Source organism: Flavobacterium sp. FG68 (assembly GCF_057808895.1).
Genome location: NZ_JBMDIY010000034.1, coordinates 1 through 57671 on the forward strand (window position 1 = coordinate 1; position 57671 = coordinate 57671).

The window sequence follows — 57671 nt, forward strand, 5'->3', positions numbered from 1 at the left end:
CTTGTAATACTTGTAATACTTGTAATACTTGTAATACTTGTAATACTTGTAATACTTGTAATACCTTTAAAACCTTTAAAACCTTTAACCACACTAGCATCATTTTAAATGTATAGCAAACAAGACATAGAAAAATTAGGGAATACAGTCATATTTCTTGCAGAAAGAATAAATGATTTGTCTAAAACTAAGCTTTTAAAAATTCTTTATTTATTAGACGAGATTTCTATTTCAAAACATGGACTTCCATTTTTAAATTTAAAGTATAAAGTTTGGCAATTAGGCCCCGTTGCTCAAGATGTATATGTTGATCTATCTGGTGAACAACCTAAAATGCTAGAAGAATATATAAATCTTGTTTTTCATAGTGGAAATAGAACCTATATAACTGCAAAGAAGGAGTTCAATGACGATGAGTTTAATGATAATGAAATTGAATTACTTGAAAAGATAACTCAAGTTTTGAAAAATGAGCCAGCATTTGTTTTAATCGACTATACACATAAAAAAGATTCTTTATGGCATAGTACTGCCAACAGACACAATTTGCTAGAGTCATTTAATAAAGGCTGGCAAAATACTTCCAATATTGAATTGGATTTTAGGGAAATAATACAAGATCAACCTATGAAACTTTCTATTTATCAACATCATCTTGAACTTGAAGCAAGTTTAGGTAAATTTAAAGTGAGTTAGGATGAACGAAGGAACTCTCTTATATATTTATGATTATGAATTTGAAAAAGGAACTCCAAAAAATAAATATTTCTTATTCTTAAAAGAAATAAATGGGGTTCAATTAATTGTTTCCTTACCATCATCTATTGAATATTTCCCCACGAATACAATAATAAATCATGGGTGTATAGATTTGCCTCAAGCACAGCAAACTACTTATTGTTTTAAAGCTAAAACAATAATAGCTACAAATACTAATTTTTCTTTCCCTCTTGATACTTATTTACATGGGTGTTGGCTAAAGGACGACATAGATAAAACATTATTTTTTCAATCATATTCAATTCAAGGGATACATTATGAAATTGAAGGAGTTTTAGACGAACATGAATTAAACGCTATAATTGATTGCTTTAAACAATCTAGTTCAGTGAAAAGAAGAATTAAAAAACTACTATAATTTTTAAATAAAAACAGAACACTAAAACGAACACGATTTATGTTTTTTTTTTACCGACTAATAGAATTGCGAACACTAGTAAACACAAGGGTTCTAATTTTATTTTCAAGTTCATAACCCTGAGGTCACGGGTTCAACTCCCGTCCTCGCTACAAAAAGGCAAAACCCTTAAACAGAAATGTTTAAGGGTTTTTTATTTTAATTACATTCTTATTCCTCTCCTATTACTGACACTGCTTTATTTGTATTTGTAAATCTGTAGATCTTTCCTTCTTTCAGATAGAAATTTTTTAAATAAAATACTTAAGCTTTAATAAAATCAAGAATATCTGCATTCACTCTGTCAGCATCTGTTGTTGGTATTCCGTGGCAAAGTCCCGGATAAGTAATTATTTTTCCGTTTTTCACCAGTTTAATAGCCCTTAGTGCAGTGACTTTATAAGGAACAATCTGGTCGTCTTCGCCGTGTAATATAAGCACAGGAAAATCAACACTTTTTAGATCTTCGGTAAAATCTGTTTCAGAAAATGCTTTTATACAGTCATAATGTGCTTTAATTCCGCCGTTCATTCCCTGACGCCACCAATTGTCCTGAATTCCTTTTTTAATATCTGCTCCTTCTCTATTATATCCATAAAACGGAAAAGTAATATCGTGATAAAACTGCTGTCTGTTATTGGCTGTGTTAAAACGAATATCATCAAAAACTTCTATTGGCACTCCGTCTGGATTACCTTCGTTTTTGATCATATACGGCGTCACCGCACTAATAAGTATTACTTTTGATACACGGTTTTTACCATATTTTGCGGCATAATGAATCGCTTCACCTCCACCTGTAGAGTGTCCGATATGTATAGCATCTTTTAAATCTAAAAACTCAGTAAGTTCCGCGACGTCTGCAGCATAAGTATCCATTTCATTACCAGAATACGTTTGTGTAGATCTTCCGTGTCCTCTTCGGTCATGTGCAATTACCCTAAATCCTTTATCTAAGAAAAATAGCATTTGTGGATCCCAGTCATCTGCTGATAAAGGCCAGCCATGATGAAAAAAAATAGGCGTTCCTGTTCCCCAGTCTTTATAATAAATCTCTGTTCCGTCTTTTACTGTAATCTTGCTCATTGTATTATGTTTTAATTGTTAGTATGCATTATCAAAGTTTATAATTGTTCGTACCAGTCTAAAATATAATCTGCTACAGCTTCCCAGCCTGGTTCACCACATATAAAATGGCTTTTTCCCTGAAAAATTTTCAGGTCAACCTTGCTGTTACTGTCTTTATATTTTCTGGCCAGAGTGGTTGTAAGTGATGAAGGGAAAATTGCATCACTGCCTCCGCCAATAAATAAAATAGGATTGTGAGGCTTGCTGAAATCAATATTAGAAAAAGAATTCAACACCAGTTCACGGCTTACTTTATAACTTTCAGGAACGGCAATACTATCAAAAGCATTTGCTCTGTCTCTTTCCGGAAGTGTGTTGAAAAAGCATTTGTCATACCATTCGCGGCTGCCCATGAAATATTTTTGGGAAGAAAAGAAACCAAATGCGGGTATAACTGACTTTAATGTTGCAAAAGGAGGAAATACATTTTTTGGAGGAGCACCATCAATACTAACTGCCGCAGCTGCTTTACCTAATTCTAATAATTTCATCGCCGCCATTCCTGCCATTGAATGCCCAATGATTAATGGCTTTTCTGGCAGAGTATCAATTAATTTAACAATATTGCCAACCACATCTATAAAACCCGTTTTGGTAAGATCTGGATGAACTTGTTTTCTTAAGTCAGAAGGAATTCCATCGTGTCCGGGATTAGCCGGCGTGTAAACGGTATAGCCTTTTTGTTCGTATCGGTCCTTCCACTTTTCCCAGCTGATTTGGTTTACAAAGTTTCCATGTATCAGAATAATAGATTTTGATTTTGTCATAAGATTAATATTTAATGAGTAATTGAGGTTTATAAAATATGACGTACCTTACTTCTAAATTAGCTGTATAATCCGGGCAAAGCACTTATTAAAGATCAGATTTTAATCATTTTATTAAGATTTCAAATACTTTACAAGTATTCTGATTTCTTTCCTGTGCCTAATCATGGAAACAGATAAAGCAAGCACTATGCTAATTTACTAATTTATTGATAATCAAATAAATGTACTTTGAAAAAATTATTCTAATAACTATATTTCGCTAAAAGAATTCACCGATAGTGAAATATAAATAGTACACAAATAGAATCTATTTTAAATCTGAGAAGTGAAATTTTTCTTAATCTAGGTTAATCAGCAGATTTGTGTGTATTGCCTAAGTTTGTAAAAGAAATTAACAACATCAAATTATAACTAGAACAATATGGAAACGATAAAACTAGAATTAGACGAGAAAAAACATGGCGCTTTTAATCTTTATGTTGATGGCAAAAAACAAGGTGAAATGACGGTAAGTATTAAACCGGATTTATTGACTGTTTATCATACAGGAGTTGAACCGGAAGCTGAAGGAAAAGGCTATGCGAAAAAACTTTTGGATGAAATGGTATCGTATGTTCGTGCCAATAATTTAATGGTTTTACCGCTTTGTCCTTATGTTCATGCACAATTCAAAAGACATCCGGATGAATATCAGGATATCTGGAAAAAATAATTATTTTTTTTTACAGGCCACAGATTAAAAGGATTCACACAGATTTAAAAAAAATCCTTTTAATCCTTTTAATCTGTGGCCAAAAAATCCACTTTAATCAGTCTCATAATTTTAAAAATATAACATTATGAATACAGAAATTTTAACCGACGGTATTCCTTTAAACGAAGCTAAAAAAGCTTTAGTCATGATTCATGGCCGTGGTGCGGGCGCTCATGATATTCTTTCAATTGCAAAACATCTTAAAGTTGATGATTTTGCATTAGTAGCGCCACAGGCCGAAAACAGAACATGGTATCCGTATTCTTTTTTGGCTCCACTTAATGAAAATGAACCTTCTTTTTCAAAATCATTAGAAGCTATTCATCAGGTTGTGGTGGCAATTCAGCAAAACGGAATCGAAAAAGAGAACATTTATTTTCTTGGGTTTTCGCAGGGCGCTTGTCTGGCTTTAGAATTTACAGCCCGAAATGCTGCTAAATACGGAGGCGTTGTCGCTTTTACAGGCGGACTTATTGGCGATAAAGTATATGAAAATCATTATGCCGGAAATTTCGAAAACACACCAGTTTTCATCGGAACAAGTGATCCTGATTTTCATGTTCCGGTTGAAAGAGTAAATGAAACTGAAGCACTTCTTCAAAAATTAGGCGCAGATGTTACTAAAAAAATCTACCCGAATATGGGACATACTATAAGTCAGGACGAAGTAGATTGTGCAAATGCATTAATTTTCAACAAAAAATAATGATTACGATAACGCGAGTTTACAGCGATGCCAACGGCGAAAGTCATTTTGAAGATTTCGAAGTTCCGTTGAAAAACAATGGCGAGATCGGATTTTTATCTGATGATGAACCTGTAAAATCTATCGTATTTAGAGAAGTCAAACCTTCTTATGATTATGATTTTCACAATGCGCCAGACCGCCAATACATTGTTTTATTAGAAGGCGGTGTAGAAATTGAAACTTCTTTAGGAGAAAAAAGAAAATTTGAAACCGGATCTATTCTCTTGGTTGAAGACACTTCAGGAAAAGGACACAAAACAAAAAATATGGAGCCCAAACTTCGAAAATCAATATTTATAAAATTATAAACTGCCGACGTTCTGTCGGCTTTTTTATTTATAAAATCTAAGAAATAACCTCACTATATTTTTTATCGATTTTCTAAATAAAACAGCTTCATTTATAAAATTGCGATATATCGTAAAAACAAAAAACCACAGCACAAGTAAAATGCTAATAAACAAACAGATAACACGCTTGGAATACTATTTGGTTATTAGTTTTCGAATAATAAAAAGAGGCTTTTATTTCTTAATCTAGGTTAATCGATCCAGAACGATAATGGAGGTAAATTTGTATAAGAAATCAATAACAATTTAATAGTATAATACCATGGAAAATAAAATTTTAGGCTTACACCATATAACTGCAATTGCAGGTGACGCAAAAAGAAACTTCAACTTTTACTCTAATATTTTAGGATTACGTTTCATTAAAAAAACAGTAAATTTTGATGATCCGGGAACGTATCACTTTTACTTTGGCGACGAAGTGGGAAGTGCCGGAACAATCCTAACTTTTTTCCCTTGGGGAGAAGGAATTCAGCAAGGAAGAAAAGGTTCTGGAATGGCTACAGAAATTGGATATTCTGTTCCAAAAGGAAGCTTGGATTTTTGGCAGAAACGTTTCGAACAATACAATGTAATATACAATAAACCATCTGAAAAATTTGGAGAAAAATATCTTACTTTCTTAGATCCGGATGGTTTAAAGTTAGAATTAATCGAATCTAAAACAGACGATAACAGAAAAGCGTGGGAAACTGATGAGGTAAAAGCAGATGTAGCTACAAAAGGTTTTCATAACATTACTTTGACTTTAAACGACATTAAACCAACTGCTGCAATTTTAACTGAAATATTTGGTTACAAATTAATCGATCAAGACGTAAACCGTTACCGTTATACAACAGATGCTGTAGAAAATGCTGCAATTGTTGATTTGGTAGAATTGGCTGATGAAAAACGCGGTTTAAACGCAAATGGAACTGTTCATCATGTTGCTTTCCGAGTAAAAAATGATGAAATTTTAATGCACTTCCGTGAAAAAATCGAAGCTTACGGATTGTCAATTACACCGCAGATCGACAGACAATATTTCCATTCTTTATATTTTAGAGAACCGGGAGGTGTTTTATTTGAAATTGCTACAGATAATCCCGGATTTACTGTAGATGAAAGCTTAGAAGAATTAGGTAAAAACTTAAAACTTCCTGCTCAATATGAGTCTCAAAGAGCTGCTATCGAAAATCATTTGGTTAAAATTAATTAATGAAACTTTTAGAATAAGTTAAAAGGCAAAACCCTTAAACATTTCTGTTTAAGGGTTTTTTATTGGTCTAAATCAAAAGATTAAATTCTCAATTAAGTTTTATCAAAATAACTTAAAAATTCTCAATTCCTTTTTGTAAAAACGCTGCATATTTTTTCACATCAGGTTCGTATGCTGCTGGTTTAGAAAGCATATTTCCGTTTGTATCCATCAAAGCATAATACGGCTGCGAATTGGTTTGGAACTTTTCAGTTTGAAAATTACTCCATTTATTCCCAATTGTTTTGATCTTTTTCCCGGTAGTTTTCGAAATAAACTGTTCCTTTTCCGGAAGTACTGTTGTATCATCTACATAAAGTGAAATCAATACATAATTGTTGTTTAGCTTTTCCCACACTTCTTTATCACTCCAAACATTGTCTTCCATCTTGCGACAATTCACACAACTCCAACCCGTAAAATCAAGTATGATAGGTTTATTTACTTTTTTCGCATAAGCCAGTCCTTCTTCATAATCATGAAAACAGTTGAGATTTTGCGGACATGGCTGCGAATGTTTTTCTGTCACATTTTCTGTATTGGATGAAACAGAAGCGGTATTATTTTGATTCCATTCTTTGTAAAAATCCGCTGGCTAGTTTCAAAGGGGCGCCCCACAGCCCCGGAATCAAATAAACCACAAAACTGAATATCAAAATAGAAGACACAAAACCGCTGATTGAAACTTTTGAATTGTTTTCGTATTCATCAAACTTTAGCTTGCCCAGCATGTAAAATCCAAATAAGGTAAAAATAACAATCCAAATGGCTATAAAAAGTTCACGCTTCAATATTCCCAATCCATAAACAAGATCAAACGTTGAGAGGAATTTTAGCGCCAAAGCCAGTTCAAGAAAACCTAATATCACTTTTACTTTTCCAAGCCAGCTGCCTGATTTAGGTAGTTTTTTTAGCATACTCGGAAAAGCCGCAAAAAGCAGAAACGGAATGGACAGCGCAAATGAAAACCCAAACATTCCTATTGCTGGTCCAATAATACTTCCGCTAATTGCAGCTTCAACCAAAAGATTTCCTATAATTGGCCCTGTGCAGGAAAACGAAACCAGTGCCAGTGTAAAAGCCATAAAAAATATTCCAATCAATCCGCCTTTATCAGCCATTTCATCAGATTTGTTAAGCCAGCTGCTTGGAAGTGTTATTTCAAAAGCGCCTAAAAATGAGATGGCAAAAACAACAAATATCAAAAAGAAAATAAAATTTACAATACCATTACTTGCCAAAGCATTCAGCGCATCTGGTCCTAAAGTCAGCGTAACCGTTAAACCAAGTGTGACATATATTGCAACAATGGATGCAGCATAAATGATGGCTCGCTTTATTCCTCCGTTTTTGGTAAAATAACTAACCGTAAGCGGAATCATAGAAAATACACAAGGCGTTAATATTGCCAAAAATCCGCCTAGAAATCCTCCCAGAAATATCCACCATAAATTAGCTTCTTTTACGGGTGGTACATAATGCGCATTTGCTGCACTTTGTTTAGGCATGTATTTTAAATTAATTTTCTCGGTTTCCGGCGGAAGGCACATTGTACTTCCACACGACATATAATTGACAGTTGCTTTAATCTTTATGCTGTCTTTTGCTTTAGGAATTATCTTTTGTATAAAAGTGACTTCATTTTCAAAATAGTACAAAGTCTGATTCTCAAACTCCTTCTCTATTCGGTTGAGAGGTTTGGGTTCCATTACTCGGCCTGCAAGAACATATTGGTCTGATTCTTCAAAATGAAAAGAGGTAGGAAGCGGACCATCCTGTATTTTATTAAACTGACTGTTAATATGCCAGCCTTTTTTAATTACAGCCGAAAATGTTAATTGTAACGTATCGCCAGAACCTTGTTCAATTCTTGATTTCCATTTTACAGGATTTTCCTGAATCTGCGCGTTTACATTTATAAAAAACAAAATGAAAAGTATCCCAAGAATACCCTTAAATTTTTGATACATATTATTTATTTTTTGATTCTTCTGGTTCAAAATCCAGCGAAATAGAATTCATACAGAATCTTTTGTAAGTAGGCGCCGGACCATCATCAAAAATGTGTCCCAAGTGCGCATCGCATCGTCCGCAGAGAACTTCTGTACGGTTCATTCCAAGTGAATTATCTTCGTGATAACGCACACTGTTTTTTCTAAGAGGTTCGTAAAAACTCGGCCATCCGCAGCTGCTTGCAAATTTGGCATCAGATTTAAAAAGTACGTTACCGCACGCTGCACAATAATAAGTTCCTTTAGTACTGCTTTTCCAGTATTTCCCTGTAAAAGGTCTTTCGGTATTTTTTTCTCTTGCCACCAGATATAAATCAATCGGTAATACTTTTTTCCATTCAGCATCAGATACATTCAGTTTTGACGTATCGGTTGTTGAATAGTAAGGATTATTTTCATGTCCTTTTTCTGATTTCATATTTTGAGCATAACCGCTGGCAGTCAATAAAACTGCTATACAGCTTAATACTATATTTTTCATAGTGATCACTATTTGAGTTTCTTTTTAAATATTTCCCTGAATTTTTCCAGCTCGGGCTGAATTACATATCGGCAATAAGCCTGATTAGGGTGCTTTTTATAATATTCCTGATGGTAACTTTCGGCATTGTAAAATTTAGTGAAAGATGTTACTTCTGTCACGATATTACGTTCGTAGATTTTTTTCTCCTTGAGCTGCGCAATGCAATATTTGGCTCTTTGTTTCTGATTTTCATTATGATAGAAAATCGCCGAACGGTATTGTGTCCCAACATCATTGCCTTGACGATTCAACTGCGTTGGGTCATGTGAAAGAAAAAAAGCTTCCAGTAATTCATCATATGAAATTAAAGACGGATCATAAACAATAGAAAAAGCCTCAGCGTGTCCGGTTGTTCCGGTACAAACTTCTTCATAACTGGGATTTTCAGTAAGACCGCCTGTATAACCAGGCGTAACTTTTAATACGCCTTTAAGCTGTGAAAATTTAGCTTCTCCGCACCAAAAACAGCCTGTAGCAAATGTTGCCGTTTCGGTTTGAACTGCCGTTGTTTGAGTTGAACCGGCTGAACTTTTAAAAGTGTGAAATGCAAATCCTGAAAGCGAGGAAAATATCAGGATATAAATTGCCAGAACGTGTTTTTTCATAAATTTTATTATTAATTCAGATAGAGATCAAATCTTCTGACTCAATCAAAAGGGTAGATTATTGAGCCGAGGCTTCTTTAGCAAATTCAAGCAATCCTGCTCCATCAACATATCCAATATGACTGGCAATTATTTTTCCGTTTTGATCCAAAATTAAAAGTGTCGGCAGACCTTCAATTCCCCATGTTTTGGCTAGTGTAGTTCCTTCTCCTTTTTCTACATCAATACTGAAATTGATATAATTTTTATTAAAATAAGCAGCTGCCTTTTGATCTTTGAATGTAGTTTTCTGAAGCTGTTTACAAGGAGCACACCATACGGCGTATGCATCTACAAAAATATTTTTATGACTTGCTTTAGCCATAGTAAGTGCCTGCTGATAATTCTTCGGAACAAAATTTATTTCATTTCCTGTTTTCTTCTGAGCTTCTGCATTCAAAGAACAAAACATTGAAAACAGGAGAAAACAAAATGATAACAGACCAGAACCGTTTTTTAAATTTTTCATTTGAATAAAATTTTACGATTAGCCGCTCCTCGCACCGATGCCATCAGTAACCTTGAAACACCGATGCTTAATAGCGGACACTTTAAAAAATAAGAAATGTTATTATTTTTTCAGATAAGAAAGTACTTCTTTAGAATGATCTTCACCTTTCATAAAATCTCTGAAACTGTAAGCAATAACACCATCTTTTCCAATCACAAACGTTTCACGTCCGCTCAGGATCATAGTGCCTAAATTTTCTTCTTTCACACCAAACAATTTCAATACTTTATTATCCGGATCGCTTAACAAATCAAAAGGAAGTTTTTCTTTTGATTGAAATGCTTTATGGCTTTCAACAGTACCTTGGTTAATTCCTATAACAAGAGCGTTGGCATCTTTGTATTTTGCGTAAGCATCTCTAAACGCGCATACTTCGGCAGTACAAACAGGACTCTGATCCATTGGGTAGAAAAAAACCACTATTTTTTGTTTCCCTAAATGATCTGCCAGTTTAAAGTCTTTACCATCTTGATTTTTTAGAGTAAATCCCGGAGCTTTATCTCCTTTTTTTAATGTTTCCTGTGCGTAAATATTCGAAACTGTTAGAGACAGGACTGCAATTATCATCATTACAATTCCCTTCATTTTTTTTGATGTTATCATGATTTTAAATTTTAAATTGTGCCATTATTGACCTTGTAAAATTGCAATACAAAAAAGAGTTTGTTTTTGCGATTAAGGTCAATTATTTGGTAATTTGGTTCAGCTTAAAAATTATTTTATTTAAGCAAAAAGCTGCGCATCAGAAGTAATCTGAACACTTAAAGCTTTTGATATTAAGCAATTCTGTTCTGCTGCTTTTGTAACAGCTGTAAATTCTTCTTCACTAATTCCCGGTACACTTCCTGTAATTGAAAGATGAATTCCTGAAATAGCAAAACCTTCCATCGTTAAAGTTGCTTCAGTATTCAATAATGTTGGTGTTAAGCCTTTTTCTGCCAAGGCAAAACTTACTGCCATTGTAAAACAGCCTGCATGTGCCGCCGCTAATAATTCTTCGGGATTTGTACCTTTTTCTTCTCCTGTAAAACGAGTTTTAAAACTGTAGTTGGTTTGATTTAAAATCCCGCTTTGAGTTGTTAATTCTCCTTTTCCTTCTTTTGCACTTCCTGTCCATTGTGCTTTTGCTGTACGTTTCATTTCTTTATTATTGTTTAATTTGATTGTCATTATTGACACTACAAAATTGCGTTATACTTAAGAGAAGGATTTTGCCAATAAGCCCAATTATTTGGCAATTTAGTCCAAAAAAAAAGCCCTAAATCTTTTCAGTTTAGGGCTTTTGTTATCAGCTATTTTGTTTGCTAGAAAGACAATAGAGAAATACCGGCATTTACATAACCTGTACTTGTATTATCACTTGTAAAAGAAGCATTGCTGTAATGTTCACCATCTTTAAATAATCTGGAAGAGAAATAATTATTGATACCGCCTCCTACGCTTAACATGATATTTTTGGCAAAAAGATATTCAAATGCTGCACCGCTTTTTAGCTCAATTGTATTGTAACTTACTTTACCATCGAGCAGATTATTTCGTCGGTTGTAAAAAGTACTGAACGAACTTTGGTTGGAACCGAGAATAACCCATGCATTTCTCGTCACTTCTTTTTTAAGATTAATTCCTGTTGGAATATCTACAATAAGTTCCAATCCTGACGAAAGGAATTTATGATAATAATTTATGATTGGTTCTACGGGAATTGGCGAAGAAGGATCGATCAGCACCAAAAGTCCGACAGAAAATGAAGAGTTCTCTGTTTTCTTTATTGGTAAAGTGAAACTTCCATTAAAATTAAAACGTTTCACAGAATTTAGATTATCTGAAATACCTCTGGCAACCAATGAATATATAATGGGATGATTAAAAATACGGTCAGATCTGGAATAATTTACCGCAACATCTATCGTATTTCTATCCGATGTTAAAGGCATTAATTGAGAATCAGTAAGATTGGTTATATCTTTAAGTTCGATGGCGGTATACGTATAAAATACCGTTGCCGAAAGAGAATTACCACTCCATTGAATTGCCGGAGAATTGAAAAAAGTAGTGATACGTTCGGTCTTTATTTTTCCATTTGCAAAATCTTTATCATCGAGTTTTGAATCAAAATCGCTGTAACCAAAACTACTGGCCGAAAAACCAAACTGTCTTAAAGCCGGATAGCGAATTGCGAGCTCTCTTTTTCCTGCACTTGTGGTGTCTGCCGCAGGATGTACAGATGACATACTGACCATGTTTTGTGCTTGTAATGCGCACGAGAAAAGTAATATATAAATGAAAAAGGCTTTTATTTTCATGGCTTTGTTATTTAAAATAGTATGTTTCCTGATTTAAAGTCCTGTTGTTTTATTGATAAACTTCTGTTTTCTAAACTGAAATATTGAACCGGCAATAAAGAGCAGTAATAAAACAAGAAGTGTGTTCCCAATTACAGGATCTTTAATATCCTTAGCCAGCGGATGTCCTAGCGGAACTCTGGTAAAAGTTTCATTAACGGTTGGAACAAGTGACAGAAAAAAACTAAAAGACAACCAGAAATTTTCAAAATAACGAGCTCTTCCGCTGTTTTTTCTTTTTGAATTCAGAAAATAGGCTGCTAATACCAGAATGATTATAAAAATAGCAAAGACATGTCCCGGATTAAATCCGCCATGTTTGGAGATTCCTAACGAAGTTAGTGAGGTTACGACTGTTCCGTAAAAATATATTTTACCGGATAATGTGTTCAAATTGATTTTACCGTATTTGATAAAATCTACTACTGCCGCTACCATTGCGGCAACACCTATAATTGTGTGAAAAATTCCTAAGCTTGATAATCCCATTTTTTATGATTTAAATTTGTTTGAAATACTTAGCAAACTTCCGATAGATCAAGGAGAATGGTTTTGTCAATTAGTCCAACTATTTGGCAATTTGGTTCACAAAAAAAGCATCCTTCAAATAAATGAAAGATGCTTAAATAGTATAAAAATGAGTTTTACAATTACTCTTTGTTATTCAGTTTTTGGCGGTAATTTGTTGGGCTCACATTGTATTTACTGGTAAAACTTTTGGTGAAATTTGCCAAGTCATTAAAACCGCAGTCAAATGCTATTTCTGTAATACGCTGATCTGAAACCTGCAGTAATTCGGCAGCTTTCTCCAGTTTTTTAACTTTGATATAATTAGCAGGTGTATCATGGAATATTTTTGCAAATTCTCGTTTGAATGATGACACACTTAAATTGTTTTGCTGCGCCAGTTCTTCAATTGTCAATTGTGAAAATAAATTTGCTTCTATAATTTGTTTAAAAGTATAAGTTGTAGGAGAAAAAAGCTGTGATAATATGAGTTGTATTGATTCTGAATTTTGTGTTTGAGAAAGCAAAAGTATAATTTCCTTTACTTTCAATACCAAAATATCTTCGTTGATCAAAGATGGATTTTCAAAATAAAACAATAATCCTTCAATGTACTTCTGAATTAGAAAATCGTTGTTTATTTTTTCACTTGATTTATTTGATATTACGTTCTTAGGTTTTTGAAGCAATAACGGAAGTTCTCTGTCGTATATTTTTTTTAATATCTCCGGATAAAACGTAACAATTACAATTTCACAATTACTGTTTGACTTTGAATTGTGTATTTGTTTCCCGGAATTTATACAATTCAATAATAACGAATAATTTGTGGCAACACTTATTTGTTCATCATCGATTTGATATTCAACGTCTCCTCCTTTCACGTATAAAAAACAAGCCTGCTCCGTAACCGGAAAATCAAAATTAAACGGTGGCGTTAATTCAATTTTTTGAATTAGTGTTTTGCCGTATAGATCGTGTTTTTTATAGTCGTTTATCATAACTTTTTATTTTCTTCTTTAAACTAATATTTAAATATCAGTTACAAACTCTTTTTGATTTGTATTATTATGATTGAATTAATTTTTCTAATTCTTCACGATGGTCTTCGCCCCACTGCGCTGTGTATTCAATTGCCGGTATGAGTGATTTCCCTAAAGAAGTCAGCTCATATTCGACCTTTAAAGGACGTTCTTCATATGTAATTTTGGTTAAAATACCATGATTAACAAGTTCGCTTAACTGGTTATCAAGAAGTCTTCTGGATGCTTTTGATATTTTGCGCTGGAGTTCTCCGGGACGTTTTATACCCGAATGAATACACCAGATTAAAGCGATTTTCCACTTGCCCTGAATTACTTCCATAAACAAATGCAGTCCACAGTCTAAATTTACCGGAATCTTCTTTTTGTACATAATGAATCGAATTGGGTATCAAAGGTAAAATATAAAAATGATAAATCTTATACGGCTGAATTTAGCCGTACTTGACTGATTTAAAAGCAGTCTGTAATTTTACAAAAAATAAAAAAATCATGAAATATAAATTATTCGGCACAGGAACGGGATTATATTCCAGCGAAATTATATTGGGCGCAGCGAGTTTTGGAACACGCAAAGGACACGGAACAAATCCAGAAGAAGTTCATAAAATATTAACGGCTTATGCAGATGCGGGTGGGAATTTTATAGATACTTCTGACCGATACCAACTTGGAGAATCGGAAGAACTGATTGGGAAATTTATAGAACACCAGCGCAGCAATTTTATCATTTGTACAAAATACACACAAAGTAATGAAGCTGCGCCTAAAATCAGCAATTTTGGAAATCATCGCAAAGCAATGAAACAAGCTGTAGAATCTAGTCTGAAACGCTTAAAAACAGATTATATCGATATTTATATGCCGCATTTTGATGATGGCGTTACTCCGCTTGACGAAATTATTAGAGGTTTAGAAGATTTGGTAAAAAGCGGAAAAGTGCTTTATACTGGTTTAACTAATTTTCCTGCATGGAAGGTTTCTGCAATAGCTGCTTCAACCAAACTGACTGCTGTACAAATCGAATATAATCTATTACAGCATACTGCAGATCGTGAATTTATACCAATGGCAGAACAATTTGGCTTAGGAACTATGATGTATTCACCTTTAGCAGGCGGAACATTAACGGGAAAATACAGAAAAGGAGAAACAGGGCGAATAACTCTTGGCACTTCTGATTACCACGAAGATGAAAAATCAAAAGCAATACTGGATCAACTTTTTATTATTGCAGAAGAAATTGATTCGACACCCGGACAAGTGGCTTTTGCCTGGGTAAAATCTAAAAGCGCTTTTCCAATATTAGGCGCGCGTACCATTGAGCATTTTAATGATGGACTTAAAGCTTCTTCTATAGAATTAACAACCGAACATATTCAACAATTAGACAAACTGAGTGCTATTACTTTGGGATATCCGCATGATCTACTGGCAAGCGTGAGAAGTAAGAATTACTAATCTAAAAATTTGGCATAGAACTTATTCATTATAATTGAATTGTATAAATTTGTAAATGATTAAGATATATCTAAATAAAATATGAGTCAGTTTCTGGTAGCAGCGATTGGAGAAAATAAATGTACACTGGAATCTTATAATCGCAGGGATTTCTATAAAATTAGTCTGGTAACAACAGGCTGGCCGCCATACCAATTGTATTACGGGAACCTTTCTCCTATAGAAGTAGACAAACCTGCGTTAGTACTGCTTAATCCGCTTGTACCTCATTCATGGGTGGTGCCAGAACGTGAAATCGAAACAGAAGGATATTTTTGTGTATTTGATGACAAGTTTATTAATTCCAGTGCACAGCTCAACGGATTAGCCAGCCAATTATTTAATGAACAGTCATCGCCTGTTTATTTTCCGGATAACGAGGAACTAGAATTTTTATCTGTTTTATTTAAGCGTATTCGAGCAGACTCTGATATTCAGTATGATGACAAAGAGAATCTTTTTCGCAGTCATCTCAATTTAATATTTCATGAGGCTTTAAAAATGCGAAATACGAAGGACAGAGCTGATAAAGGCACTTCGAGAATTGTAGCTTCATTTTTTGGTTTACTCCGAAAACAATTTCCTGTTGATTTACCTCTACAGACTATTAAATTGAAAACTGCATCAGATTTTGCCAGTTGTCTTTCAGTACATGTTAACCATCTCAATACTGCGGTAAGAAAGGCTACCGGTAAATCGACAACGGCACATATCAACGAACTTTTATTTGCTGAAGCTAAGTCACTGCTAAGCTATACGAATTATAGTGTAGCCGAAATCACTTTTGGTCTTGGTTTTGAATATCAAAGTTACTTTACGAGGTTTTTTAAAAAATATGCAGGAACTACTCCTTCTGATTTTAGAAAAAAGATTTGAAAAGTATAAATAATGCTTTGAAAAGTCTTTACTAAAACTCAAGATACCTCAATAGCTTTGTATCTATAAAAAATCAAATTATGGACACATCTATTAAATCTACATTTTTGCTGGGCGGCGACCTGAACATTAATCGAATGGGATACGGAGCAATGCGTATTACCTCACCTGATTTATTTGGTATGCCGCAGGATCCACAAAATTCTATCAAAGTACTCCAACGTGCTGTAGAATTAGGAGTGAATTTTATCGATACTGCAGATCAATATGGCCCTTTCATTTCGGAAGAATTGATAACCGAGGCGCTGCACCCGTATCAACAAGACCTGATTATTGGAACTAAAGGCGGATTGGTTCGTTTTGGCCCGTGGGCAGATATACATAACGACGCCAGCCCGCAGCATCTTCAGGATGCACTTGACGGAAGTCTGCGCAGGTTGAAACTGGAACGTATTGATCTATACCAACTGCATAGAATCGATCCTAAAGTTCCTGCTCCAATAAGTTTTGAATTTCTGGCTAAAGCACAGGAACAGGGAGAAATCAGGCATATTGGTTTATCAGAAGTATCGGTTGATGAAATTAAAGAAGCACAAAAATATTTCAAAGTTGTTTCGGTACAAAATCGATACAGTGTATTAGAACGTCAGTGGGAACCTGTATTAGAATATTGTAAATCTCAGGGCATTGCTTTTATACCTTGGTTTCCTATTGGAGGCGGAATGACGCCTTTGACTGAGCAATTGCAAAAAATCGCCGATCGTAAAAATGTCACCATGCGACAGCTTGCACTAAGCTGGCTGCTTCATCACGCTGATAATATTCTGCTTATTCCTGGAACAGCCAATCTACATCATTTGGAAGAAAACATCAGGGCGAAAGAAATTTCACTTGATCAGAATGATATACTGGAATTGAACGCTTTAACGGATCAACAAAGCATTTAATTTTCTTTGATAAATAAAGTTTATACAATAAGGATGAGTTTTTATTCATCCTTATTATTTACTGTTTTATTCAGAATAAATACGAAAAAAACTCAACTCTACTGACAAACAGCTGTCATAACATGAAATTACTTTTGTCTTATAACTTTAAAAAAATAAGATATGAATTTAGTATCGATTCGCATTATTACTGCCCGTTTAGAGGAACTAGTGAAATTTTATGAGCAGGTTACGGGGATAACTGCCGTGCAATATACTCCAGATTTTGCCGAGGTTAAAACACCAACTACAACATTAGCTATTGGAAGTACCAAAACATTACTTTTCTTTGGTGGTGATGAGGTCGCAAAACCAGCTCAAAACAGCAGTGTGATTATAGAATTTAAATCAGAAGATGTAGAACAAGATTATATTAGATTAGAAAATTATCTTCAAAATAATATCGTTCAAAAGCCTACCACAATGCCGTGGGGAAATAAATCATTCTTATTTCGTGATCCAGATGGTAATCTTGTCAATTTATTTACGCCGGTCACAGCAGAAGCTATTGCAAAATTTAACGCTCAAAATTAACTCTAACTATCGAAGAAATTCAGTTTGGTTTTAAATAGTATTTCCTGATTCAGATTTCAATTGAAATCTGAATCAGGATATAATTGAATTTCCGCATATGAATTATTTTGTAGTTTTATAAAAATTTTGGGTGAATTATGCCGACTAAAAAAGAAACTATAGAAATACATAAAGATGAGCTAAGCGCTCCGGGTATTGATATTGCTTCCTTTGATAATCTTCAGGAATATTTGCACACTGCCCACAGAGACGATCATTATATGTTTGTTATCCTGCAAGATGGAAATTTTCATTGGGAACTTGATTTTAAAGAAATAAGCCAAAGCGGCCCTGCAATTGGTTTCGTCGCTCCCGGACAAGTACATCGCTATCTTGAAGCAAAACGATGTAAAGGCTGGCTTGTATTTGTAGATAATGATTTAGTTCCGCTTCAATATCGTGACATTTTTATTACCTATTTAAATGCAAAACAATCTGCATCGGTAACGAGTGATGAAATGGTTTTTAAAATACTTCCGTTATTGGCATCAAAGCTTGAGCAAACACAACAACCTTTGTTTGATTCTATTATAAGATCAATGATAGAAACTCTCGCTGGTATGGTCGCCTCAAAAATTTTAGATTCACAAAAATCCGTGATCCGTCCGGAAGGGCAAAAATATAATAGTGTCGTTAGATTTAAACAGCTGATAGCCGAGAACAAAACAAAAGTAAAACAGGTTCAGGAATATGCTTCTCTTTTAAATATTTCACCGCTTTACCTTAACGAAATTGCCAAACAAATCACGGGCTTTCCGGCAAGTTACTGGATCAATCAGGAAATTTTATTGGAAGCTAAACGCATGCTCTATTACACCACACTTGATGTAAAACAAATAGCGTATGAATTAGGCTATGAAGATTATCAATACTTTTCACGCTTCTTTAAAAAGAATACTGCGATGACTGCTCTTGAATTTAGAAATTCAAAACCATTAATTGTCCAATAACAGCCATTAATCGGCTATGCCCTGCACTGTCCTTCCCGTCTACCTTTGCGGTTGTATAATTATAAAAAATCTACAATGGTACAAACCAACAATTTTACTAAAATGATCACACCAATAATTCTATCGGTGTTTGCTATTTACTTAACTATTGGCATGACTCTGGGAATTCTGCCCGGTTTTATAAAAACAAATTTAAACCTCAGCAATTTTATTGTGGGCGCAGTTATCGGACTACAGTCATTGGCTACTTTGTTTACAAGGGCATATTCCGGAAAAATAACTGACACAAAAGGAGCCAAAAACAGTAATCATCTGGGAATACTACTTATGATTATTTCAGGAGTTATTTATATAACAGCTTCTCTATTTGCAAATAATGTTCTCGCTGCTATAATTTTATTGGTAATTGCCAGAATCGTACACGGAACTTCTGAAAGTCTTGCTATAACTGGCGCTCTATCTTGGGGAATAGGTTTGGCAGGTATACAGCAATCGGGAAAAGTGATGACATGGAACGGAATTGCCATGTATGCAGGAATAGCAATTGGTGCTCCGGCAGCTTTATGGCTTAAAAGTACTTATGGTATAACAACAGTATTTATTTTAATATGTGTGCTTTCTGCTGCAAGCTGGCTTTTTACACTTAAACTGCCTTCTTTATCTGTAGATCTTTCTCTCGTGAGATCTCCGTTTTACAAAGTTGTGGGTCTTATTTCGCAACAAGGTTTGGCATTGGCATTTTCAGCGATTGGATTTGCCTGTATATCATCATTTATTGCTTTGTTATTTTTAGATAAAAACTGGGGAAATCCGTCATTGGCTTTCATGGCATTTGGATTCTTCTATATATTGACAAGAGTGCTTTTTTCTTCATTTCCCGATAAATTTGGCGGTTATAAAGTGGCACTTGTATCTTTAGTTATCGAAATTATAGGTCAGCTTTTAATTGGGTTTGCACCGACTAAAATAATTGCTTTGGCAGGCTGTGGTCTCACCGGAATAGGATTCTCCTTAATTTTTCCATCGCTGGGTGTTTTAGCAATTAAAAAAGTAGTGCCGCAAATGCGCGGAACAGCTTTAGGCGCTTACGCCGCTTTTTTTGATCTTTCGCTTGCCTTGGCCGGACCGGCAGCGGGACTTATTGCAGGTTTCTATAATTATCAGTCTGTTTATTTCTTTGGAGGGATCAGTTCGCTTCTTGCAATAGCAACTTTATTTTATAAAAAACAGTAATGCTTTTTCTGCTTTTAAAAATTAAAACCTCATTATAAAATGAGGTTTTTTCTTTTATAGATTTTAAACTATCAATTCTGAATTTTCCACTAAATATTTTTAATATTATTTTAAGAAAATTTTAATCCTGCTATATGAATTTATACTTCTATTTATATATTTGTAATCAGTCTAAATAAGAATAAATTACAAAATTTCACATGAAAACAACATTTAAAACACTTAAAAACAATGTTTTAACTAAAGTGTTTCTAGCGTTTCTGATCGTCTTTTTTTGTTCAGAAGCTGCTTTTTCCCAGTCAGCTTTGGGAACTATTTCAGGTAAAGCAATTCTGAAAGACGGAAATCCTTTACAAGGTGCTGCGGTAAAAATTTCAGAATTAAATAAAACTACCACAACAGATTCTGATGGTACTTATCTACTAAAAAATATTCCTTTTGGAACGTATTTAGTTGAAATAAAACTAAACGGTTATGAGTCTGCTCCGGCTTCTGTTTTAGTCGATCAAAATAATGCAAATCCAACTCTTGATTTTGAACTTGCTTATACATCACAAAAATTAGAAGAAGTTATTGTAAGCTCCGGAGGAAACCGATTTGCAAGAAAAGAAAGTGAAGAGGTTTCTAAAATGAAACTTAAAAACATGGAAAATCCGCAGGTTTACAGCATTGTAAGTAAAGAACTTATGAAAGAACAAGTAATCACGGATTATAATAGTGCTTTTAAAAACATTCCGGGTGCAGGTATTTCTGAGGTTAGAAACCAGGGAAGATCAACTAATATTTCGAGAGGATTTGTAACACCTCAGTTAGTAAGAAACGGGGTTGGAAGTTTTACTTATAATTCAATTGATCCTTCTAACTTAGAGCGTATTGAAGTTATCAAAGGGCCATCGGCAACATTGTTTGGAAGTACAATTTCATCTTTTGGAGGTTTGTTTAACAGGGTAACAAAAAAACCTTTTGATTTCTTTAAAGGTGAAGTATCGTATTCTGCAGGTGATTGGGATTTAAATCGTTTTACAGCCGATATCAATACCCCAATTAATGATGATAAAACTGCTCTTTTCAGAATTAATACAGCTTTACATAGTGAAAGAAGTTTTCAGGATGCGGGGTTTAATAAAAGCTTTTTTATAGCTCCGAGTTTTTCTTATCAGGTAAACGAAAGACTGACTTTACTTATTGATGCTGAGTTTAGTGCATCAAAAGGAGTTTCTCCAATGAGATTAGCTCCTTTTACCGGAGCTGGTGCTACTGCACACAGCATTGAAGAAATGGAAATTCCTTATAAACTTTCATTTGCTAACAATACTGTAAATTACACCGCTCAGCAGTATAATATATTTGCACAGTTAAAATATCAAATATCAGATGAATGGACGTCACAAACAATTGTTTCGCGTACAAGATCATCATCAGAAGGATATACTGTAGCATTGACAGCTATGAGTAATGAAACATTAAGACAACAAGTTACAAATCAGGATTTTCCTTATTACGGTACAGATATTCAGCAAAACTTTAATGGTGATTTCAAAATTGGAAGCCTACGTAACAGAGTTGTAGCAGGTTTAGATTACTACAGCGTACGTGCAACGCGAAATGATGCAACGGTAAATATGCCGGCTATAAATTATAGAACACCGGGAGATGCTTATAATAACTTTACTATCGATAAAATAGAGCCTTTATTTGCAACAGCTACTTACACGAATTATACATCTAATAACGAAAGAACATACAGTGCATACGTATCTGATGTATTAAATATTACAGATCGATTAATTATAATGGCTGGTCTTAGAGCTGATCGTTATATTAATAAAGGATTGTATTATCCGGCTACTAACACTACTACAGGGAATTACAACCAAACCGCATTTTCTCCAAGATTTGGAGCAGTTTATCAAATTGTTAAAGAGAAAATCTCTGTATTCTCTAATTACATGAACGGATTTAATAATGTTGGAGGTTCAGATTTTAATGGAGATGTTTTTAAACCAAACCATGCGAATCAGTTAGAAGGAGGAGTTAAATTCGACTTTACTAAAATTAGTGCTACTTTGAGTTATTATAATATTGAAGTAACTAACGTAACGCGTAATGACCCAGATCATGCAAATTTTCAAATTCAGGATGGTACGCAATTGAGTAAAGGTTTTGAAGCTGAACTTATTGCAAACCCTATTAAAGGTTTAAATATTGTGGCCGGTTACACTTATAACGACAGTAGATTATCGAAATCAAATCCGAATACTAACGGATTAAGACCAACAACTGCAGGTTCGCCAACAACTGCCAATCTTTGGGCAAGTTACAGATTAACACAAGGTGCTGCATCTGGTCTTGGATTTGGTGTTGGAGGAATTTACGGAAGCAAATATTTCCAGACTAATACAGCTGCTTTTAAATTCCAAATCCCTGAATACACTGTTTTAGATGCTTCTGTTTTCTATGACAGACCAAAATACAGATTAGGTTTAAAAGTGGATAACTTAACAAACGAGAAATACTGGTCATACCGTTTAGCTGCTCAAAATCCAACGAGAGTTACCGGAAATATTACCTTTAAATTCTAAGATTTTCAGTTCTTTATTTCGACTGATATTATTTACATTTGGCTTTTATAATAAGTTATGACCAAAGGTTTTAAAAAGACAATAAGACAAATACATTTGTGGCTCGGTTTAGCATCGGGCCTCATTGTTTTTATAGTGAGCATTACTGGATTTCTTTATGTTTTTGAAGAAGAAATCCGTGATTTTTCAAACAAAGAATATCTGCATGTTCCGGTTCAGCAAAAATCATTTATAGGATTAAAAACTATAATTGAAAATTATGAAAAACTGGAGCCTAAACAGAAAATTACTGCTTTAAAAATAAATACGGAAGAACCCAATGCAGCGGTTCAAATTTCGACCAAAAAGAAAAAGACCTATTATTTTAATCCGTATGACGGAAGCTTAATCAACAAGCAAAGTTCTGACTGGTTAAATGTTGTTCTTGAAATACACCGTACTTTATTACTGGGAGACGTTGGCGAATTTATTCAAGGCTGGTCGGTCGTGATTTTTATCATCATGCTGATTACCGGACTTGTATTATGGTTTCCAAATCAAAAACGATTACTAAAGCAGTCTCTAAAAATAAAGTGGAGCGGTTCTTTTAAAAGAGTCAATTATGACCTGCATCAGGTTTTAGGGTTTTATGCTTCTATTGTTTTGCTTTTAATAGCTTTTTCCGGAACGTATTTTAAATACGATACCGTTAAAAAATCGGTTAGTATAGTAACCGGAAGCAAACTTAGAAAAGGAGATGAAGTTTTATCTAAAGAAAAAATTGACTCAACCACAATTCCGGTTCGATACAATAACATATACGAAAGTGCCAATTCCAAATATCCGGGAGCAACTTCTGTTTCATTTTCGATTAGAAAAACGGGAGAATTGAGAGTTAGAATGACGTATCCGAATAATTGGGCAAGAAACCAAAATACGCTTTTCTTTGACGGAAAAACGGGGCAAATGCTTCGCACAAAGCTTTACAAAGACAACAATGCTGCCGATGTATATGAAGCCAGTAATCATGATTTGCACACAGGAGTTTTCTTTGGTCTTACAGGGAAAATAATCTGGTGTTTGGTAAGTTTGATTGGAGCTTCGCTTCCTATAACCGGATTTATTATTTGGTGGAAAAAAGGAAAGAAAAAAACTAAAAAGATTAAAGCTTAAAAACCTTCAGCCAATAGAAATAAAAAAAGCCTTTAAACACAAACGTTTAAAGGCTTTTTTACTTTTAATATCTTCAACTTATTTTATAAACTGAATAATAAATCCTCCTTTTGGAGCTAAATTATACTGCCATTTTGAAGTTATAGGATAATTTGAAACCTTAAATTCCATCAACGGATCTGTGCCTTCAGAAATAACTCTGAATTTCGAAAATCCTTTGCCATATTTCGTCAAATCAATTGAAATTGGTGATATTGAATTAGTACCATTTATTCCAATAATATAAGACAGATTATCTTTTTTACGTGACAGAACAATTTCTTTTCCCGGTTCTGCAATTATGGCTTCGGTTTTATCCCAAGTCGCTGGCATCTCTTTAAATAAATCTTTAAGTTCATTCGGAAGCGAATTAAAAACTTCTTCTGAATCGGCAAAATGAATAATTCCCGATGTATAAATCATAGCCATAGCCAATTCATGAACTGCCGTATTTAAACGCGTATATTTTCTAAATGTCAACGCAAACGGTGTATAATCTGCAGGTCCCGCAACGTTTCTCGTAAAAGGCAAAACTGTATTTTGCTGTGAAGCCATTTCAGGAAATCTTGGTTCATAGAAATAACTTTCCGTTCCTAAAATAGCTTCTGCCGTTACAAAGTTTGGCCATGTTCTGTGCCAGCCTCTTGGAACTGTTGTTCCGTGCAGGTTTACAAGCAAATGTTCTTTAGCTGCATCTTCAAAAACAGATTGAAGCGTACTCATAACTTCTTGTCTGTCTGAACACCAAAAATCTATTTTAACACCTTTTACGCCCATATCGGCTAATTCCTTAAATCTTTTTTTCCTCTTTTCAGGATTAAAATATTCTGCCGAATATCCCCAAACTAATGGCTGAACTCCTTTTGACAAAGCATGATCAATAATTTTTCCTTCTTTATTGGCTTTTTCCCAACCTGCATCAAAAAGCGTATATCTAAAACCAAATGAAGCCGAAACATCAGTGAATTTTTTATACATTTCTGGTGTAAAATCATCAGGATGTGACCACCATGACCAAGCCGCTTTTCCCGGTACAATCCATGAAGTATCTTCAATTTTAGACGCCGGAGCCAAATCCGTAATCAAAGTTGACAATAATATATCTCCCGCTTTATCGCCAATCAAAATAACTCTCCAAGGCATTGTCCAAGGTAAACTTGATTCAGGATAAGCGTTTGTGTCCGGTAAAGGCAAAGTGAATTTTTCGTCTTTTTCTGCAAATGCTATTTTGTACATTCCTCCGTTAGAATCCGGCTGCAAGTGACAACCCGGAAATACACCTTCTGCTCCCGATTCTGCAATTAAAACCCAATTTTTAGTATCGTTTACATTAAAAAGTGCCGGCATACACCATCCAACTGAAACATTTCGTGCGCCGCTTATTGGATCTCCCGATTTTACATTCACATAAAAATCTTCATAACCCGGCGTATAATCTCCCGCTTTGTTATACGGCTGAAGCCAGCCTTTTGCATTTTGATCGATATGAAATCCTGTAATTTCATTTTTAACCACTCTGGTTTTCTCTTCTTTCTCAGCAAACTTATACCTAAAAGCAACTCCTTCTTCTCCCGCAATTAAATCGATCGTGATTAAAGCGCCTTGTTTGTTCTTAAATGTTATGCTTTTAGTTTTAAAAATATGATCGGCGACTTTATTATTGGCGACTTTAAGTTCATATTTTTCACGCTTTTCTTCGATAGGCGAAACGTTTACAACTGACAAACCTGAAGTAAAATCATTATTTTCAAGATTTAAACCCAGCGGAGAATCTAAAATTATTGTTTTATCTCTGCGGGTAACTTTATACGACAACTTTCCATCTTCGGTTAAAGACAAAGTAATTTTATTTAAATTATCCTTAGACTTCAGATAAAGGTCTTTGTTTTGAGCTTTACCGCTTGTCAGTACAAAAAATACTGCGGGTATCAGTAAGCTCAAATTTCGATGAATAAACATTTTTCTCATTATATAATTTTTAAAGGTGATAGTTCAATTTTGTTGTTTTAAAACATAGAGTTCGCAAAGATTGTAAAGTTTTTTTGCCACGAATTCCACGAATTAGCACGAATTATAATTAGTGGAAATTTGTGTAATTCGTGGCAAAAAAAAAATCCATTTTAATCTCTATAATCTGTGGCATATATATTTTAATTCTCAAGAATTACAACATCAAAAGCATAAGTAATCGTTTCATTATAAACCTGCTCTGCTTTGAATATTGTATTAGAAAAATGTGCATGATTAGGGCTATCCGGATAATATTGACATTCTAAACAAAGTCCGTCAAAAGGTTCATAAAACTTAGAATGTTCCCCAATTTCGACGCTGTTTAAATAATCTCCTGTATACAATTGTAAGCCAGGATAAGAAGTAAATACACGCATTATTCTTCCTGATATTTCTTCGAATAATTCACAAACCGAATTTTCATCAACATTATTTCCATTAAAAATATAATACGTATTCAGACCGCCGTCTTTCATAACATCTCCTAATTTATAATGATAAAAAGAACAATTTTCTGCAGGTATAATTCTTCCTGTCGGAATATAATCTTCTGTACTTTCAACTATTTTGTCAGCCTGAATATTGAGATAATGATTTTGTATTTTTTCAGCACAAGCCGATAAATTAAAATAAGAATGATTCGTAAGGTTTATTGGAGTTGGTTCATCGGCTACAGCCAAAAATTCAATTTTCAGTTCATTTTTATCCGTCCATTTATAAATCACTTTCGTTTTTAAATTTCCGGGAAAACCGCCGTCGCCGTTTTCATTTTCCAAAGTAAAAATTACAGCATCTTCTTTTATACTAAAATCAAAAACCTTACTGTTAAATCCGGCTGAACCACTGTGATTATTGTTCTTTCCATCATTTTTATCTAAATAATAGGTTTTATTTTCAATAGAAAATTCCGCATTATTGATTCGGTTGGCAAAACGTCCAACCGTTGCTCCTATATAAGATTTATCTTTTATGTAACCCTCTAAAGTTGGAAATCCTAAAACTACATTTTCTTTTTTCCCGCTTCTATCCGGAACTACTATGGATTTTACTATGGCTCCATAATTAAGCAGTTCAACATAATTTCCGTGAACATTTGTAAGTGTAAATTTAAAAATTTCTTTTTCTGCATACCAGCCAAAAGGCTCATATGCAATTGTAATTAAAGGATTCATATTGTTTTAAAAAAAGATTGAAAACACTAAGGTTATAATAGTGTTTCAAATGTACTTTTGATTATTCTTCTCAAAATGGACATTTTTTTTAAAAGCATGGATTAAATTACGATATTTGGAAAAGACAATCCTGAAAATGAAAAATTCATCTCAAAAAGAAAAAACAAAAGTTAAAGAAGGTTTCTTGGGACAGCGCATGATTGTGATTCCTAAAAACATTCTTTCCAACATCAAAAAGAATCCTCTTATTGCGAGTTTGTATTTTACAGATATTGGAGTTTTCCCCAATGCAAGTCATCATTCCATGAAACGAAAACACGGAAGTAAGCAATACATCCTGATATATTGTTATAAAGGTGAAGGCATTATTAGTAAAGAAAACAAAACCATAACGCTCAAAGCGAATACCTTTTATATTATACCTCCAGAAGTTGCGCATGATTATTATGCTTTAAAACAAAACCCGTGGAGTATTTTCTGGATTCATTTTACTGGACCGCAGGCACCTCATTTTTACGATAAATTCATAACGGAATTTCCGGATTCCGCACCGCAGCTTTCGCTTGAAGAAAGACGTATTGAACTTTTTGAAAACATACTCGATGTTATGGAAGACGGTTACAGCGCGAGTAATCTTGAATTTGCCAATCTTTCATTATGGCAATTGTTGAATGCTTTTTTATATGAGAAATTTTTCATTCAGAAGAACCGAAAATTTTCAGAGGATAATACTATTGAATCCGCAATTGACTACATGAAAAAACATCTCAATCTTTCGTTAAAAATCAATGATGTTGCTGCTTATTTTAATTATTCATCGTCTCATTTTTTTACCTTATTTAAAAAACAGACGGGCTATTCTCCCATACATTATTTTAATTATTTAAAAATGCAGAAAGCCTGTCAGTATCTCAGTTTCACTACGATGAGCATAAAAGAAATCAGTTTTAATCTGGGCTTTAATGATCCGTTGTATTTCTCCCGTTTGTTTAAAAAAATAATGAGCACTTCGCCTATACAATATCGTACAGAATACAAACAGTAACGCAATGGTTTTCGTATTTTAATACAGCGCATCAAAAAATCAGATTATAATCCATCTATTCAAAAAAAATATCCATAAATCAAAGGTTTCTATTCCGCTAATTTTACAAAAGCTATTAAACCCTTTTTATGAAAAATTATAATTATACCTTTTTACTATCGATTAGCCTTGTTGCAGCATTGGGTGGTTTACTCTTTGGCTACGACTGGGTTGTAATAGGTGGTGCAAAACCATTTTACGAAATTTATTTTGGCATTTCAGATTCTCCGGCTCTTCAGGGCTGGGCAATGAGCAGTGCCCTTGTTGGCTGTGTAGCAGGCGCTGCAGTTGCAGGAAAACTGGCAGATACTTACGGAAGACGTCCTATGTTAATTGTTGCCGCCGTATTATTCTCCTTATGTGCAATTGGCACGGGAGCTTCAGAAACTTTTACCATATTTATTATCTGGCGAATTATTGGAGGAATCGGAATTGGGATTGCCTCTACAATATCACCTTTATATATCGCAGAAATTGCGCCTCAGGAAACCCGCGGGCTTTTTGTATCAATAAACCAGCTTACTGTAGTTATAGGAATTCTTGCCGCACAAATTACCAATATGCTGATTACAGAAGTTATTCCTGCTGGTTATACTCACGCTCAAATTTTGGCTTCATGGAACGGACAAACGGGCTGGAGATGGATGTTTTGGGCAGGATTTTTCCCGGCAGTTTTATTCTTTCTTTTAATGTTTTTAATTCCCGAAAGCCCTAGATATCTGGCTAAAAAAGGGAAAAACGATACAGCAGAAGCAACACTTACCAAAATTGGCGGATTAGCTTACGGAAAAGAAGCTATCACAAAAATCAAAGAAACTTTTACAGACGAAACAGAGAAAACCGATTTCAAAATGCTGCTTGACAAAAAGGCTTTACCTATATTGACAATTGGTATTGTTCTGGCGGCTTTTCAGCAATGGTGCGGTATTAATATTATTTTTAATTACGCTCAGGAAATCTTTGTTTCGGCTGGTTACAGCATCAACGATTTGTTTATGAATATTGTGATTACCGGAAGCATCAACTTAGTTTTTACTTTGGTTGCTATGGGAACTGTAGATAAAATTGGACGTAAAAAATTAATGCTTTTTGGCTCTGCTGCATTGGCGATAATTTATGCTTTATTAGGCTATTTTTATTATACCAATGTTACCGGTTTTCCTTTATTATTACTGGTTTTATTAGCTATTTCAATTTACGCAATGTCACTTGCACCAATTACCTGGGTTATTTTATCTGAAATTTTCCCTAACCGAATCAGAGGTGTTGCGATGTCTATTGCCACATTTGCGCTCTGGATTGCTTCTGCCTTATTGGTGCAGACATTTCCAATTTTTAACGAATACCTGGGCACCTCAGGAACTTTCTGGGTGTATGGTATTATCTGCGCCTTAGGATTTGTATTTGTTTTCAGAAAACTTCCTGAAACTAAAAACAAAAGTCTTGAAGAGATTGAGGAACTAATGGTTTCTGATCGTCAATCGAAGAATATTCAATAATCTAAATTTCATTACATCATGCAAAAAGTAAATGTTTGGAAGGAAAAAATAATCCTGCCAACTTATGAGGTGGGCAAACCTGAAAAAAATCCTGTATTTATTGAGAAAAGAGTGTATCAGGGAAGTAACGGATCTGTATACCCATATCCGGTTATTGAAAAAATAGCAGACGAAAAAACGAACAAAGAATATCAGGCTGTTTATCTTGAAAATGAATTTATTAAAATAATGATTTTGCCTGAACTTGGCGGACGAGTTCATATGGCATACGATAAAACTAAAAATCGCCATTTTGTGTATTATAATCAGGTTGTAAAACCGGCATTGGTTGGACTTACTGGCCCATGGATTTCTGGCGGAATCGAGTTCAACTGGCCACAGCACCACAGACCAACGACTTTTGATCCTGTTGATTTTACGATTGAAGAACACGAAGACGGAAGCGCAACAGTTTGGTGCAGCGAAGTCGAACGTATGTTTAGAACCAAAGGTATGGCGGGTTTCCGATTATATCCTGATAAAGCTTATTTGGAAATCAAAGCGCAGTTATATAACAGAACATCTTTTCCGCAGACATTTTTATGGTGGGCAAATCCGGCTGTTAAAGTAAACGACGATTATCAATCGGTTTTTCCACCAGACGTAAATGCTGTTTTTGATCATGGCAAACGCGATGTTTCTTCTTTCCCAATTGCAAAAGGAACCTATTATAAAGTCGATTATTCGCCGGGAACTGATATTTCCCGCTATAAAAATATTCCGGTTCCTACATCTTATATGGCTATTGCTTCGAAATATAATTTTGTGGGCGGATACGAAAATGATTCAAAAGGCGGATTATTGCACGTAGCGAATCATCATGTTTCTCCCGGAAAAAAACAATGGACTTGGGGACACGGTGATTTCGGTCGTGCGTGGGATCGTAACCTTACGGATGAAGATGGCCCGTATATCGAATTAATGTGTGGTGTTTATACCGATAATCAGCCGGATTTTACGTGGATTATGCCAGGCGAACAAAAGGATTTTACACAATATTTTATGCCATATCGTGATTTGGGTATTGTGAAAAATGCGACCAAAAATGCGATGGTTAATTTAGAAAGTATTGATGATAAATTAGTCATTAAAGCGTATACAACGGGCGTTTATCCTAAAGCTACTATTACTTTAAAGAATAATAATGTTGTTATATTACAAAAACACTATGATGCATCGCCATACAATTCATTTGAAGAAACAATTGATTTTGATTTTGGTTTAGAAGGATTATCAATTGCCGTAACCGATGCTGATAATAAAGTTTTGGTAGATTGGAATTATGAAGGTCAAAACGAAGACGAAATTCCAGAAGCTTCAAAACCTGCGCTTGCGCCGGAAGATATCGAAAATAACGAACAATTGTTTCTAACGGCTCAGCATTTAGAACAATACAGACACGCTACTTACAGCCCGATTCCGTATTATGAAGAAGCTATAAAACGTGATTCTGGCGATATTCGTTCGAACAATGCAATGGGATTATGGCTGATGCGCCGAGCAAAATTTGCAGAAGCGGAATCTTATTTTAGAGCAGCGATAAAAACATTGACACAGCGAAATCCAAATCCGTATGAAGGCGAAGCTTATTTCAATTTAGGATTATGTCTTAAATATCAAAATAAAAATGAAGATGCTTACAGCGCTTTTTACAAATCGACATGGAATGCAGCCTGGCAAAATCAGGGCTATTTTTATGTAGCACAGCTTGACGCAATAAAAGGTGATTATGATTTGGCATTAACGCATATTAAAAAAGCAATTTCTAAAAATACCGAAGATCATAAAGCATTGCATTTAAAAGTGGCTCTTCTTAGAAAATTAAATCAAAAAGAAAAAGCGCTTCAGCTTGCCAATACTTATTTAGAAAACGATTCATTTAATTTTGGATTGCTTTATGAGAAATATCTTTTAACCAATGACAAAAAAGACCTTAGCTATTTTAATTCGCTTATCCGAAACAACATTCATACTTACATTGAATATGCTTTAGATTATAACGCAGCAGGTTTTTATAAGGAAGCTGCCGGATTATTAAATGAAGGTTTGAAAGATGAAAATACATACCCAATGGCGTGGTATTTTGCAGGTTCTTTTTATGAAAAATTAAATGATTTCGGTCAAGCCGAAAAATGTTTCAAAATGGCTTCAGAGGCAAAACCAGATTATTGTTTCCCAAATCAGGTTGAAGCTGCGTTGGTGCTTCAAAATGTAATTGACAAACAAACCAAAGATGCAAAAGCGTTGTATTATTTAGGCAACTTTTGGTACGCTGCGAAGTTTTATGATGATGCTATTTCCTGCTGGGAACAATCTGTTGCGATAGACAATAGTTTCCCTACGGTACATCGTAATTTATCATTGGCATATTACAACAAATTGGGCGATGAACAAAAAGCGCTTTCGAGTTTAGAAAAAGCTTTTTCATTGGATTTACAAGATTCAAGAATCCTGATGGAATTAGACCAATTGTACAAACGTTTGAATAGGGATTTGGTTTTCAGACTTGCTTTCTTAGAAAAACATTTAGAATTGGTAATTCAGCGTGATGATGTTTATTTAGAAAGAGCCGCTATTTATAATCTTTTAGGAAAACATGATAAAGCCTTAACCTTATTGCAAAACCGAATTTTCCATCCGTGGGAAGGCGGCGAAGGAAAAGTGAGCGGACAATATCTTATTTCTTTAACAGAAATTGCAAAACAGCAAATCTCTCAAGGAAATTATAACGAAGCTATAGAGCTTTTGGAACAGGCGCAAATTTATCCTGATAATTTAGGTGAAGGAAAACTTCCGGGCGCACAGGAAAATGATATTCATTACTGGCTTGGTGTTGCTTACGAAAAGAAAAATGATTTGAAAGAAGCTCAAAACTGGTGGCAAAAAGCAACCCAAGGATTAGATGAACCAACGGCCGCTATTTTCTATAACGATCAACAGCCGGACAAAATTTTCTATCAAGGTTTAGCTTTCCTAAAATTAAATAATACTGCCGAAGCTGGTAAACGTTTTGAAAAGTTAGTTGCTTATGCTCAAAAGCATGTAAACGATTCGATTACGATCGATTATTTTGCAGTTTCACTTCCAGATCTTATGATTTGGGAAGATGATTTAGATAAACGAAATAAAATTCACTGTTTGTATATGCAGGGATTAGGACTTCTGGGTCTTGATAAAAAAACAGAAGCAGAACAAACTTTTGAAACAGTTCTGGATGAAGAAAAAAGCCATTCAGGCGTTACGATACATTTGTCCTTATTGAAAAATGAGGAATCAGTTTTTGTTTAAGTTAGTATTGGTAATTTAAGTTTAAGTAGTAGCCCCGACAAGTTTTAAAAACCTGTCGGGGCTTGTGGTTTTAATCCTGCAAGGTTTCCAAAACCTTGTAGGTATAAATTTTAGAGACGTAAAAAAATGAATATTATAAACCTACAAGGTTTTGGAAACCTTGCAGGAACTCCGTGAAGGCGATAAGAATGCATGCAATAATAAAATTAAAATCTGCGATAATCCATTCAACCCGCAAAACCCGTGGGCAATAATATCTAATTAACTGGTCTATCCTCTAATTTAATTCCCCATTTTTTATTCGGTTTTGATCCCATACTAAATTCTAAAACCCCACCATTATCAATATCCGATTGATGAATAAAAGCCTTAGTATAAGTTTTACCATTGCTTTCAGCTTTAATTGGAGGCTAGAAGAATTAATTTAAAAAAGGCTTTAGCCAAAACTTATTTTTAATTGCCTCCAGCTTTAGCTGGAGGTTATTGAAGTTAGATTCAAATAGGGCTTTAGCCAAAATTATAGTGTTTTGGCTAAAGCCCTTTGCTTAATAGACTCTTTTAAACCTCCAGCTAAAGCTGGAGGCAATTAATTTAGAACTTGATTTGAATATCTTTTTATTGATATTTCTGATTCCTGCAAGGTTTTCAAAACCTTGTAGGTTTAGTTTTTTATTTCCTTTTACAATTTAATACCTACAAGGTTTTGAAAACCTTGCAGGAATCATGCTCTATAATTTGGAAGATATAATCTCTTTCAATTCTCCATTTATTTTAACTTTTACTTTTGCTGGCACAGGAGATAATATTTCATATTTCGTTACTTTTCCTTTTTCCCATTTTATATTTACTGTAAAATTTCCTTCAGCTTTAAGCCCTTTTACTTCACCTTCCTTTAACCAAGCATCTGGCATAGCAGGCAATAATTCAATAAATCCGGCGTGGCTTTGAATCAGCATTTCACCAATTCCTGCTGTGGCTCCAAAATTGCCATCAATTTGAAATGGCGGCCCAGCCGAAAGTAAGTTTGGATAAACTCCTCCCCCTGCTCCATAATTAATATTCGTAGCAAGCGTTGGTCTCAAAATTGTTTTTAATAATTTATACGCTCTGTTTCCGTCTTTCAAACGAGACCAAAAAAGCATTTTATAAGCAATTGACCAGCTTGGGCCATCATCGCCTCTAACTTCAAGTGTTTTCTTCGCCGCTTCGGCAAGTTCCGGTGTGCTTTCCGGAGTTATTAAAGAGGCAGGATATAATCCGTATAAATGAGAAATGTGGCGATGTTGTGCATCTGGTTCTTTATATGGTTTTAGCCATTCCTGAATTCTTCCATCTGGACTAATAACTCCCGGCGGCGGTAATAATTTTAATCTTTTTTCAAGATCAGATCTTAAATCTTTATCGATTCCCAGTTTTTGAGAAGCTGTGATTACATCATTAAATAATTCACGAACAATTTGGTTATCAATTGTCGGTCCCATACAAACGTGAGCATCTTGGCCATTTGGCAAGAAAAATGAATTCTCTGGAGAAACTGACGGTGAAGTTACCAGCCAGCCCGTTACCGGATCTTTTACCAGCATGCTGTTATAAAACTGAGCTGCTCCTTTTATAATTGGATAGATTTCGGCAAGATAATTTTGATCGTTTGTATACAAATAATGATTCCATAAATTGTTGCATAACCAACCTGAACCTGCTTTTGCAATTCCCCATGAAGCACTTTCGCCTGGTTCTGTAAATCCCCAGACATTTGTAATTACGTGCGCAACCCAGCCATCGGCATTGTAATACGCTTTGGCTGTTTTTTCTCCGTAAGGAACCATTCCTTTCACTAAATCTTTTAACGGAAGATTTAATTCTGAAAGATTTCCCGTTTCCAGTGCCCAATGATTCATCTGAACATTTACATCAAGATGATAATCTCCGTTCCATGGTGTCTGAACCTGATGCGCCCATAATCCCTGTAAATTTGGAGGTAATAATCCAACTCTTGTGCTGCTGATGCTTAAATATCGCCCGTATTGATAAAACAAAACCGGAAGTTCGGTATCTGAATCTGGTTCTTTTAAAAAAGCATCTAAACCTTCATTTGTAGGCAATATTTTTTTATCTGATTTTCCAAAATTTAAAGCCACACGATTGAATAGTTTCTGATAATTCTGAATGTGGGTTTTCTTCTGATCCAGATATTTCTTTTGAATTGCTGTATCTAAAATTTTATCTACAGAAGATTCAAAACTTTTATCTTTAAAATCTGTTCCTGCGGATATATAAAGTACAACTTCGGTTGCATTTTTTATTTCAATTGAATTATTAGTATATAAAGCGCTTCCGTCAGTTGTTTTAGCTTTTACTTTGGCTTTATATTTCATTCCTTTTCCATCAATTCCATTGTTGAGCTGCCCTGTCATAACAAGAGAATTGTCATTTTCATTTGCTGTTTTAAAATGTTCTGATCGGTCTAACTGTACGATGAAATTTAGTTTTCCTTTTTTACTTGAAGTCAGTTTTACAAAAAGAGCATCATCACCAAAACCTGCAAAATATTCACGTTTGTAAATAACTCCGTCAATATTAAATTGTGTGGCTGAGGTTGCAGTTTGTATGTTTAGATTTCGGCTGTAATTTGTGGCTTCCGATTTGGTTTTATAATCAAATTTCAGGGTCATGTTTCCTAAAACCTGATAACATCCAAATTGTACATTTGCACCATCTCCGCTTCCTGATCCAGGGCCTGTACACACAAAATTCTCATTGATCAATTTCTCGGCTTCACCATTTTTATCTGCTAAAAGCAATTCTCTTATTTGAGGTAAAAATGAAAATGCTTTGTAATTGTTGGCATCTTGTGGTGATCCGCTCCAAAGGGTAATATCGTTTAAAACCAGTTTTTCGGTTGTAACACCGCCGTCGGGCATAATTCCTAAACGTCCGTTTCCTAAGGGTAATGTTTCTTCCCATTGAGAGGCCGGTTTTTTATACCATAATTCCAATGGATTATTTTGCGAATAACCTAAAATGGGGATTAGTATAAATAGTAATGCTTTTATTTTTTTGATATTCATGTTGTTTTTGTTTTTTGCCACAGATTAAAAAGATTAGAATGATTTTTTTAATTTATGAGAACTTGTATATTTTTTTCTCCGTTTCGATTAAACCTGTCAGGTTTACTATGAGAATCTTTTAGCCTTTAAATTATACCTACAAGGTTTTGGAAACCTTGCAGGATTTGAAATTGATTATTTATTATAAGGAATCGCTTTTATAACTGGTTTTTCTCCATTTTTTAAAGCTGATTCTTCAAATTCTATGGTGACTTCTTTGCTTTCTCCTTTTAGCAAAGTAAAGTAGCTGTCACTTACAATTGCGGGTAATATTTGAGTTCCGGATTTTTCATTTACTGCTTGTATCTGAATTCCGAATGCAATTCCTAAAGGGCTTGAAATCTTCGATTTAATAATATACTTCCCGTTTTGTTTTACCACTTTACTGGAAACATTTACGTTTGCTTTTGGCAATTTATTCAAATCTGTGAAATCTTTCATATTAGAACCTCTCCAATAAAAATTCTCACTTAGTATTTTATTCTGAGCATCTTTTAATTTTAATCGGATGAAATGTACCGGACTCAAACTCGAAGTATCGGCATTTGTTTCAGCTCCAAAAACTTTGAAATCATACAAGGAATATCCCCAGCCAGAACCGCGTTTTATTCCCAGCATTCTAACATAACGCCCTTTGGTTTCGTCAAACGAAATATTCTGAAGTCCTTGTTTTCCATCTTTAATCGTACTTACATCTGTCCAGTTTTTTGCATCTGTACTTATTTGAATTTTATATTCTTTTCCGAATGCATTTTCCCAGTTTAAAACTATGCGGTTAATGATATATTCATTTTCAAGATCTACATAAATCCATTCATCATCTGTTGATTTACTTGCCCAGCGGGTATTTGAATCACCGTCTGTAATATCTTTTGGGTTTCCTCCATCTGTCGATGATGCGGTAACATTTTTTTGAAAAGCTAAATCTTTCTGATTGTAATAAAACGGAATTACGAAACTTTCTGTTGCTGTATTGGAATAAGAATCTACAATGGCATTTTGATTGAACTTCGCTACCGATTTTCCATCTAAATTATAAACCGTGGCTTCGGCAGTTAAATTCTTGAAATCCGTTCCGGTCGTATTGATTACTTTAACCGAATTATTTACTGGGCTCCACTGAATATGCATAGGCTCACAGGCCGATTTTACGCCCCAATACGCTCCTGTTAAATCATAGTAATAATCGTAAGTCTGCCAAACCATACTTGGATATGAGGACTGACTCATCCAGATCATTATTCCCGAAGCGTCTTCCCACATATGATCTAACCAACCTTCATACATGGCTTTGTTGGTTTCGATATTTAATAATTGGGCTTTTCTGGTGTATTCTTCCAGATTATTTGGTTTGCCGTAACGTTCTGTTATGCTTTTATCATAATTATCGGGAGAAGCATTAAAAGCTTTTTGTCCGAAGAAATGTTTGTCCCACATATCGTTTCTTGGCCACCAGTCTTTTTCCGGAATAAACTTTTTGAAACTTTCTATATTTGGGAAAACGGCTGTGCCAATTTCTGATCTTAAACCCCAGCTTGGGCCGTCTCCAGTCCCTACGTAAGGTTCAGGGTATTTTGTAAAATAAAACCTTGGATCTTTATTGCCCCAAAGTCCGCTGCCGCTTAAGTTTCCTGTATTAGAACAAGGCTGATAATAACGGTCGTTGTTGTCAAAAGTTTTGATATTTTCGGCAATCCATCCGTTGAGCGGAGGCTGCGGTAAACCTTCATTATTACCGCACCAGATTGCGATACTCGCGTGGTTTCGAACTCGTTTTATTTTCTCAATTACATTGCTGTTAAAAACGTGAATATCTAAAGGAAGGTTTGGATTTGCATTTAGCCAAAAATCATCCCAAACCATAATTCCGTATTTATCGCAAGCCTGGTAAAATTCATCATCCGTTGTTGAACCTAACCAGTTACGAATAATATTGTAATTCATTTCCTTGTGAAGTTTGACTTTCAAATCGTATTCTTCACCTCTGCAGCGAAGCATATACTCACTCATTCCCCAATTTCCTCCTTTTAGAAAAACACGTTTTCCGTTAATCGAAATGTGCAAAACACTGCCTTCTGTATCGTAAGTATACTTTTTGATTCCGAAGGTTATTTTTTGGGAATCAGAAACTACATCTCCAATTTTAAAAGTGAATTGGCACGTATATAAATTAGGATCTCCATAACCATTTGGCCACCATAATTTAGGGTTTTGAATAGAAAGTTCAGGAAATTGTTCTGTGCTTAATTTTATACTTGTAACAGCATCTGCATCAAGACTTATTTTTTTAGAAAAAGTAATATTTCCGGGCATAATTACACCAGTTAAAACTCCTTCCTGATTTTGTGCTGATGAATTTTTAAGGTCTACTTTTACATCTAAATCTGCACGTGCATTTGTTGGCAGATTCGTATGAACCCAAGGATCTGCAATGGTTACTTTATCTGTATTGCTTAAAAAAACATCATCTGTAATTCCTGAGTTTAATCCCGGAACATACGGCATCCAGTCCCAACCGGCGCTTGAAATATATGTTGGGCTTCCGTAATTGTTTAAAGGCTGTTTTGGAATACTTACTAAAATCGTCAGCACATTTTTTGCTTTGCGGTGCACTAATTTTGTAATATCAAATTTACCGCGCTGCATCATTCCGCTAAGAGTGGCTAGTTTTTTTCCGTTAAGGTAAATATCCCCTTCACGATTAATTCCTTCAAAGTTTAACCAGATTATTTCTTTGGTAAAATTTTCGGGAACACTAAATTCTGAACGATACCAAAAGCTTCGGTCATATTTTGATTTATCTACCTGATAAATATTGTCGCCAAAGTTGGGGTCTTTTTCTAAACCGCTTACTACATAAGAATTAAAAACCGTACCCGGAACTACTGCTTTTACCCAGTCTTTACCTGAATAATCTGCAGCAGTTATTTTAAGGCTGTCTTTTCCTAATTCTGCCTGTGGTTTTAGTTTCCAGACAATGTCTGAAGAGTTCAGACTTACTTTATTCTGGGCATAAAAATGGAACGATAAGGCATTTAAAACAAATAAAGTGATATAAACCTGAATTGTATTGAATTTCATATTGTTATTTGAATGATGAAAAATTGTAACTAAAAATAAGAATGCCATTTTGGAATAAGTTTTTCTAACAGAATTCTCAGGACTGTTTTATTACCTATACCCAAAATGGCATTACAAATCAAAAACTGTGATTATTAACCAAAAAATCACACAACCAAACGATAAAAACTATTTTAAAAGATATTAATAACCAGGATTTTGATCTTCCGGGTTTATATCATCATTAAGCTGAATTTCTTTTAGAGAAATTGGGTATCTGTTATGAAACTCGGCTATTGTTCCGCTTTCAGCTGCCCATTTATTACGAGCTTTTACATACTGTACCAATTTTCCTGTACGAATAAGGTCCATTCTTCTCCAGCCTTCAAATGCTAATTCACGCATACGCTCATCTAAAATTCGGTCTCTGAAATCTGCCTGAGAAAGTCCAGTCCAGTTCATTCCCGCCGGAAGTGTTCCTCCAAAAGCACGGGTACGAACTTGGTTTACATATCCTTCAGCATCTGTAGTACTTCCTAATTCGTTTAAACATTCTGCGTAGCACAACAATACATCAGCATAACGAATGTATGGTTTGTTTTTCCCAGAATTCCAAAATGATTGTCTTCCGTCTACACGAACATCTTCGTATTTTTTTACGTGCGGATCTAATTCATCTCCTCCAAAACCTGCCGGAATTGTTGGTGTAATTCCTCTATAAGTAAAATCGTAACGAATACTTGCATCTTTACGTTTATCACCTGGTTCCCAAATACCGCCAGCTGATTTATCTTTATAGCAATATTGTGTTGGAACTAATAAATCATATCCTCCAAAATAAGCATACTGATCTAAATTTGCGATAGCTCTTGATCCTGTCTGCCATTGAATTTGGTTGTTATCAGGCCAGGTATTGTTGAACTGAAATTCATAAAGTGACTCTGTAGAGTTAGCATGATCAGGGCTAAAAACATCTGCATAATTTGCTAACAAGCTGTATTTTCCTGAAGAGATAACTTTTCCTAACCATTCTTTTGCCTGAGTGTAATCACGTGCGCCAGAAGCTACAGGAGCGTATAAAAATACTTTCCCTAATAATGCCTGAGCAAGATATTTTACTGGCAGAGCTTTATTTGATTGTGTAGCTGGCAAATTTGCTTCGGCTACTTTAAGGTCGTTGACAATGTATGTATATACATCTGGCAATGGCTGTCTTCCATATCCTAATTCCTGAGTACGTGCCTGATCCAAAATTGGAATTTCTCCCCAGTATTGTGAAAGCTCAAACATTAAACTAGCTCTTATAAAACTAGCTTCTCCCAGTAATATATTTCTACGGGCTGTATCAGCTTCTGTATTGTTGTTCAAGGCATATATTGCCTGACCAGCGCTTTGTAAAACTAACCAGCGTGAATCCCATTGTTCAGCCAAAGCTGTATTTTCCTGAGAAAGAAAACCATTATAGTAATCTAATCCTGCTTGTCCCGGAGTTGTCATTACCTGAAATGCTCCTTGCTGCGTTTCATCTGTTCCTAATTGAAACATTAGTCCTCCTCTGTCTTTTTGTACATTTCTCCATGAAGAATACATTCCTAAAACAAGAGGTTCAATATTATCCATTTTTGAATAAGTCTGTTCTTCAGTAAGAGCAGTATTTGGGTCCTGATCTAAGAAATCTGAGCAGGAAGCAAAAAGCATTATAGATGCCATTGCCGTTAAAATTTTTACTTTCATAATTATATTTTTAATTATTGTCGAAAATTATTTTTAAAGTGAAACATTTAAACCTAAAACAAACATTCTTGAGTTAGGATAACTATCTCCTCCTTCTGGATCGTAACCTTTGTATTTTGTGATCGTAAATAAATTAGATCCGGTAACATAAAGTCTTAGATTTTGAAGATATGCTTTCTCCAAAATTGAATTAGGAAAGTTGTATGATAATGTCAATGCATTTAAACGTAAGAACGAAGAATTTTGAATTGCCAATGATGTCTCATAACTGTTAAATCTTCCTCCACCATAATAAGCTCTTGGTACATTTGTGTCCGTATGTTCTGGTGTCCAACGATCTAATAAATCAGTATGAGCAGCACTCATTCCACCAGAACTCATAAAACTTTCATAAGCAGAACTGATTCTTCTTCCTCCAATAGAGTAAGCAAAAACAGCATTTAATCCAAAACCTTTGTAGCTAAAATCAGTTGCAAAACCTCCGTAAAAATCAGGATCTGTGTTTCCAACTACATAACGGTCGTTATCATCAATTTTTCCGTCTTTGTTTCTGTCTACTGGAACAATATCTCCCGGTTTAACTGTTCTTCCTCCAAAATTGATTTTGCTTATTTCTGTCATATCTGATGCCTGAGCAATTTTATCAAACTCAAATACATAAATAGAATTAACAGATTTACCTACGAATAAATTTCCTGTTCTTTGAATTTCAACTCCGGTATAACCTCCTGTATTGTAGATTGCTGTAGTTTCTCCGTATAACTTGGTAATTTTATTTTTGGCAGATGAAATGTTTCCTGAAACATCCCAGTTAAGATTATTATTTTTTAAGATTTTATAATTGGCACTAAATTCAACTCCTTTGTTTACCATCGTACCTACGTTGTCTATTCCAGTCGTAAACCCACTTAAACTAGTTACACTTTTTACCATTAACAGGTTGTCATTTTTGATATCAAAATAATCCACAGTCATAGAGAATCTGTTATCTGAAGTTGCAAAGTCTAAACCAAAATCAAATTGTTTTTGTCTTTCCCATTGTAAGTCAGGATTTCCTAAATAATCGCTTGGTTTATAAACAACACTTCCATTTGTATAAACTGGTCTATATTTACTTACATAAGCATAGTTTGGTATATTTTGGTTTCCTGCAATACCATAACTTCCGCGAAGTTTTAATAATTTAATACTTTCTACAGATTCTAAAAACTCTTTGGAAATATCCCAGCCTAAAGCTACAGATGGAAAAGTTCCCCATTTATTATTAGGTCCAAAACGAGAAGAACCATCTAAACGTGTTGTAACAGTTGCAAAGTATTTTTTATCATACGAATAATTTAATCTTCCTGTGTAAGACATTAAGGTCGTTGTAACAAAATCTGATCCTAATGAAAAATCTTGTTTTTGAGACGCTCCATTTAAGTACATATAAGTAAAATCATCTGATGAAAAACCTCTTGCATCAACTTGCGTGTAATTGTTTGAATTTTTCTGCATAGAAAAAGCTCCAAGTGCACTAAAATCGTGTTTTCCTATTGATTTATTGTATGTGATAGTATTATCCCATTGGTAATTCAATTCACTGTATCTGTAATGATTAGCATCTCCGTTTGCAGAATTTCTAATAGATTGTCCCGTATCCATTGGCTGGTACGAAAAGTTAGCCTGATCAGTAATATCTACAGAAAAAGTAGTTCTTAAGTTTAATCCGTCTGCAGGTTTAATGTTTACATAATTACTTGACATTAAACGGTTTTTAGAACTTACATTATCAATTGTTAAACTTTTAATTGGATTGTAAGCATCTGCGTTCAATACGTCTCCGTATTTCAAATAAGTAGCATCTGGATCAATAGGCAATAGTGGATTAGCGCCTAATGCATTTCCGAAAGCACTTCCTTCGATATAACTTGCTTCACTGCGTGAAAAAGTAGTACTTGTACCTATTTGAAGCCATTTTTTAACGTCCTGCGTCAAATTGATTTTTCCGTTATATCTTTTGAAAGAAGATTTTTCTAAAAGCCCATCCTGATCTGCGTAATTGAAACTCACAAAATAAGAACCTTTATCTCCTCCTCCCGAAAAAGAAAGATTGTAATTAGTCTGCATTCCTGTTCTTGCTACTTCGTCTAACCAATTGTAGCTTTTTCCTGTTCTGTAAGATTCTAATTCGTATGGGGCAAATACTGTAGATCCGTCTGATTTAATCTGATTGATATAAGCAGCACGATCAGCATTTGGGTTTTGATCCATATATTGATTTGCAAATGCATCAACTCTAAGATCAAACAATTGCTGTCCGTTCATTAACGGAAGCGTCTTGCTAAACTCAGACATTCCAACCCAGGTATCAAAGTTTATTTTTCCTTCTCCTTTTGATCCTTTTTTAGTTGTAATTACCACAACTCCATTTGCTCCTCTTGCACCATAAATAGCTGTTGAAGAAGCATCTTTTAAGATATCAATATTCGCAATATCATTAGGGTTTATCGATTCAAAACCGCCGTCAATAATAAGACCATCTACTACAAATATTGGATTTGTACCAAATTGGATCGAGTTGTTTCCTCTAATTTTAATACTACCGCTTGAACCCGGAGTTGTATTTTGCTGTACATAAACACCCGCTGCACGTCCTTGCAATGCCTGCACTGCGTTTGCTGTTGGTGTTTCCAGCAGTTTTTCTCCTTTTACGTTTCCTACCGCTCCGGTAAGATCTCCTCTTTTTACTGAAGCTCCTACTACTACTATCTCATTTAATTCCTGTGGACTCGGAGTTAAAGAGACATTAATTTCAGATTTATTAGCAATAACCGTCTGCGGATTAAATCCTATAAACTTGAACTCTAAAGTTGAGCCGGATTTTACGTTTGACAATTTATAACTGCCATCTATGTCTGTTACTGTAGAGTTCGGTGTACCTTTTACCAGAATTGTGGCGCCTGGCAATGGTAAATTTTCATTGTCTGTAACTTTACCGGTTATGGTTTGGGAGTAAAGTGTACCGGCACACATCATAACTACTAAGAAGCATAAGTATCTTATTGCAATTCTCATAATAATTTGGTTTTTTAGTTAATAAATTAGTGAGTTAGTTTTATTCTTTTTATTGAGCATTAAAATACGAGAAAACGAATTGACTTATACTATACTATACTACAACATTACAAACATACAAATATTTTCATTACATCCAAATTTATGTTTTAAGAATTTGATATTTTTTTTGATGATTTATTTCGGCTTTAACAGAAATACCAAGCTTTAAAAAGGAAAAAGAAAATAAAGGAATAATTAATTTAAAGAAATCTCAGACAAAACTGAAGAGTGTTGTAATCTAAAACAAAGAAAACAGGTATAATTTACCTGCAAAATCAAAGAAATAATTTTGGACATTTTTAAGATATTTCACACCAAATACGAATAAAAAAAACGCACTGCTGTGCGTCTATACAAAAAATTGGAATGTTTGAATTGTCAATTTTATAATTAATTATATCCACAACGTATATCCGTAGAGGCGCACAGCAGTGCGTCTACGTCAAGTATATCAAATATTGTGGTTACGTTGCGCAAGACGCACTGCTGTGCGTCTCTACATTAAAATCTTTGTCCCTTTCAGCCTTTGTCACTTTGTATTAAAACTTAGCATCTCAGAATCTTAGAAACTAAAAAAACTAAGCTATTCCCCATTTCGAGAATAAAACAAAAATACTTACCATACCAATTATTAAAGCGGTAAAATACCAATAACGGTTTTTCCAAGGCGATAATTCAACCGATTCTAATTTTATTTCGACATAATTATATTTCGGATAAAACTTAGACACGAACAGCATACATACAGAAGTAAGCACAAATAAAAGTGCCAGCATGTGCAGGTAATGTAATTTAATATCGAGTATGTAATTAAAAGTAATATAACCCAAAATAAAAAATATCATTCCCATTTTTGCGGCCTGCGGTGGTACTTTCTTGAATACAAAACCAATCAGAATAATGGTAAAAATAGGCAGACAAAACATTCCGCTCAACTGCTGTAAATAAGTATAAAAGCCAGCTTTACTGAATAATATAAACGGAGCCGAAAACATAGCTAAAGCCGATACAATGATTTCGAATTTACGTCCGGTGTAAACTAAATGTTTTTCGGTTACTTCTTTATTTTTTTTCTCTAACCACGGTTTATAGAGATTTAGTACAAACAATGTACTGCTGCTATTAAGACCTGCATTAAAAGTACTTATTGCTGCTCCCAAAACAACTGCTGCGGTTAAACCAATCATAACTCCTGGCAATGTATCTTTTACGACAAGCGGGAAAACCTCAGCTGTATTTTCTAGATTTTGGTAAAGATGAACACCTACCAATCCGGGAATATTGATGATAAAAGGACATAATAATTTTCCTAAGCAGGCAAGTCCCATTCCTTTTTGACTGTGTGATAAACTTTTTGCCGAAAGTGCCTGCTGTACAATAAACTGCTCCATTCCCCAGTAATACAGGTTCATAATAAACATTCCTGTAAAAATGGTACTCAACGGAATTTCATCCTGCGGACCGCCAATAGAATTTAAATGTTCTTTATGTTCTGAAAGTAAAATATGAAGTCCTTTGAACCAGTCTCCATTTCCTAAAAATTTAAATCCGAAGTAAGGAAACGCGATACCAATCGTCAATAAACCAATACTTAAAACGGTATCGCTAATCGATATGGCACGTAAACCTCCTAAAACCGAATAAGCACAGCCTGTAAGACCTATCAGCCAAACCATAACCCAGATATTCTGCCAGTAGGTTAATTCTAAAGGATATAAAAAATTAAACATTCCGGTTAGGGCAACTGCACCGCCGTATAATACTGCGGGAAGTAGATTAACAATATAACTGCATAAAAATATAATCGATACGAGCCTTTTAGTCGAATCGTCATAACGTTTTCCCAGATAATCCGGAATTGTCATGGCTCCGGTACGAAAATAAATCGGCAGAAAAAACTCGGCAACAAGCAGCATGGCAAGTACAGAACTTACACCCCAAGCCATAACGCTCATGTTGTTGGTGTAGATAGATTCGTTTTCGCCTATAAACTGGTTGGCGCTTATATTGCTAAGCAATAAAGCGCCTCCAACTATAAAAAAGTTATTGTTATGATCTGCAAAAAAAAGTCCGCTTGTGGTTTGTACCTTTCTTTTTCGTGTTTTTATGGCTGAAATTACTGCGACTAAACCTGTAATCAGTAAAAAACTAACAATGGATAAAACATTCATAAATTACAACGAATTTCTATCAATAAGAATTGTTGGAATAATCTCTTGTGTCTTTTTTCTGTTCAACACAAAATCAGCGGCTCTTTTTCCCATTTCAGCGAAATCTGTAGAAAATGTGGTTACACCGTCAAAAATGATTTCTTTTACAATATCATCGTTGTGCGAAATAAAACCAATGTCGGCACCAATTTTAAGTCCTTTTATTTTAGAGTCTTTCAGCATTTCCCAAAGTTCGAGATTGTGAATCGTAAAATATACTTTTCCTTTTTCCAGAGAACCTGCTGTGTATTCTTCTTTTATAACGCCTTTGATATCATAATCCTTCATAAACCTTTTAAATGAATTTAAAATTTCATTAGGTTCTGCAGATGAGGGCTTGAAAAAGAAAACAAGTTCATCGTACTTTTTAATTTTATCTTTAAGCTGCACAAAAGCATTGTAAGACGAATCTCCAAACTCTTGTGCAACATAATTGTAATCTTCATCTGTTTCTATAAAACGGTCAACCAGCAATACTCTGTTTGTTGGCAGCTGTTTTAAAACATCCGGTGTTTTTTTATTCGGAATCGGAGCGATAACAAACATTCCGTATTTTCCTTTTATACTTTGAATAATATTTTCAAACGTATCAAAATTATTGTGATGAAAAAAGATATCTAATTGTACATTTTTTCCAAGTCCTTTTCTGAAATTTTCATAAAACGTTTCCTGAAAAATATCAAATGCAAATATCAGCAACGCCACTTTCAACTCTTGTTTTACATCGTTTGTAGCAACGAAATATCCAAGTCGGTTTTTTGATTCGATAATTCCTCTGTGAACAAGTTCTTTATAAGCTTTAGCAATAGTTTCTCTTGCAAAACCCAATTCGCTTATAAAAGTATTTACAGATGGAAGCAGATCACCTTTTGTTACTACCTTTTCATCAATGGCATTAATTATTCCCTGAACCAGCTGCTCGTGTTTGGATAAGGAATTAATTGATTCAAGGTTTTTTATCTGTTGAATAATTTGCTTCATAAACGTTTTAATAGGTATTTATTTAGAAAATATATAGTACAAATATATACTAATGTTTGAAATTTATTTTAGGCCTTCGTGATTTTTAAAACAACGCTGTTATTTGATACTGTTACATTTGGATTAATTCCAACCTGCATTAAAAAATCACCAGAATAAACGGCTGTTTCTACAGAAGCTTTTTTATCCGGATAAACGTTGATTTCTTCTACTTTGTAGTTTTGTCCTGCTTGCAATCCTTTTAATTTTATTGGAAGATGAGTTCCGGCTTCATATCTTGAATTAACAGCATAACTAAACATTACTGCTTCGTTTCCATTTTTATTCACAAACATTACAGATGCCGCATCATTACCCCACGGATTTTGCAGACGATATTGATCTCCCTGCCAGATTGTTCCGCTTAATGCATTATAGTTTTTAATGGCTTGCTGTGTAAAAGCTAAATCTTTTTCGTTTAAATCTTTCACTACAATATCAAAACCTAATCTTCCCATCATCGCAACATCTGTACGGTATTTTATAGACTGTTTTCCCCAGTCTGTAACGTGCGCTGCAATAGTAAGAGCCGGATAAAAATACGAGTATTCCCATTGCATATATACACGCTCTAAAGGATCTGTGTTATCACTTGGCCAGAATTCAGTAAAGTATTTTAAAGCTCCATAATCCACTCTTCCGCCGCCGCCAGAACAAAGCATCATTGGCACTTTTGGATATTTTACACGAATGCGTTCTAAAACTTTATAAAGTCCGTTTACGTAATCGGTGTAGAAATTATTCTGATTGTCTTTTAAATTACTTGAATACGCATTATAAATCACTGCATTACAATCCCATTTGATATAAGCCAATTCCGGGTTTTGAGTAAAAAGATTGTCTACAACTCCATAAACAAAATCCTGAACTTTTGGATTTGATAAGTCTAAAACCAATTGATTACGGAAATAATGCTCTGCTCTTCCCGGTTGTTTAATCACCCATTCCGGATGTTTTTTATACAAATCACTCGCCGGATTTACCATTTCAGGCTCAATCCAGATTCCGAATTTTACCTGATTGTCTTTCGCTGTTTTTACCAAAGTTCCAATTCCGTTTGGTAATTTCTTTTTGTTAACGTCCCAATCTCCTAAAGCCGCATCATCATTATTACGTGGATAAGTATTTCCGAACCATCCGTCATCTAATAAAAACATATCAACGCCCAGTTTTTTACTATCGGCGATAAGCACTTTTAGTTTTTCTTCGTCAAAATTAAAATAAGTCGCTTCCCAGTTATTTAAAAGAGTTAAACGATCTCCTTTCCCGTCAAGGATTTTATGACTTCTTGACCAATCGTGTAAATTACGACTTGCAGTTCCTTTTCCATTTGATGAAAAAGTGTACCAAAATTTAGGTGTTGTAAATACTTCGCTTTTAGCCAGTTTATAAGCTGCCGCAGCATTATTAATTCCCGAAATAACACGAAGATTATTTAAAGGATCTAATTCTAAATCGGTTCTAAAATTTCCTGACCATTCTAAACCTGCAAACAAAACTTTTCCTTCGTCTTCTGAAGCTGGTTTATCTAAAGAAACCATAAATACAGATGGCTGAAATAAATTAGCACGAGATCCTAATTTAGAATCTAACACTTTGATTCCGTGTGTTAACTTTGTTTCTTCCGGCTGCATTTCTTTTGCCCAGTCGCCATGATATTGGTTCAGGTAAAAGTTATTGTATCCTTTAAGATATAAATTAGCCGAAGCGTATTTATTCAAAGTAATACTTGCTTTTTCGTTATGCTGAATGGTTGTCCACTGCTCAATTACATCATTATCAAAATAAGACTGAATAAACAAATGCACCTCAACCGGATAAACAGGATCTTTTAGCGTAATATCAGTTTGAAAAACTCCTGTACTAATTTTGTTTGTTTCATGACTTACATATAACAAATCAAGGGAAGTATTTCCGTCAGCGTGCGTTACGGTAATAGCAGGTTCTAACAAATTTTTAGATCCCGATGCCGTATAAGCAGCATTATAAATACCAGAGTAATCTGTTCCCTGACGAAACTGAGCTTGTATTTTTGTGTATTCTGAATCGTTTGCCAGTCTTTCTCCTAAGTAAATAGTGTTTACTTCTTTTCCCGGAGTTACTTGTAAAACCAATGCATTGCTTTTTGTTTTTACCGTAATAATCTGCTGTGCAGTTACTGAACAATAACTCGAGAGAATAAAAAATGCTATCGCAAAAGACTGCCTTAAAGTTGTAAATTGTTTTTTCATTTTATTATGTGTTATTTTCTTATTTCTTTTTTTGTGTAATTCCTTCCCAGTTATCGGTTCTAAAAGAGGATGCCGGTAATCCTGAAGCATTGGTTAAGTTTCCGTTTGGATTGTCTGCCCAATTGTATCGGACTGAAACCGGATTCGGAACTTCCTGCGCATATACTTCTACTTTTCCGTTGACTATTTTGGCTTCTGCCCAATGAAATTTTTGGTCTGCTCCAGCTATTGAAAATCCTTTTAAAGAATTGTCTTTCGCTTTTATATTTTCATTAAAATCAAAATCGATCGTAATCACATTTGCTTTAACCGTATAGGATTTATAAAGCGGTCCCGAATACTCAATTTTAGTATTGTAAACTTTTGCCAAAGCAATATTTGCCAAACGTCCTCCTACATCTTGTTTATTTTTTGGATGAATGTCTTCTCCATTTCCAATATCAGTTGTTACAGCCATTCCGGTATTTGGCAGTTTCAAAGCCATAAACTGTGCTTCCCTTAACTCTGCCCAATCTGAATTATCCGGCTGTTGTTTTTGTTGTTTATAATTGGCTAACTGAACAAATAAAAACGGAAGATTTTTATCTTTAAATTTAGCTCTCCAGTCGTTTATCAGCAGCGGTAATAATTTTCGATATTGAAAAGCTCTTTCGGCATTGCTTTCTCCCTGATACCAGATTACTCCTTTTATTTTATAATCTAACAAAGGAGAAATCATCGCATTATAAATTGCACTTGGTCTGTTTTGTCCTTGTGCCAAATAAGGTTTTGCAGGTAAATCTTTACTGTCTGCACCAATATTATATTTCCAGTCTCCGGCTAATGAAAGAGTTTCATTTTCAGATTTTAAAGTGATTTTTTCATCTGCATAAACTCCGCCATTTCCTGCTCCGTCAAAAACTCTGATTGTGATGGTGTTTTCTCCTTTTTTCAAAAACTTAGCCGGAATTGTATAATGACGTTCTACATTGTAACCTTTCGTTTCACCAATATAATTTCCATTAATCCAAAGTATATCATCATCATCTGCATAATAACTCAGGCTGAAATCTTTAGTATTATCAGAGATAATAAACTTTTTTCTAAACCAGATTATTCCATCAAAACTGGCTAATCCGTTGCTGTCAAAAAAAGAAGGCAGTTTCATGGTTTTCCAGGATGAATCATCAAGATTTTCTGTTGCCCAAATTGCTTTTTCCTGCTGCATTCCTTTGTCTGCATTAGCAACTTGCTTTTCCCAAACAGCTAAATCAGCATTGTATTTTTGCTGTAAAGCTTCTCTGTTTGTTTCCGATTTCATGGCTTCAATTTCGGCATCAAAATCATGAATTGTGCTTAACGCTCCAGAACTTGTCCACGCTTCTATAAGTGTTCCTCCCCACGAAGAATGAATTAATCCTATCGGAATCTTTTTTTCTTTATAAATCTTTCTGGCAAAAAAATAAGCTGTTGCGCTAAAATCAGCAATGGTTTTTGGACTGCATACATTCCATCCGTCGTGCTGTACTTTTAATGTATTTAGCGGTAAAGTACTTTCAATATGTTCGGCTTGTAATAATCGGATTTGCGGATAATCAGCATTTGCAATTTCTTCTTTGTAGTTATCTATTTTTCCCCAGCCTTCAAGAGGCATTTCCATATTACTTTGTCCGGAACACAGCCAGACTTCACCAATTAAAATATTTTGAAGCGTTTTTAAATCTCCGTCATTTATAGCAATAGAATAAGGTCCGCCGTAAACAGGCGTTTTTAAAACCACATTCCATTTGCCTTTTACAACATTGGCTTTATAGGTTTTTTTATCCCAAGAAGTTGTAACCGATACGGATTGCTTGTTGCTTTCTCCCCAAAACGGAACTGTGCTTTTTTGCTGCAATACCATATTATCTGTAAAAAAGGAAGGCAGTGTTACCGCAGCTTTCACAGCATTTGACGACAGTATCAGCAACGATACAACTAAAATGGTTTTCTTAAAAAAATGTCTTTTCATATACCTTCCATTAACGATTTATGATTTTGTACAAATGAGCATCTTTGGAACCAAGACTTACATTTATATTATTTTTTAAATTAGTATTTTGATTTGTAAAAAGATTCTGCAGTTGATAATTTCCATTTTTTATGCCCAATCTTTCCAGCGGAAGTGAATAATTTTTAGGTGTACTACCATAATTTAAAACCGCTATATACCAATCGTTTCCTATTTTTTGTTCGAAAACTTCTGTGGTATGTTTTCCTGTATTTCCTTCTACCGGACGGAAAGCTACACCGTGAGAAACAATTTTAAGCAATTCTTTATTCTGAAGCCACTCTTTCGCGCGCACGCTCCAAATTCCGTCTTTACTATAATCGTCTCCGGTAATTAAAGTTCCTGTAATGACTGCCGAGATTAATCGGGCGCGGTTCTCTCCTTCTGTAACATCTGCAAAAACCACATGATCGGCATCAATATAATCATACGAATAAGTCTGCCACCAGCCATAATTTACACTATTCAGTGTGTATTGGGTATGTTCGATTGTTTTCCAGGCATCGCATGCAATACGACGGACGTGGGCATAACGAGATGTTGCCATGTTTGGGGAAATAGCAGCATAAATAAGCATTTGTCCGTCTAATGCATTTACTAAATGTTCCATTCCCACTTTGTAAGCCTGCATTCCTGTAGTAACATTTTTATCGTAAAACGAAGTAGATTCTGCAGCAGCGTGACCTAAAAAGTCAATTTTGATCATTTTAAAACCGCACGCTTTTAGTTTATTAATGACATAATCAACACGTTTTAATGTTCCCGGATGTGTTGGGTCAATCGCTCTGGCGCCGTCAAAATCAAAATACGTGTTTCCGGTTTTCGTCCACATTTCTCCAAAAGTATAATCACTTCCTTCGGCTTTGCGGTTGGGTCCGTCTTTCCATCCCCAATCTGTAAAAGGCGCCCAATATGCTCCCGGTTCTAAACCTTTGCTTTTACAATAATCTGCGAATTCTTTTAGTTTGCTGAAATCTCCCGTAAAACCGCCTTTTACCATATTGTCCCAAAAAGAATCCAAATCGATATAAGCTGTATTACCTACTCTAAACTGCGGAATTTCTTTTGCAAAAAAGTCTGCAACCTTTGTCGTATTCTCAAAATTAATTTTCTCCATTAAAACACCCCAGCTGTTCCATCCTACCGGAGTTGGTTTATCCCACTCAAAAACATAAGGCTTTTCTACAATGCGATTGGTTTTGGCATATTCTTCCATACCATTTCTCCAATCTGAATAATAACCCACAAAGAATTTTGGAGATAAAACTTTATCACCTTTTACGATTCCGTGTGCAATGCTGTCGCGCGTAATTTCTTTTTCAGAATATCCTGCCCATGCAGAAAATAAAACTGCTGGTTTTTTATTGGATGTTTTTACGGCACTTTTCCAAACCATATGTTCAAGAGAACCTATTATAAATCCATTTCTGGAAGTATTATTGAATAAAATTCCAACTTCGGCACTTGTATTATGCGAAATCGTATCTAGTTTTTTTGAATTGTAGCTGATAAAAGCATCATTATCATAAGGCACAAAAACAGTTTGCAGATTTTCTATTTTATCAAAAGTGATTTTCCCTAAATCTAATGGCGAAATATAATTGGTTGCAATTTGCTGACCATTGCCTAAAATTTCTATTTGAGTTATAAAGTAGGACTGATTGTTATAAGTATAGAAGTTTTGGATTAGGGTTGGATTGTTTTTATCTGTATAAGTAAGCGTATATTTTGTTCCCTTTCCTAAATTATCATTAATAGTTTCTTTTGATAAAACAGCTTCTGAATAATCATTAACCGAAATAGTTTTACCATTTACAACCGCTGAAGCTTTTGCATCTGAAAAAATAGTTTTTCCGGATTCGCTTACAGCAATTGTTTTTTGTTTTAAATCATACGTTATGATTCCGTTTTTCCCAAAAGTCATTTTAATGTCTTTTTGGGCTAAAGCCGAATTAAAGAAAAATGACACAAACAAAATGGAAAAAAGCATTTTTTTGAATAGAAAAAAATTGGGTTTCATTAAATGGTTATTTTGGTTATTATACTATTCTATACTACAATGATACAAATTAAAATTTATTTCGCAAGCACTTCAAAAAATATTTCATTAAATCTTCTATTCAAAAGGCATTAAAAAATAATTTATCCGGTTAAAAAATTAGCATTTCAGCTTTGCTTTTCCCTTAAAAATAAAGCATATAGCTACTAATGTATTCAATTTGTCGCTAACGCAGTCAAACGAAATTTTTATTTACTGAATAATTGTAAATTTTACAATTTTTTCAAATAATTTCAAAAAATAGCACGATCAATATCCACAATATTACGCTTCTCTTTGGTCAAAATATTCCAACTTCAATGCTTGGTTTCTATTTTTCGTCAAATTGATTCTTCAATTTATCCATACTTATTTTAAAGATTATTTAAAAACGAAAAACATAATTCTGGCAGCTTCAAAAATAAAAAACGTCAAATTTTTAACATTATATTATTATTTTTCTTATCATTGTAGCACAGTATAGTATAGTACTGCATTCTAACTATCTAAACCAAAATTATTATGCAAGAAAAAATTACAAAACAAAGATTATTAATTAAGGCATTGTTTACCACTACAATGCTCTTTATAGCGTTATATACTTCAGCTCAGACTTATGAGTTTGAAAATGGTACACGTACTAATAGCGCTGACATACAAAACTGCGATTCCTGTTCCGGCAAAATTGTCGGTAATTTGGGAGGCAACAGCAGTGTATCGACTAACGTTACGGTTTCGGCTGCGGGCTGGTACAATCTTCAATTATTTTATTGTACCGGAGATCCGCGTACTATTCGATTAACGGCTGGTTCGGCGACTACGATATCTATTCCGTGTGATCCAAGCGGAGGATGGAGTACTGCTGCGTCTAAAAACTTAAGTGTATACCTAAACAGCGGAACAACAACGCTGCTTTGGGACAATACAATTTCATGGGCTCCTAATTTAGATAAGTTTGTTTTAACGCCGCTTAGTTCTTCGAGTCTTCAAACTATTGCTTTTGGTACAAACAATAGTATTGTTTACAATTTAGCTACTAAAACGTATAGTGTAAAATTTAATGGAGCAACGGTAATTACGAATGCATCTGCTTACGCAAATAGTGATCAGCAGTATTTGAGCGGTAATTTTGCTACAGCTGTTTATTCATCGGCACCATTTACAGATAATATTGGCAGCGGTACAAAGCATATTTTTACGTTAAGCGGCAATTATACTTTGGGCATGCAGCAAATATTTTATACGTATACCAATAAAGAATATGTGGCGGTACAAGTTGTACTTACCGGAAACGGATCGAACTGCTATAGAATGTCTCCTTTAACGAGTTATCAGGTAACGCCAAATTTTGGTACGGGCGATACACGAGCTGTATTTGTTCCTTATGATAATGATGCATGGATTCGCTATAATGCTTACACTTTAAACTCAGCAGATTTTACTGCTTCTGAGGTTACAAATATTTACAATAATACGAATCGTAAAGGTTTGGTTATTGGTTCTCTTGAACATACAAAATGGAAAACGGGTATTACGGTAAGTGGCGGTGGCGCATCATCTGCCTATGTTTCGGTTATTGCAGGATGGACAAAACAGGAAATAACAAGAGATAAACGTGGCCATGGCTGGGTAAACGTTGGGCAAACAAGCTGTCCTTCGCCTAAAGTAATGCTAAATGCAGGTGACGACTGGAGAACAGGATTTGAAGAATTTGCTCAGGCAAATGCCGCACTACAGCCAAAATATATTTTTGACTGGACAGCTCCAAAACCTATGGGCTGGAATAGCTGGGGTGCCATGCAGACTAATATCAACTTGACTAAAGTTAAGGCTGTAGTTGATTATTTTCATGATGACTGCCCGGCATTTAAAACGCAAGACAATACTTTATTTATAGATCTTGATTCGTATTGGGATAATATGACCGATGCGCAGCTTGCACAGTTTGTTACGTATGCAAAAAGCAAAGGATTTAAAGCGGGTATTTACTGGGCTCCGTTTGTCGATTGGGGAAAATACAACCGTCAGGTAGAGGGAAGTTCGTACAGTTATAACCAATGCTGGACAATGGTTAACGGAAGTCCGCTGGAACTGGATGGCGCTTATGCTATGGATCCTACAAGTCCGGGAACTAAAGCCAGAATAAAATATTTTGTAAATCGCTTTAAAGCGGCGGGATTTGAAATGGTTAAAATCGACTTTTTGACTCACGCAAGTATTGAAGCCGACAGTTTTACAAATTATCAAATTCACACGGGTATGGAAGCATATCAGGAAGGTATGAAATATTTAGTGGATGAAATTAACGGAACAATGCTGGTTGAGGCTGCAATTTCTCCTAATTTGGCAACTGGTCCGTTTGCGCATATACGCCGAATTGCTTGTGATGCGTACAGCAGTATCAGCGATACTGATTATACTTTAAACAGTACAACTTATGGCTGGTGGCAAAATCAGATTTATGATTATCTGGATGCTGATAATGTTGTGTTTGGCAATGTTTCTATTGGACAAAATCGCGCGCGATTATTAAGCAGCGTGGTAACGGGAACTATTACAAGCGGTGACGATTTCTCTGTTGCGGGTACGTGGAAAGCTACAGGACAAAATCTTTTACAAAATGATGATGTTATGGATGCTGCAAGAAACGATATGCATTTTATTCCGTCTGATGGTAATACCGGAAACAGTGCGGCAGCTGTTTTTTATGCGACACATAATAATGTTACTTACGTTGCGGTATTCAATTACAGCAATGCTGCAACAACTAATAATATTAGTTTAAGCCGAATTGGTTTGGGTTCCGGTACTTACAACGTTAAAGAACTATATTCCGGGGCAGTAAGCACGGCACAAGGTACATTAAGTGCACAGCTTCCTCAGGCTGATGCTGCTTTGTATGCTCTCTATGATGGTCCAATTTTGAGCACTCCTGACTTTAACTGGGGAATTGCTGCCACAAACTATATTTTCCCTAATCCGGCTTCAACAACTTTCAGGATAAAATTTGATCATACAATTAGCGGACCTGCTGTTATTTCAGTTTACGATATATCAGGTAAAGAAGTATCGAAAACATCTTTGGTTGCTGAAGATATGATTAGTTCAGAAATTCCGGTAAACAATCTTGCAAAAGGTGTTTATGTGGTAAAAGTTTCATCGGCAGATAATAAGGTTCAAAACTTTAAGTTTGTGAAAAAATAAATTGTTACTTCTTAAAAAAATCCCGATTTTCACTTCAAAATGAAAATCGGGATTTTTTATTTCTGCAAAACAGAACCTCAACTTGTTATTTTAAATTATCCATATTTTTATTTATACAATTAATTACAATAACTTTGCAATTTCATTAAGCAACTTAGAAATAATATGGACATAGTTAAATTTAAAATTACATCAAAAACGATAAAAGTAGAAGTACGCAATTCGAATAATTATGTTTTTAATTTTAATACGGCCTTAGATATTGCAAAAGAAGACAAAGATGTTTTATTGAAACTTTATCATGCATTAGATCTTCTGTTTAAGAAAGAAACTCCTCCGGAAAATAAAAATTACATTTCGCCAAATCAAACTAATATTCTGGATCAGATTTCGGCTGTTGATAATTTAGAAAACGAAGAATAAATAGTTCCCTATAAAAAAGAAGCCCTTAAATTTTTCTATTTAAGGGCTTCTTTTTTAGCATTATTTTTAATCAAATCGTTCTTTGTATTTTTTAAATAAAGTATTCATTACCAAAAGCACTACTCCAACGCCTAGTAAAACTAAGGCTCTTATAAGGAAATCGGCATTTGATAAATCGAAAAACATTAATCGAATTACGCAGACACCAACTAAGGAAAGGGAAACGTAACGGAAATATTTTTCTTTTAGGATAATTCCGAGTATCAGCAATCCTAAAGATTCTAAAATCCAGAAGAAAGTCAAGATTCCTTTATCAAACGAAAGAAATAAAAACAATCCAATGCTAAAAGTAGCCGGGTAAATAATAATACTATTTCTTAGTTTGAAGTCTTCGAAGTATTTGTAAATGATAAAAATATACAAGGCAAGCAAAGCAAATATGATCAGATAAACGAATTCAAATTTAGCTTCGAAATAATTGAAACTCACAAAAGCCAAATGAAAGTTAGCCAGCAAATAGTAAACAATGCTGATTTCTTTTTTGTCCCCTATTTTTTTATAATAAAGCAATAAATTCACAATAGCTGTCGCTGCCCAAAATACAGGCAGCCATTTATGTTCCAGCTGTGAGAACATAATAATAGAAAGCCAGATGTTTACAGCAATTTGATAATCTAGCTGCAATGATTTAATAAACTCTTTTTTCTTCGTCAGGAAAACTAAAACAATTAACAATACAATTGCCGAAAGCTGTAAAACCCAATCCTGCAAAGTAAAATGGTTG

The 57671-nt window shown here is 34.6% G+C and carries 44 protein-coding genes (1 of these 44 running past the window's edge); 19 read left to right on the top strand and 25 right to left on the bottom strand.

Features of this window, described 5'->3' with window-relative positions:
* Positions 1–108 precede the first annotated feature (108 nt).
* Together ACODSB_RS19070 and ACODSB_RS19075 are read left to right on the top strand one after the other, a co-directional pair.
* Positions 109–696, top strand: a complete 588-nt coding sequence (locus ACODSB_RS19070; protein WP_488938190.1) for a Panacea domain-containing protein — start codon at positions 109–111, stop codon at positions 694–696.
* 1 nt (position 697) lies between these two features.
* Positions 698–1138, top strand: a complete 441-nt coding sequence (locus ACODSB_RS19075; protein WP_488938191.1) for a hypothetical protein — start codon at positions 698–700, stop codon at positions 1136–1138.
* Positions 1139–1441: 303 nt separating this feature from the next.
* On the opposite strand, the gene ACODSB_RS19080 is transcribed toward ACODSB_RS19075, so the two are convergent.
* A complete protein-coding gene (locus ACODSB_RS19080; protein WP_488938192.1) occupies positions 1442–2263 on the bottom strand; it encodes an alpha/beta fold hydrolase in 822 nt (273 codons plus the stop codon).
* Positions 2264–2301: 38 nt separating this feature from the next.
* Entirely contained in the window at positions 2302–3072 is a 771-nt protein-coding gene (locus ACODSB_RS19085) for an alpha/beta hydrolase (RefSeq protein ID WP_488938193.1), read from the bottom strand.
* A gap of 424 nt (positions 3073–3496) precedes the next feature.
* On the opposite strand from ACODSB_RS19085, the gene ACODSB_RS19090 reads away from it, so the two are divergent.
* From ACODSB_RS19090 to ACODSB_RS19105, 4 genes are all read left to right on the top strand, one after another.
* A complete protein-coding gene (locus ACODSB_RS19090) occupies positions 3497–3787 on the top strand; it encodes a GNAT family N-acetyltransferase (protein WP_488938194.1) in 291 nt (96 codons plus the stop codon).
* A gap of 127 nt (positions 3788–3914) precedes the next feature.
* Positions 3915–4535, top strand: a complete 621-nt coding sequence (locus ACODSB_RS19095; protein ID WP_488938195.1) for an alpha/beta hydrolase — start codon at positions 3915–3917, stop codon at positions 4533–4535.
* Positions 4535–4885: a cupin domain-containing protein gene (locus tag ACODSB_RS19100; RefSeq protein WP_488938196.1), complete on the top strand. Its 351-nt coding sequence runs from the start codon at positions 4535–4537 to the stop codon at positions 4883–4885. Before ACODSB_RS19095 ends, ACODSB_RS19100 begins: the two co-directional genes overlap by 1 nt.
* Positions 4886–5189: 304 nt before the next feature.
* Positions 5190–6128: a ring-cleaving dioxygenase gene (locus ACODSB_RS19105; RefSeq protein ID WP_488938197.1), complete on the top strand. Its 939-nt coding sequence runs from the start codon at positions 5190–5192 to the stop codon at positions 6126–6128.
* Positions 6129–6240: 112 nt separating this feature from the next.
* Here the strand turns inward: ACODSB_RS19105 and ACODSB_RS19110 are convergent, their stop codons facing one another.
* The 11 genes from ACODSB_RS19110 to ACODSB_RS19160 all read right to left on the bottom strand — a co-directional run bounded on the left by ACODSB_RS19110 (position 6241) and on the right by ACODSB_RS19160 (position 14122).
* Positions 6241–6696: a thioredoxin fold domain-containing protein gene (locus ACODSB_RS19110; protein ID WP_488938198.1), complete on the bottom strand. Its 456-nt coding sequence runs from the start codon at positions 6694–6696 to the stop codon at positions 6241–6243.
* Positions 6697–6727: 31 nt separating this feature from the next.
* Positions 6728–8137 (bottom strand): protein-disulfide reductase DsbD family protein, encoded by a 1410-nt coding sequence (locus ACODSB_RS19115; protein WP_488938199.1) that lies wholly within the window; start codon positions 8135–8137, stop codon positions 6728–6730.
* 1 nt (position 8138) lies between these two features.
* On the bottom strand, positions 8139–8660 hold the full coding sequence (gene msrB, locus ACODSB_RS19120; RefSeq protein ID WP_488938200.1) for a peptide-methionine (R)-S-oxide reductase MsrB: 522 nt from the start codon (positions 8658–8660) through the stop codon (positions 8139–8141).
* A gap of 8 nt (positions 8661–8668) precedes the next feature.
* Positions 8669–9307 (bottom strand): peptide-methionine (S)-S-oxide reductase MsrA, encoded by a 639-nt coding sequence (gene msrA, locus ACODSB_RS19125; protein ID WP_488938201.1) that lies wholly within the window; start codon positions 9305–9307, stop codon positions 8669–8671.
* A 58-nt stretch (positions 9308–9365) separates the two neighbouring features.
* Positions 9366–9815, bottom strand: coding sequence for a thioredoxin family protein (locus ACODSB_RS19130; RefSeq protein WP_488938202.1), 450 nt, complete (start codon positions 9813–9815; stop codon positions 9366–9368).
* 102 nt (positions 9816–9917) lie between these two features.
* The gene (locus ACODSB_RS19135; protein WP_488938203.1) at positions 9918–10460 is read right to left on the bottom strand and encodes a peroxiredoxin; all 543 of its coding nucleotides are present in this window, start codon (positions 10458–10460) and stop codon (positions 9918–9920) included.
* Between the two features lie 120 nt (positions 10461–10580).
* On the bottom strand, positions 10581–11027 hold the full coding sequence (locus ACODSB_RS19140; protein ID WP_488938204.1) for an OsmC family peroxiredoxin: 447 nt from the start codon (positions 11025–11027) through the stop codon (positions 10581–10583).
* Positions 11028–11161: 134 nt separating this feature from the next.
* Positions 11162–12160, bottom strand: coding sequence for a hypothetical protein (locus ACODSB_RS19145; RefSeq protein ID WP_488938205.1), 999 nt, complete (start codon positions 12158–12160; stop codon positions 11162–11164).
* A gap of 33 nt (positions 12161–12193) precedes the next feature.
* A complete protein-coding gene (locus ACODSB_RS19150) occupies positions 12194–12688 on the bottom strand; it encodes a hypothetical protein (RefSeq protein WP_488938206.1) in 495 nt (164 codons plus the stop codon).
* A 161-nt stretch (positions 12689–12849) separates the two neighbouring features.
* A complete protein-coding gene (locus tag ACODSB_RS19155) occupies positions 12850–13707 on the bottom strand; it encodes an AraC family transcriptional regulator (protein ID WP_053472822.1) in 858 nt (285 codons plus the stop codon).
* 67 nt (positions 13708–13774) lie between these two features.
* Positions 13775–14122 carry a winged helix-turn-helix transcriptional regulator gene (locus tag ACODSB_RS19160; RefSeq protein WP_053472823.1) on the bottom strand — a complete coding sequence of 116 codons (348 nt, stop codon included), beginning with the start codon at positions 14120–14122 and terminating at the stop codon, positions 13775–13777.
* Between the two features lie 119 nt (positions 14123–14241).
* On the opposite strand from ACODSB_RS19160, the gene ACODSB_RS19165 reads away from it, so the two are divergent.
* From ACODSB_RS19165 to ACODSB_RS19200, 8 genes are all read left to right on the top strand, one after another.
* Positions 14242–15210 carry an aldo/keto reductase gene (locus ACODSB_RS19165; protein ID WP_488938207.1) on the top strand — a complete coding sequence of 323 codons (969 nt, stop codon included), beginning with the start codon at positions 14242–14244 and terminating at the stop codon, positions 15208–15210.
* Positions 15211–15291: 81 nt separating this feature from the next.
* Positions 15292–16125 (top strand): helix-turn-helix domain-containing protein, encoded by an 834-nt coding sequence (locus ACODSB_RS19170; protein WP_488938208.1) that lies wholly within the window; start codon positions 15292–15294, stop codon positions 16123–16125.
* A gap of 80 nt (positions 16126–16205) precedes the next feature.
* Positions 16206–17072, top strand: a complete 867-nt coding sequence (locus tag ACODSB_RS19175; RefSeq protein ID WP_488938209.1) for an aldo/keto reductase — start codon at positions 16206–16208, stop codon at positions 17070–17072.
* 162 nt (positions 17073–17234) lie between these two features.
* Positions 17235–17645, top strand: coding sequence for a VOC family protein (locus ACODSB_RS19180; protein ID WP_056201201.1), 411 nt, complete (start codon positions 17235–17237; stop codon positions 17643–17645).
* 137 nt (positions 17646–17782) lie between these two features.
* On the top strand, positions 17783–18634 hold the full coding sequence (locus ACODSB_RS19185) for a helix-turn-helix domain-containing protein (protein WP_488938210.1): 852 nt from the start codon (positions 17783–17785) through the stop codon (positions 18632–18634).
* 75 nt (positions 18635–18709) lie between these two features.
* Positions 18710–19867, top strand: coding sequence for an MFS transporter (locus ACODSB_RS19190; protein WP_488938211.1), 1158 nt, complete (start codon positions 18710–18712; stop codon positions 19865–19867).
* Positions 19868–20067: 200 nt separating this feature from the next.
* Positions 20068–22449, top strand: a complete 2382-nt coding sequence (locus tag ACODSB_RS19195) for a TonB-dependent siderophore receptor (RefSeq protein ID WP_488938212.1) — start codon at positions 20068–20070, stop codon at positions 22447–22449.
* 57 nt (positions 22450–22506) lie between these two features.
* Positions 22507–23601 (top strand): PepSY-associated TM helix domain-containing protein, encoded by a 1095-nt coding sequence (locus ACODSB_RS19200; RefSeq protein ID WP_488938213.1) that lies wholly within the window; start codon positions 22507–22509, stop codon positions 23599–23601.
* A gap of 78 nt (positions 23602–23679) precedes the next feature.
* Here ACODSB_RS19200 and ACODSB_RS19205 read toward each other — a convergent pair whose 3' ends face one another.
* The gene (locus ACODSB_RS19205; protein ID WP_488938214.1) at positions 23680–25608 is read right to left on the bottom strand and encodes a glycoside hydrolase family 97 protein; all 1929 of its coding nucleotides are present in this window, start codon (positions 25606–25608) and stop codon (positions 23680–23682) included.
* A gap of 182 nt (positions 25609–25790) precedes the next feature.
* Positions 25791–26822, bottom strand: a complete 1032-nt coding sequence (locus ACODSB_RS19210) for an aldose epimerase family protein (protein ID WP_488938215.1) — start codon at positions 26820–26822, stop codon at positions 25791–25793.
* 136 nt (positions 26823–26958) lie between these two features.
* Here ACODSB_RS19210 and ACODSB_RS19215 point away from each other — a divergent pair, with 136 nt between their 5' ends.
* The 3 genes from ACODSB_RS19215 (at position 26959) to ACODSB_RS19225 (ending at position 32732) form a co-directional block, all read left to right on the top strand.
* Entirely contained in the window at positions 26959–27867 is a 909-nt protein-coding gene (locus ACODSB_RS19215; RefSeq protein ID WP_488938216.1) for an AraC family transcriptional regulator, read from the top strand.
* 128 nt (positions 27868–27995) lie between these two features.
* Positions 27996–29405: a sugar porter family MFS transporter gene (locus ACODSB_RS19220; protein WP_488938217.1), complete on the top strand. Its 1410-nt coding sequence runs from the start codon at positions 27996–27998 to the stop codon at positions 29403–29405.
* 18 nt (positions 29406–29423) lie between these two features.
* Positions 29424–32732 (top strand): DUF5107 domain-containing protein, encoded by a 3309-nt coding sequence (locus tag ACODSB_RS19225; RefSeq protein WP_488938218.1) that lies wholly within the window; start codon positions 29424–29426, stop codon positions 32730–32732.
* A 728-nt stretch (positions 32733–33460) separates the two neighbouring features.
* Here ACODSB_RS19225 and ACODSB_RS19230 read toward each other — a convergent pair.
* From ACODSB_RS19230 to ACODSB_RS19270, 9 genes are all read right to left on the bottom strand, one after another.
* Positions 33461–35800 (bottom strand): glycoside hydrolase family 95 protein, encoded by a 2340-nt coding sequence (locus ACODSB_RS19230; RefSeq protein ID WP_488938219.1) that lies wholly within the window; start codon positions 35798–35800, stop codon positions 33461–33463.
* A 174-nt stretch (positions 35801–35974) separates the two neighbouring features.
* The gene (locus tag ACODSB_RS19235) at positions 35975–38968 is read right to left on the bottom strand and encodes a discoidin domain-containing protein (RefSeq protein ID WP_488938220.1); all 2994 of its coding nucleotides are present in this window, start codon (positions 38966–38968) and stop codon (positions 35975–35977) included.
* Positions 38969–39103: 135 nt separating this feature from the next.
* Positions 39104–40633, bottom strand: a complete 1530-nt coding sequence (locus ACODSB_RS19240; RefSeq protein ID WP_488938221.1) for a RagB/SusD family nutrient uptake outer membrane protein — start codon at positions 40631–40633, stop codon at positions 39104–39106.
* A 33-nt stretch (positions 40634–40666) separates the two neighbouring features.
* Positions 40667–43690: a SusC/RagA family TonB-linked outer membrane protein gene (locus tag ACODSB_RS19245; protein ID WP_488938222.1), complete on the bottom strand. Its 3024-nt coding sequence runs from the start codon at positions 43688–43690 to the stop codon at positions 40667–40669.
* Between the two features lie 620 nt (positions 43691–44310).
* Positions 44311–45903: a solute:sodium symporter family transporter gene (locus tag ACODSB_RS19250; protein WP_488938223.1), complete on the bottom strand. Its 1593-nt coding sequence runs from the start codon at positions 45901–45903 to the stop codon at positions 44311–44313.
* Between the two features lie 3 nt (positions 45904–45906).
* The gene (locus tag ACODSB_RS19255; protein WP_180857374.1) at positions 45907–46923 is read right to left on the bottom strand and encodes a GntR family transcriptional regulator; all 1017 of its coding nucleotides are present in this window, start codon (positions 46921–46923) and stop codon (positions 45907–45909) included.
* Positions 46924–46991: 68 nt separating this feature from the next.
* The gene (locus tag ACODSB_RS19260; RefSeq protein WP_488938224.1) at positions 46992–49193 is read right to left on the bottom strand and encodes an alpha-galactosidase; all 2202 of its coding nucleotides are present in this window, start codon (positions 49191–49193) and stop codon (positions 46992–46994) included.
* 19 nt (positions 49194–49212) lie between these two features.
* Positions 49213–51183: a sialate O-acetylesterase gene (locus ACODSB_RS19265; protein ID WP_488938225.1), complete on the bottom strand. Its 1971-nt coding sequence runs from the start codon at positions 51181–51183 to the stop codon at positions 49213–49215.
* A 10-nt stretch (positions 51184–51193) separates the two neighbouring features.
* The gene (locus ACODSB_RS19270) at positions 51194–53242 is read right to left on the bottom strand and encodes an alpha-galactosidase (RefSeq protein ID WP_488938226.1); all 2049 of its coding nucleotides are present in this window, start codon (positions 53240–53242) and stop codon (positions 51194–51196) included.
* A 540-nt stretch (positions 53243–53782) separates the two neighbouring features.
* Here ACODSB_RS19270 and ACODSB_RS19275 point away from each other — a divergent pair.
* Entirely contained in the window at positions 53783–56464 is a 2682-nt protein-coding gene (locus ACODSB_RS19275) for a T9SS type A sorting domain-containing protein (RefSeq protein WP_488938227.1), read from the top strand.
* A 165-nt stretch (positions 56465–56629) separates the two neighbouring features.
* Positions 56630–56887 carry a hypothetical protein gene (locus ACODSB_RS19280; protein WP_053474453.1) on the top strand — a complete coding sequence of 86 codons (258 nt, stop codon included), beginning with the start codon at positions 56630–56632 and terminating at the stop codon, positions 56885–56887.
* Between the two features lie 66 nt (positions 56888–56953).
* Here the strand turns inward: ACODSB_RS19280 and ACODSB_RS19285 are convergent, their stop codons facing one another.
* Positions 56954–57671, bottom strand: partial view of a DUF2339 domain-containing protein gene (locus ACODSB_RS19285; protein ID WP_488938228.1) — the final stretch only. The gene runs 2933 nt beyond the window's last position; only the last 718 of its 3651 coding nucleotides appear in the window; the start codon falls outside the window, past its right edge — the gene reads right to left on this strand; it ends in the stop codon at positions 56954–56956.

Excerpts from the sequence above, each read along its gene's own strand:
- ACODSB_RS19070 (WP_488938190.1), top strand. The coding sequence starts at position 109 with ATGTATAGCAAACAAGACATAGAAAAATTAGGGAATACAGTCATATTT.
- ACODSB_RS19075 (WP_488938191.1), top strand. The coding sequence starts at position 698 with ATGAACGAAGGAACTCTCTTATATATTTATGATTATGAATTTGAAAAA.
- ACODSB_RS19080 (WP_488938192.1), bottom strand. The coding sequence starts at position 2,263 with ATGAGCAAGATTACAGTAAAAGACGGAACAGAGATTTATTATAAAGAC.
- ACODSB_RS19085 (WP_488938193.1), bottom strand. The coding sequence starts at position 3,072 with ATGACAAAATCAAAATCTATTATTCTGATACATGGAAACTTTGTAAAC.
- ACODSB_RS19090 (WP_488938194.1), top strand. The coding sequence starts at position 3,497 with ATGGAAACGATAAAACTAGAATTAGACGAGAAAAAACATGGCGCTTTT.
- ACODSB_RS19095 (WP_488938195.1), top strand. The coding sequence starts at position 3,915 with ATGAATACAGAAATTTTAACCGACGGTATTCCTTTAAACGAAGCTAAA.
- ACODSB_RS19100 (WP_488938196.1), top strand. The coding sequence starts at position 4,535 with ATGATTACGATAACGCGAGTTTACAGCGATGCCAACGGCGAAAGTCAT.
- ACODSB_RS19105 (WP_488938197.1), top strand. The coding sequence starts at position 5,190 with ATGGAAAATAAAATTTTAGGCTTACACCATATAACTGCAATTGCAGGT.
- ACODSB_RS19115 (WP_488938199.1), bottom strand. The coding sequence starts at position 8,137 with ATGTATCAAAAATTTAAGGGTATTCTTGGGATACTTTTCATTTTGTTT.
- msrB (WP_488938200.1), bottom strand. The coding sequence starts at position 8,660 with ATGAAAAATATAGTATTAAGCTGTATAGCAGTTTTATTGACTGCCAGC.
- msrA (WP_488938201.1), bottom strand. The coding sequence starts at position 9,307 with ATGAAAAAACACGTTCTGGCAATTTATATCCTGATATTTTCCTCGCTT.
- ACODSB_RS19130 (WP_488938202.1), bottom strand. The coding sequence starts at position 9,815 with ATGAAAAATTTAAAAAACGGTTCTGGTCTGTTATCATTTTGTTTTCTC.
- ACODSB_RS19135 (WP_488938203.1), bottom strand. The coding sequence starts at position 10,460 with ATGATAACATCAAAAAAAATGAAGGGAATTGTAATGATGATAATTGCA.
- ACODSB_RS19140 (WP_488938204.1), bottom strand. The coding sequence starts at position 11,027 with ATGACAATCAAATTAAACAATAATAAAGAAATGAAACGTACAGCAAAA.
- ACODSB_RS19145 (WP_488938205.1), bottom strand. The coding sequence starts at position 12,160 with ATGAAAATAAAAGCCTTTTTCATTTATATATTACTTTTCTCGTGCGCA.
- ACODSB_RS19150 (WP_488938206.1), bottom strand. The coding sequence starts at position 12,688 with ATGGGATTATCAAGCTTAGGAATTTTTCACACAATTATAGGTGTTGCC.
- ACODSB_RS19155 (WP_053472822.1), bottom strand. The coding sequence starts at position 13,707 with ATGATAAACGACTATAAAAAACACGATCTATACGGCAAAACACTAATT.
- ACODSB_RS19160 (WP_053472823.1), bottom strand. The coding sequence starts at position 14,122 with ATGTACAAAAAGAAGATTCCGGTAAATTTAGACTGTGGACTGCATTTG.
- ACODSB_RS19165 (WP_488938207.1), top strand. The coding sequence starts at position 14,242 with ATGAAATATAAATTATTCGGCACAGGAACGGGATTATATTCCAGCGAA.
- ACODSB_RS19170 (WP_488938208.1), top strand. The coding sequence starts at position 15,292 with ATGAGTCAGTTTCTGGTAGCAGCGATTGGAGAAAATAAATGTACACTG.
- ACODSB_RS19175 (WP_488938209.1), top strand. The coding sequence starts at position 16,206 with ATGGACACATCTATTAAATCTACATTTTTGCTGGGCGGCGACCTGAAC.
- ACODSB_RS19180 (WP_056201201.1), top strand. The coding sequence starts at position 17,235 with ATGAATTTAGTATCGATTCGCATTATTACTGCCCGTTTAGAGGAACTA.
- ACODSB_RS19185 (WP_488938210.1), top strand. The coding sequence starts at position 17,783 with ATGCCGACTAAAAAAGAAACTATAGAAATACATAAAGATGAGCTAAGC.
- ACODSB_RS19190 (WP_488938211.1), top strand. The coding sequence starts at position 18,710 with ATGGTACAAACCAACAATTTTACTAAAATGATCACACCAATAATTCTA.
- ACODSB_RS19195 (WP_488938212.1), top strand. The coding sequence starts at position 20,068 with ATGAAAACAACATTTAAAACACTTAAAAACAATGTTTTAACTAAAGTG.
- ACODSB_RS19200 (WP_488938213.1), top strand. The coding sequence starts at position 22,507 with ATGACCAAAGGTTTTAAAAAGACAATAAGACAAATACATTTGTGGCTC.
- ACODSB_RS19205 (WP_488938214.1), bottom strand. The coding sequence starts at position 25,608 with ATGAGAAAAATGTTTATTCATCGAAATTTGAGCTTACTGATACCCGCA.
- ACODSB_RS19210 (WP_488938215.1), bottom strand. The coding sequence starts at position 26,822 with ATGAATCCTTTAATTACAATTGCATATGAGCCTTTTGGCTGGTATGCA.
- ACODSB_RS19215 (WP_488938216.1), top strand. The coding sequence starts at position 26,959 with ATGAAAAATTCATCTCAAAAAGAAAAAACAAAAGTTAAAGAAGGTTTC.
- ACODSB_RS19220 (WP_488938217.1), top strand. The coding sequence starts at position 27,996 with ATGAAAAATTATAATTATACCTTTTTACTATCGATTAGCCTTGTTGCA.
- ACODSB_RS19225 (WP_488938218.1), top strand. The coding sequence starts at position 29,424 with ATGCAAAAAGTAAATGTTTGGAAGGAAAAAATAATCCTGCCAACTTAT.
- ACODSB_RS19230 (WP_488938219.1), bottom strand. The coding sequence starts at position 35,800 with ATGAATATCAAAAAAATAAAAGCATTACTATTTATACTAATCCCCATT.
- ACODSB_RS19235 (WP_488938220.1), bottom strand. The coding sequence starts at position 38,968 with ATGGCATTCTTATTTTTAGTTACAATTTTTCATCATTCAAATAACAAT.
- ACODSB_RS19240 (WP_488938221.1), bottom strand. The coding sequence starts at position 40,633 with ATGAAAGTAAAAATTTTAACGGCAATGGCATCTATAATGCTTTTTGCT.
- ACODSB_RS19245 (WP_488938222.1), bottom strand. The coding sequence starts at position 43,690 with ATGAGAATTGCAATAAGATACTTATGCTTCTTAGTAGTTATGATGTGT.
- ACODSB_RS19250 (WP_488938223.1), bottom strand. The coding sequence starts at position 45,903 with ATGAATGTTTTATCCATTGTTAGTTTTTTACTGATTACAGGTTTAGTC.
- ACODSB_RS19255 (WP_180857374.1), bottom strand. The coding sequence starts at position 46,923 with ATGAAGCAAATTATTCAACAGATAAAAAACCTTGAATCAATTAATTCC.
- ACODSB_RS19260 (WP_488938224.1), bottom strand. The coding sequence starts at position 49,193 with ATGAAAAAACAATTTACAACTTTAAGGCAGTCTTTTGCGATAGCATTT.
- ACODSB_RS19265 (WP_488938225.1), bottom strand. The coding sequence starts at position 51,183 with ATGAAAAGACATTTTTTTAAGAAAACCATTTTAGTTGTATCGTTGCTG.
- ACODSB_RS19270 (WP_488938226.1), bottom strand. The coding sequence starts at position 53,242 with ATGAAACCCAATTTTTTTCTATTCAAAAAAATGCTTTTTTCCATTTTG.
- ACODSB_RS19275 (WP_488938227.1), top strand. The coding sequence starts at position 53,783 with ATGCAAGAAAAAATTACAAAACAAAGATTATTAATTAAGGCATTGTTT.
- ACODSB_RS19280 (WP_053474453.1), top strand. The coding sequence starts at position 56,630 with ATGGACATAGTTAAATTTAAAATTACATCAAAAACGATAAAAGTAGAA.